Origin of the sequence: Pseudomonas orientalis (assembly GCF_022807995.1) — a bacterium.
Lineage (GTDB): Bacteria > Pseudomonadota > Gammaproteobacteria > Pseudomonadales > Pseudomonadaceae > Aquipseudomonas > Aquipseudomonas orientalis_B.
Genome location: NZ_CP094351.1, coordinates 2,901,902 through 2,959,572, shown reverse-complemented (window position 1 = coordinate 2,959,572; position 57,671 = coordinate 2,901,902). Strand labels below are relative to the sequence as shown.

44 protein-coding genes and 1 pseudogene (1 of these 45 cut by a window edge) are annotated in these 57,671 nt (G+C 61.4%); 25 read left to right on the top strand and 20 right to left on the bottom strand.

The genetic code is table 11. The features are described from left to right. The first annotated feature begins 74 nt into the window (after positions 1–74). Positions 75–2,522 carry a UvrD-helicase domain-containing protein gene (locus tag MRY17_RS13070; RefSeq protein ID WP_243352201.1) on the top strand — a complete coding sequence of 816 codons (2,448 nt, stop codon included), beginning with the start codon at positions 75–77 and terminating at the stop codon, positions 2,520–2,522. 139 nt (positions 2,523–2,661) lie between these two features. Here the strand turns inward: MRY17_RS13070 and MRY17_RS13065 are convergent, their stop codons facing one another. After that, a complete protein-coding gene (locus MRY17_RS13065; protein ID WP_243352200.1) occupies positions 2,662–2,934 on the bottom strand; it encodes a DUF1652 domain-containing protein in 273 nt (90 codons plus the stop codon). A 591-nt stretch (positions 2,935–3,525) separates the two neighbouring features. On the opposite strand from MRY17_RS13065, the gene MRY17_RS13060 reads away from it, so the two are divergent. From MRY17_RS13060 to MRY17_RS13025, 8 genes are all read left to right on the top strand, one after another. Further along, positions 3,526–4,959: a serralysin family metalloprotease gene (locus tag MRY17_RS13060; RefSeq protein WP_243352199.1), complete on the top strand. Its 1,434-nt coding sequence runs from the start codon at positions 3,526–3,528 to the stop codon at positions 4,957–4,959. A 47-nt stretch (positions 4,960–5,006) separates the two neighbouring features. After that, positions 5,007–5,363, top strand: a complete 357-nt coding sequence (locus MRY17_RS13055; protein WP_181283282.1) for a protease inhibitor Inh/omp19 family protein — start codon at positions 5,007–5,009, stop codon at positions 5,361–5,363. Between the two features lie 102 nt (positions 5,364–5,465). Beyond that, on the top strand, positions 5,466–7,208 hold the full coding sequence (locus MRY17_RS13050; RefSeq protein ID WP_243352198.1) for a type I secretion system permease/ATPase: 1,743 nt from the start codon (positions 5,466–5,468) through the stop codon (positions 7,206–7,208). A gap of 91 nt (positions 7,209–7,299) precedes the next feature. After that, on the top strand, positions 7,300–8,592 hold the full coding sequence (locus MRY17_RS13045) for an HlyD family type I secretion periplasmic adaptor subunit (RefSeq protein WP_191955480.1): 1,293 nt from the start codon (positions 7,300–7,302) through the stop codon (positions 8,590–8,592). 2 nt (positions 8,593–8,594) lie between these two features. Then, entirely contained in the window at positions 8,595–9,935 is a 1,341-nt protein-coding gene (locus MRY17_RS13040) for a TolC family outer membrane protein (RefSeq protein WP_191952875.1), read from the top strand. 34 nt (positions 9,936–9,969) lie between these two features. Continuing rightward, positions 9,970–12,927: an autotransporter serine protease gene (locus MRY17_RS13035; protein ID WP_243352197.1), complete on the top strand. Its 2,958-nt coding sequence runs from the start codon at positions 9,970–9,972 to the stop codon at positions 12,925–12,927. Positions 12,928–13,083: 156 nt separating this feature from the next. Next, complete coding sequence (locus tag MRY17_RS13030; protein WP_243352195.1) at positions 13,084–16,203, top strand: autotransporter serine protease; 3,120 nt, start codon at positions 13,084–13,086, stop codon at positions 16,201–16,203. Between the two features lie 178 nt (positions 16,204–16,381). Beyond that, positions 16,382–17,806 carry a polyurethane esterase gene (locus MRY17_RS13025; protein WP_243352194.1) on the top strand — a complete coding sequence of 475 codons (1,425 nt, stop codon included), beginning with the start codon at positions 16,382–16,384 and terminating at the stop codon, positions 17,804–17,806. A 132-nt stretch (positions 17,807–17,938) separates the two neighbouring features. On the opposite strand, the gene MRY17_RS13020 is transcribed toward MRY17_RS13025, so the two are convergent. Continuing rightward, complete coding sequence (locus MRY17_RS13020) at positions 17,939–18,163, bottom strand: YgdI/YgdR family lipoprotein (RefSeq protein WP_057722473.1); 225 nt, start codon at positions 18,161–18,163, stop codon at positions 17,939–17,941. A 188-nt stretch (positions 18,164–18,351) separates the two neighbouring features. Between MRY17_RS13020 and MRY17_RS13015 the strand changes: the two genes are divergently transcribed. Together MRY17_RS13015 and MRY17_RS13010 are read left to right on the top strand one after the other, a co-directional pair. After that, positions 18,352–19,998, top strand: a complete 1,647-nt coding sequence (locus MRY17_RS13015) for a VRR-NUC domain-containing protein (protein WP_243352193.1) — start codon at positions 18,352–18,354, stop codon at positions 19,996–19,998. Further along, the gene (locus MRY17_RS13010) at positions 19,995–22,253 is read left to right on the top strand and encodes an ATP-dependent DNA helicase (RefSeq protein ID WP_243352191.1); all 2,259 of its coding nucleotides are present in this window, start codon (positions 19,995–19,997) and stop codon (positions 22,251–22,253) included. The genes MRY17_RS13015 and MRY17_RS13010 overlap by 4 nt, the downstream gene beginning before the upstream one ends. Positions 22,254–22,422: 169 nt before the next feature. On the opposite strand, the gene MRY17_RS13005 is transcribed toward MRY17_RS13010, so the two are convergent. After that, positions 22,423–23,373, bottom strand: coding sequence for an alpha-E domain-containing protein (locus MRY17_RS13005; RefSeq protein WP_124432672.1), 951 nt, complete (start codon positions 23,371–23,373; stop codon positions 22,423–22,425). A 2-nt stretch (positions 23,374–23,375) separates the two neighbouring features. After that, on the bottom strand, positions 23,376–24,785 hold the full coding sequence (locus MRY17_RS13000) for a circularly permuted type 2 ATP-grasp protein (protein WP_181283273.1): 1,410 nt from the start codon (positions 24,783–24,785) through the stop codon (positions 23,376–23,378). 427 nt (positions 24,786–25,212) lie between these two features. Here MRY17_RS13000 and MRY17_RS12995 point away from each other — a divergent pair, with 427 nt between their 5' ends. The 3 genes from MRY17_RS12995 to MRY17_RS26425 all read left to right on the top strand — a co-directional run bounded on the left by MRY17_RS12995 (position 25,213) and on the right by MRY17_RS26425 (position 26,202). Then, positions 25,213–25,758 carry a hypothetical protein gene (locus tag MRY17_RS12995; protein WP_104505279.1) on the top strand — a complete coding sequence of 182 codons (546 nt, stop codon included), beginning with the start codon at positions 25,213–25,215 and terminating at the stop codon, positions 25,756–25,758. Positions 25,759–25,843: 85 nt separating this feature from the next. Further along, on the top strand, positions 25,844–26,056 hold the full coding sequence (locus MRY17_RS12990) for a hypothetical protein (RefSeq protein ID WP_104502877.1): 213 nt from the start codon (positions 25,844–25,846) through the stop codon (positions 26,054–26,056). An 11-nt stretch (positions 26,057–26,067) separates the two neighbouring features. Beyond that, positions 26,068–26,202, top strand: a complete 135-nt coding sequence (locus tag MRY17_RS26425; protein ID WP_258232353.1) for a hypothetical protein — start codon at positions 26,068–26,070, stop codon at positions 26,200–26,202. Here MRY17_RS26425 and MRY17_RS12985 read toward each other — a convergent pair. Together MRY17_RS12985 and MRY17_RS12980 are read right to left on the bottom strand one after the other, a co-directional pair. Continuing rightward, the gene (locus tag MRY17_RS12985) at positions 26,193–26,540 is read right to left on the bottom strand and encodes a helix-turn-helix domain-containing protein (RefSeq protein WP_181283272.1); all 348 of its coding nucleotides are present in this window, start codon (positions 26,538–26,540) and stop codon (positions 26,193–26,195) included. The two genes, MRY17_RS26425 and MRY17_RS12985, sit on opposite strands and share 10 nt — an antisense overlap. A 55-nt stretch (positions 26,541–26,595) precedes the next feature. Beyond that, positions 26,596–27,942 carry a cation:proton antiporter gene (locus tag MRY17_RS12980; protein WP_191955474.1) on the bottom strand — a complete coding sequence of 449 codons (1,347 nt, stop codon included), beginning with the start codon at positions 27,940–27,942 and terminating at the stop codon, positions 26,596–26,598. Between the two features lie 120 nt (positions 27,943–28,062). On the opposite strand from MRY17_RS12980, the gene MRY17_RS12975 reads away from it, so the two are divergent. Beyond that, complete coding sequence (locus MRY17_RS12975; protein WP_243352190.1) at positions 28,063–33,765, top strand: SET domain-containing protein-lysine N-methyltransferase; 5,703 nt, start codon at positions 28,063–28,065, stop codon at positions 33,763–33,765. 21 nt (positions 33,766–33,786) lie between these two features. Here MRY17_RS12975 and MRY17_RS12970 read toward each other — a convergent pair whose 3' ends face one another. From MRY17_RS12970 to MRY17_RS12955, 4 genes are all read right to left on the bottom strand, one after another. Further along, complete coding sequence (locus tag MRY17_RS12970) at positions 33,787–34,974, bottom strand: EAL domain-containing response regulator (protein ID WP_243353936.1); 1,188 nt, start codon at positions 34,972–34,974, stop codon at positions 33,787–33,789. Between the two features lie 69 nt (positions 34,975–35,043). Further along, complete coding sequence (locus tag MRY17_RS12965; RefSeq protein ID WP_181283269.1) at positions 35,044–35,427, bottom strand: response regulator; 384 nt, start codon at positions 35,425–35,427, stop codon at positions 35,044–35,046. Then, on the bottom strand, positions 35,412–36,752 hold the full coding sequence (locus tag MRY17_RS12960; RefSeq protein ID WP_181283268.1) for a sensor histidine kinase: 1,341 nt from the start codon (positions 36,750–36,752) through the stop codon (positions 35,412–35,414). Before MRY17_RS12960 ends, MRY17_RS12965 begins: the two co-directional genes overlap by 16 nt. A 423-nt stretch (positions 36,753–37,175) precedes the next feature. After that, positions 37,176–37,616, bottom strand: a complete 441-nt coding sequence (locus MRY17_RS12955; RefSeq protein WP_181283267.1) for an Lrp/AsnC family transcriptional regulator — start codon at positions 37,614–37,616, stop codon at positions 37,176–37,178. 109 nt (positions 37,617–37,725) lie between these two features. Here MRY17_RS12955 and MRY17_RS12950 point away from each other — a divergent pair, with 109 nt between their 5' ends. Beyond that, positions 37,726–38,649, top strand: a complete 924-nt coding sequence (locus tag MRY17_RS12950; RefSeq protein WP_191952868.1) for a DMT family transporter — start codon at positions 37,726–37,728, stop codon at positions 38,647–38,649. Between the two features lie 58 nt (positions 38,650–38,707). On the opposite strand, the gene MRY17_RS12945 is transcribed toward MRY17_RS12950, so the two are convergent. After that, positions 38,708–40,687 carry a peptidase U32 family protein gene (locus tag MRY17_RS12945; protein ID WP_243352189.1) on the bottom strand — a complete coding sequence of 660 codons (1,980 nt, stop codon included), beginning with the start codon at positions 40,685–40,687 and terminating at the stop codon, positions 38,708–38,710. Between the two features lie 709 nt (positions 40,688–41,396). Next, positions 41,397–41,777, bottom strand: coding sequence for a RidA family protein (locus MRY17_RS12940; RefSeq protein ID WP_191952867.1), 381 nt, complete (start codon positions 41,775–41,777; stop codon positions 41,397–41,399). A 182-nt stretch (positions 41,778–41,959) separates the two neighbouring features. On the opposite strand from MRY17_RS12940, the pseudogene MRY17_RS26650 reads away from it, so the two are divergent. Together MRY17_RS26650 and MRY17_RS26645 are read left to right on the top strand one after the other, a co-directional pair. Further along, positions 41,960–42,727 (top strand): annotated as a pseudogene (locus tag MRY17_RS26650) (PAS domain-containing protein); the annotation flags it as partial. 93 nt (positions 42,728–42,820) lie between these two features. Beyond that, complete coding sequence (locus MRY17_RS26645) at positions 42,821–43,315, top strand: methyl-accepting chemotaxis protein (protein WP_411566738.1); 495 nt, start codon at positions 42,821–42,823, stop codon at positions 43,313–43,315. A gap of 60 nt (positions 43,316–43,375) precedes the next feature. On the opposite strand, the gene MRY17_RS12930 is transcribed toward MRY17_RS26645, so the two are convergent. Continuing rightward, positions 43,376–44,245, bottom strand: a complete 870-nt coding sequence (locus MRY17_RS12930; protein ID WP_243352186.1) for an isocitrate lyase/PEP mutase family protein — start codon at positions 44,243–44,245, stop codon at positions 43,376–43,378. A gap of 290 nt (positions 44,246–44,535) precedes the next feature. Here MRY17_RS12930 and MRY17_RS12925 point away from each other — a divergent pair, with 290 nt between their 5' ends. From MRY17_RS12925 to MRY17_RS12915, 3 genes are all read left to right on the top strand, one after another. After that, the gene (locus MRY17_RS12925; RefSeq protein ID WP_243352185.1) at positions 44,536–45,492 is read left to right on the top strand and encodes an ABC transporter substrate-binding protein; all 957 of its coding nucleotides are present in this window, start codon (positions 44,536–44,538) and stop codon (positions 45,490–45,492) included. Positions 45,493–45,515: 23 nt separating this feature from the next. Beyond that, positions 45,516–46,859, top strand: a complete 1,344-nt coding sequence (locus MRY17_RS12920) for an LLM class flavin-dependent oxidoreductase (protein ID WP_243352184.1) — start codon at positions 45,516–45,518, stop codon at positions 46,857–46,859. Between the two features lie 137 nt (positions 46,860–46,996). Continuing rightward, entirely contained in the window at positions 46,997–47,929 is a 933-nt protein-coding gene (locus MRY17_RS12915) for a cupin (protein ID WP_243352183.1), read from the top strand. Position 47,930: 1 nt separating this feature from the next. Here the strand turns inward: MRY17_RS12915 and MRY17_RS12910 are convergent, their stop codons facing one another. Then, positions 47,931–48,836 carry a LysR family transcriptional regulator gene (locus tag MRY17_RS12910; protein ID WP_243352182.1) on the bottom strand — a complete coding sequence of 302 codons (906 nt, stop codon included), beginning with the start codon at positions 48,834–48,836 and terminating at the stop codon, positions 47,931–47,933. A 599-nt stretch (positions 48,837–49,435) separates the two neighbouring features. Beyond that, positions 49,436–49,696, bottom strand: a complete 261-nt coding sequence (locus MRY17_RS12905; protein WP_181284322.1) for a metallothionein — start codon at positions 49,694–49,696, stop codon at positions 49,436–49,438. 196 nt (positions 49,697–49,892) lie between these two features. Here MRY17_RS12905 and MRY17_RS12900 point away from each other — a divergent pair, with 196 nt between their 5' ends. Continuing rightward, positions 49,893–50,123, top strand: a complete 231-nt coding sequence (locus tag MRY17_RS12900) for a DUF317 domain-containing protein (RefSeq protein ID WP_124358464.1) — start codon at positions 49,893–49,895, stop codon at positions 50,121–50,123. A 22-nt stretch (positions 50,124–50,145) separates the two neighbouring features. On the opposite strand, the gene MRY17_RS12895 is transcribed toward MRY17_RS12900, so the two are convergent. Further along, positions 50,146–50,370 (bottom strand): hypothetical protein, encoded by a 225-nt coding sequence (locus tag MRY17_RS12895; protein WP_181284321.1) that lies wholly within the window; start codon positions 50,368–50,370, stop codon positions 50,146–50,148. Positions 50,371–50,518: 148 nt separating this feature from the next. Then, on the bottom strand, positions 50,519–51,418 hold the full coding sequence (locus tag MRY17_RS12890; RefSeq protein WP_243352181.1) for a LysR family transcriptional regulator: 900 nt from the start codon (positions 51,416–51,418) through the stop codon (positions 50,519–50,521). A gap of 169 nt (positions 51,419–51,587) precedes the next feature. Here MRY17_RS12890 and MRY17_RS12885 point away from each other — a divergent pair, with 169 nt between their 5' ends. The 3 genes from MRY17_RS12885 to MRY17_RS12875 all read left to right on the top strand — a co-directional run bounded on the left by MRY17_RS12885 (position 51,588) and on the right by MRY17_RS12875 (position 55,144). Beyond that, the gene (locus MRY17_RS12885) at positions 51,588–52,598 is read left to right on the top strand and encodes a zinc-dependent alcohol dehydrogenase family protein (RefSeq protein ID WP_181284319.1); all 1,011 of its coding nucleotides are present in this window, start codon (positions 51,588–51,590) and stop codon (positions 52,596–52,598) included. Between the two features lie 137 nt (positions 52,599–52,735). Further along, positions 52,736–54,475, top strand: coding sequence for a hydrogenase maturation protein (locus tag MRY17_RS12880; protein ID WP_243353898.1), 1,740 nt, complete (start codon positions 52,736–52,738; stop codon positions 54,473–54,475). A 51-nt stretch (positions 54,476–54,526) separates the two neighbouring features. Then, the gene (locus tag MRY17_RS12875; protein ID WP_191952859.1) at positions 54,527–55,144 is read left to right on the top strand and encodes a dTMP kinase; all 618 of its coding nucleotides are present in this window, start codon (positions 54,527–54,529) and stop codon (positions 55,142–55,144) included. Positions 55,145–55,178: 34 nt separating this feature from the next. On the opposite strand, the gene phzG is transcribed toward MRY17_RS12875, so the two are convergent. The 3 genes in view from phzG to MRY17_RS12860 are tightly spaced (at most 3 nt apart) and all read right to left on the bottom strand, a layout consistent with a single transcriptional unit that may run on beyond the window. After that, complete coding sequence (phzG, locus tag MRY17_RS12870; RefSeq protein ID WP_191952858.1) at positions 55,179–55,847, bottom strand: phenazine biosynthesis FMN-dependent oxidase PhzG; 669 nt, start codon at positions 55,845–55,847, stop codon at positions 55,179–55,181. Beyond that, positions 55,844–56,680 (bottom strand): PhzF family phenazine biosynthesis protein, encoded by an 837-nt coding sequence (locus MRY17_RS12865; RefSeq protein ID WP_243353895.1) that lies wholly within the window; start codon positions 56,678–56,680, stop codon positions 55,844–55,846. Before MRY17_RS12865 ends, phzG begins: the two co-directional genes overlap by 4 nt. Before the next feature lie 3 nt (positions 56,681–56,683). Continuing rightward, positions 56,684–57,671, bottom strand: the 3' portion of a protein-coding gene (locus tag MRY17_RS12860; RefSeq protein WP_431768390.1) for an anthranilate synthase family protein. The gene runs 902 nt beyond the window's last position; the window shows 988 of its 1,890 coding nt (coding positions 903–1,890); its start codon lies off the right edge, out of view; its stop codon occupies positions 56,684–56,686.

Below are 57,671 nucleotides of genomic sequence, written 5' to 3'. Positions count from 1 at the left end.
ATTTGGCTGGAATTGAACGCCAATTCCAGCGACCATGGCACACTGTCAAAACCCAGCTCGTCGCAGGAGTCCGCGTGCCGCCCCCACAGCCTGATCTGCCCCCTGAATTGCGCCCGCTGGCGGAAATGCCGCTGTTGAAGCGGCTTGCCGCGCGTCTGTTCGGCCATGGCCTCACGCGTTTGCGCGCTCAACACCGTTTCTCCTGGTTACATGGTCAAGCCGACGGTTTCCGCAGTGGGCATGAAGCCGGTGTGGAGTATGGCTATCGCGAGGGCAAGGCGGACGGCTTGGAAGAGGGCCGGCAAGTCCTGCTGATTCGCGATTTCCGGTCCGATGAACCGCGCGCTCCGGGTATTGACGACAACCTGTTCGATGACTGGCGATTGCCTCTGACCGCGGACATAAAAAAGCGTATCAAGGCCGACGTGGCGCGCTTGCTGCCGGCTCACGCCCAACCGAGCGCCGCGCAGTGGAAGATGATCTTCAGCGAAACGCCCTCGACATCAGTGATTGCAGGAGCCGGCGCTGGCAAGTCGACCTCCCTGGTGCTGCGCATCCTGCTGCTCACCCATTACCTGGGCTTCGAGCTGAGTTCGATGACCGTGGTGACGTTCACCCGCGAATCGCGCAAGGACTTTATCCAAAAGCTCATGCAGATTCTCAGCCTGTGGGGCCAACCCCTTGGCCAGAAAGAAGCCCAGGCGGTGGTGCGCACCTTTCACTCACGCATCCTGCCGATGGTGCGCAGCCTGCCGGGATTTGAGCGACTGCAGGCGTTCGAGAACCTCAGCGCCGGGTTCGAGGACGCCGACAGCAACCCGTTCGACCTGCGCATCAACGACGCCCAGCGCCAACAGATGAACGCCTGCTACCACCGCTTGCACGGCAGCCACGCGCGTTTTCGTGAGTTGATTGCGCCGTTGGCACGCCATGGGCTGCAGCTCAAGGAATTGGAGCGTGATCATCCGGATGTGCAGAAGCGTATGGCGGTGACGCAATTGGCGGCCAAGCGCGATGAAGAGCTCTGCGACGCCATCGAGGACCTGTGGTTTCGCGCAGGTGCCTGGCCGATCAAGGGCATCGAGCCGAGCCGGCAGGCGTTCGACATCAATGGGGCGCAATTCCACTGTCATGGTTATATCCCTGAGCTGGACGCCTGGGTGGTGCTGGGCTTTGATTCGCGGGAAAACCCCCAGATCAGCCGGCCCAATTCAAAGCTGTCAGTGCGCGCGGAGTGGGCGGTAAAGCGCACGCTGTTTCAAGCTTTCTGTCGTAAGCCTTTGATATGGTTGGACAGTTATGAGTCTTCAAGGAAGTTATTAAGTAGCCTCGCGGACGATGCCGCCGCCGGGCCGGGGTTTGATTACAAGGTCAAGGGTGAGCTTGCTTCAGCGCCGCTGTTGGACAGCTTTGTGATGGCCGCTGGCTTTATCGAGAACCTCGGGTTGGATGTGCCCAGCGCCGTGGGCCGCATGAGCTTTCCCAAAGACGACCCGGACCGCTTGTTCTTCGAGGCCCTGGGCATTTTCTGGAAGGCCCTGGAAGATCACTTGCTTGATCAATCGCCGCCGATCATGACTTATAACCGCATGTTCTCGCTGTTCGGCGAAAACACCCCGGAGAACCTCAAGCTGCTCGGCGATTCACTGCTGCGGCCGATGTCGCACCTGATGATCGACGAGTTCCAGGACGTCTCCCCGCAGATTGTCTCGTGGATCCGCGCCAGCCTGCGCGAAATCCGCAGCCGTGGTCCGGCCATGCATGTGGGGCGTGGGGCGCAGCGCTCATCGTTGCTGTGCGTAGGGGATGACTGGCAGTCGATCTACGGCTGGCGCGGCAGTTCGCCCAAGTACTTCATGGAGTTCAACAAGGAATTTGTATCGCCGAGCACCACGCGGGTAATGCTGGCTGAAAACTACCGCAGTCATCAACACATCATCGATGCTGCCGAGCACATCGTACGCAGTGCGCCGGCCATTCCCGGCAAAAAGGCCAAGGCCAGTGGCGATCCCAAGCCATTGGTGCCCGTGGTAGTGCAGGAGCGCGACGACGCGGCATTGGCGCGGCAGTTGCTTGAGCGCTATCAGCAGGGCGATACGATCTTGATGCTGTATCGAAAAAGCAGCGATAAGCTGTTGATAGAAGAGCATATTCAGTCTGTAGTTAATCTGGATTCGAGCTTGTCGCCCCAGGCGCGCAGGCTCAAGCAGCTGACCTATCACAGCGCCAAGGGCCTGCAGGCGGACACGGTATTTCTGCTGGGTGACTGCCAGCACCTCACCAGTTCGCCTTACAAGAACCAGGTCTACCGCATGGCGGGGCTGGGCAAGGACGGCGACAGCGAGGCCTACGACAATGCACAGAAAGACGAAGTACTGCGCCTGGCCTACGTCGGCATTACGCGCGCGGTAAGCCGCTGCTACTGGTATGTGGAAAAGCCTGAAGGCCAGGCGGTGAATGTGCCAAGGGCGTCGGAGCGGGTAGATGGCAAGAAAGCATTCTTCGACGACCAACGCGGTTAATCGGCCTGAGTGCGATCTAAATGTGGGAGGGGGCTTGCCCCCGATTGCGGTCTATCATTCGACCCTGTAGTGACTGACCCAACGCCATCGGGAGCAAGCCCCCTCCCACAATTGGATCTCATCGGTCTGCCGCAATCGATCAGGCCCGCAACAACAACGGCGGCACAAAACTATCAAGCTCTGCCTCCACCGCCTCAATGATGCGCTCCACATCGGCAGCATTCATCACGGTGGCGCAGGGAATGCCGGCGATAGCGATCAATGTCTCGCCGCTGGCCCGATCAAACAGGCGGGCCACCATACTCCCGGGGGCGTCCATACTCCCCTCGAAGCCCATCGGATGAAAATGCCAGCGCATCAGCTGGCACGCGTTGGGGAATGTCACTTTGTTCATGTTGCCCACCTTTTTCATTGAGCGCTTCCTTTAGCTCGCGGCAGGGGCCAGGACCTTCAATAGTCCTGGTGTCGAGCCTTCAAAATAGCATTCGTTCGCAAGTGGCAGGCGACTTTTTCAGGCCCGTTCGGCGGTTCTTTCAGCAGAGATTGATCTGGATCATGTCCTGCCGGGGATTTGGCAAAAGGCTACTATTCGAATTCCCTTTTATCGAGGGCATAGCTCAAGTATGCCCCGGCAAAAGGGGACATGAGCCTTTAATAGTGCAAGTAGTGGCTCTTTAATCTCGCCATTGACACCGTGACAATGTATTGGATCCATTATTCAAGTCGGTCAACCAATTAGAGCGGCTTTACATGTATTTAATATTTAAATATCGCTTCGCGCTATTCAGCCACGCAACCACGACAGTCCCCAACAAACGTTGCACGTGACTTCCTCAAGTTGAAGCGAGGTCTCTTTGTACCTGCTGAAATATTTGTAGACGAAAGATTTCAAGTTGTGTCAGTTTTCTTACGCCTTCAAAAGAGGTGAGTGATAGGACTATCCTCGCCCGCGAGGTTCCTATCGAACAAAGACTGATGCACTTGCAAACAAGGAAGTACGTTTATGTCAAAAGTAAAAGACAAGGCTATTGTATCTGCCGCGCAAGCCAGCACTGCTTACTCGCAAATCGATAGCTTCAGCCATTTGTATGACCGTGGCGGCAACCTCACGGTCAATGGCAAACCGTCCTACAGCGTGGACCAGGCAGCCACCCAGCTGCTGCGGGATGGTGCCGCCTACCGGGACTTTGATGGCAACGGCAAGATCGATCTGACCTACACCTTCCTCACCTCGGCTACCCAGAGCACCATGAACAAACATGGCATCTCCGGCTTCAGCCAATTCAACGCCCAGCAGAAAGCACAGGCCGCAATGGCCATGCAATCCTGGTCGGATGTGGCCAATGTAACCTTTACCGAAAAGGCTTCCGGCGGCGACGGGCACATGACCTTCGGCAACTATAGCGGTGGCCAGGACGGCGCGGCGGCGTTCGCTTACCTGCCCGGCACCGGTGCAGGCTACGACGGCACCTCGTGGTACCTGACCAACAACAGCTACACGCCGAACAAGACGCCGGACCTGAACAACTATGGCCGGCAGACCCTGACCCACGAAATCGGTCACACCCTCGGCCTGGCTCACCCTGGCGACTACAACGCCGGGAATGGCAACCCCACCTACAACGACGCGACCTATGGACAGGACACGCGCGGCTATAGCCTCATGAGTTACTGGAGCGAGAGCAACACCAACCAGAACTTCAGCAAAGGCGGGGTCGAGGCTTATGCTTCCGGTCCGCTGATCGACGACATTGCCGCGATCCAGAAGCTCTACGGTGCCAACCTCAACACCCGCGCCGGTGACACCACCTACGGTTTCAACTCCAACACCGGGCGTGATTTCCTCAGCGCCACCTCCAATGCCGACAAACTGGTGTTCTCGGTATGGGACGGTGGCGGCAACGACACCCTGGACTTCTCCGGGTTTACCCAGAACCAGAAGATAAACCTCAATGCCACCTCGTTCTCCGACGTTGGCGGCCTTGTGGGCAATGTGTCGATTGCCAAGGGCGTGACGGTCGAGAACGCCTTCGGCGGCGCGGGCAACGATCTGATCATTGGTAACCAGGCGGCCAACCTCATCAAGGGCGGGGCCGGCAACGACCTCATCTACGGCGGTGGCGGTGCGGACCAACTGTGGGGCGGCGCCGGCAGCGACACATTCGTGTACGGTGCCAGTTCCGACTCCAAGCCAGGGGCTGCGGACAAGATCTTTGACTTCACCTCAGGTTCAGACAAGATCGACCTGTCCGGTATCACCAAGGGTGCGGGCGTGACCTTCGTCAATGCCTTCACCGGGCATGCCGGCGACGCGGTTCTGTCCTACGCCTCAGGTACCAACCTGGGTACGTTGGCAGTGGACTTCTCCGGGCACGGCGTGGCGGATTTCCTCGTCACCACCGTTGGCCAGGCGGCTGCCAGCGACATCGTGGCGTGATGCAAGGCGCGGCGCTTCGGCGCCGCGTTCCAGGATGGAGCCAAACGATGCAGCGTTTTTCCAAGTGGTTGACCCTTTTGATCGTGTCGGCAGGAGCCCATGCAATGGCGAGCAGTCTTGTTTTACCCAGCACCGCGCAATTGGCGGGGCATTGGCAGTTGCACCAGGGTGACCAGGTGTGTGCGCTGGACCTGCAAGCGCAGGCCAACAGCCTGGGCGGCGATGTGGCGTGTGTGGCGCAATGGCTGGGTGAAAAGCCCTTGAGCTGGTCACCCACCCCGGACGGTATCTGGCTGATGAATGCCGAAGGCAGCGGGATCACGCACTTGAATCGCCAGAAAGAAGGCGAATATGAGGGCCGCACTAAATCCGGTGGCGTAGTTGCATTGCGACGTACGCCTTAGTTTCCAGTTATAAGCTTATAACTTCATTTGTTAGTTGACTGCTCCTTAGTCGGGGTTGAGCAACTATTGCGCGTCATCCGGGTTCAGGGAAGATAAGAAGATATGGCCAAGCCCCATAGCGTTGCGCCTTTGTTCAAGGCGCTGGGTGAATACAAGAGCATCTTGATCAGCGTTGGCTGTTTTACCGCCTTGATTAACCTGTTGATGCTGGTGCCATCGATTTACATGCTGCAAGTGTACGACCGTGTGCTGTCCTCCCAGAATGAAACCACCCTGGTGATGTTGACGCTGATGGTCGTGGGGTTCTTTGTCTTTATTGGCCTGCTGGAAGTTATCCGCAGTTTTGTGGTGATCCGCATCGGCAGCCAGTTGGAGCGACGGTTCAACTTGCGCGTCTACAAAGCCGCGTTCGAACGCAACCTGCAGCGTGGGCAGGGGCATGCCGGGCAATCCCTGGGCGATCTGACCCATATTCGCCAGTTCATTACCGGGCCTGCGTTGTTCGCGTTTTTCGACGCGCCATGGTTTCCGATCTACCTGTTCGTGATTTTCCTGTTCAACGTGTGGCTTGGCGTACTGGCGACGGCGGGGGCGGTGCTGCTGATCGGCCTGGCCTGCCTGAACGAGTACCTGACCAAAAAGCCGCTGGGCGACGCCGCCGGTTTTTCCCAGCAGTCGACTCAGCTGGCCACCAGCCATTTGCACAATGCCGAAACCATCCAGGCCATGGGCATGCTCGGTGCGCTGCGCCAGCGCTGGTTCGCGGTGCATTCGCAGTTCCTGGGCTTGCAGAACAAGGCCAGCGACACCGGTTCGGTGATCACTTCCCTGAGCAAATCCTTGCGGCTGTGCCTGCAATCCTTGGTGTTGGGCCTGGGCGCTCTCCTGGTGATCAAGGGCGATATGACCGCCGGGATGATGATCGCCGGCTCCATTTTGATGGGCCGGGTACTCAGCCCCATCGATCAATTGATCGCGGTATGGAAGCAATGGAGTTCCGCCAAGCTGGCCTACCAGCGCCTTGACGAGCTGCTGCGCGAGTTCCCCCCGCAAGTCGAGCAGATGGCCTTGCCGGCGCCCAAGGGCCAGGTCAGTTTCGAGCAGGTCAGCGCCGGCCCACCCGGTCGACGCCTGGCGACCCTGCACCACGTCAGCTTCAACCTGGCGGCCGGCGAAGTGCTGGGGGTGCTTGGCGCCTCGGGCTCGGGCAAATCCACCCTGGCCCGGGTGCTGGTAGGCGTATGGCCGACCCTGGCTGGCACCGTGCGCCTGGACGGCGCGGATATTCACCGCTGGGACCGCGGCGACCTCGGCCCGCATATCGGCTATTTGCCCCAGGACATCGAACTGTTCAGCGGCAGCATCGCCGACAACATCGCGCGCTTTCGCGAAGCCGACCCGGAGCAGGTGGTCAAGGCCGCGCAACAGGCCGGGGTGCATGAATTGATCCTGCGCCTGCCCCAGGGCTACGACACCCTGCTGGGCGACAACGGCGGCGGCCTGTCCGGCGGGCAGAAGCAACGCGTGGCCCTGGCTCGCGCCTTGTACGGCGGGCCGCGCCTGATCGTGCTGGATGAGCCCAACTCCAACCTCGACACCGTTGGTGAAGCCGCACTGGCCAGCGCCATCGTGCAGATGAAGGCCCAAGGCAGCAGCGTAGTGCTGGTGACGCACCGTTCCTCCGCCTTGGCCCAGGCCGACAAGTTGCTGGTGCTCAGCGAAGGCCAGTTGCAGGCGTTCGGCCCGAGTCAGGAAGTGCTGCGCGCGTTGTCCGGCCAGCAGGAAGCACCCAGGGAAAAACCCGGTGGTAGGAGCGAGCTTGCTCGCGAAAGTCGTCAACGATGACGTGCTCCGATTGGATACACACAGTGCCTGCGGGTTTTTCGCGAGCAAGCTCACTCCTACACGTTTTGCGTCAAGCAGTAAGGATACTTGCATGATTTACGAGCAACACGACGCGCGCTTCTTCGTGCGCATGGGCTGGCTGCTGACCGTAGTCGGCGCTGGCGGGTTTTTCCTCTGGGCCAGCCTCGCGCCGCTCGATCAAGGCATCCCGGTGCAGGGCACGGTGGTGGTGTCGGGCAAGCGCAAGGCCGTGCAAACCCTCAGCCCCGGCGTGGTCAGTCGGATCCTGGTGCGCGAAGGCGAGGTGGTGAAACAAGGCCAGCCGCTGTTTCGCCTCGACCAGACCCAGCACCAGGCCGACGTGCAATCGTTGCAGGCCCAGTACCGCATGGCCTGGGCCAGCGCCGCCCGCTGGCAGAGTGAGCGTGACAACCTGCCCGGCGTCAGCTTCCCCGCGCAACTGAGCAGCAACCCCGACCCGGCCCTGGCGCTGGTACTCGAAGGCCAGCGCCAACTGTTCAGCAGCCGCCGCGAGGCCTTCGCCCGGGAGCAGGCCGGCATTCGGGCCAGCATCGACGGCGCCACGTCGCAGCTGGGCGGCATGCGGCGCGCCCGCAGCGACCTGACCGCCCAGGCGCAATCCCTGCGCGACCAGCTGAGCAGCCTGCAACCGCTGGCCGACAACGGTTATATCCCGCGCAACCGCCTGATGGACTACCAGCGCCAGTTGTCCCAGGTGCAACAGGACCTGGCGCAAAACGCCGGCGAGAGCGGTCGTGTCGAACAGGGCATTGTCGAATCGCGCCTCAAATTGCAGCAGCACAGCGAGGAATATCAGAAAGAAGTACGCAGCCAACTGGCCGATGCGCAACTGCGCAGCCTGACCCTGGAGCAGCAACTGGCCTCCGCCGGGTTCGACCTGCAGCACAGCGAAATCAATGCACCGGCCGACGGCATCGCGGTCAACCTTGGCGTACACACCGAGGGCGCCGTGGTGCGGGCCGGGGAAACCTTGCTGGAGATCGTGCCCCAGGGCACGCGCCTGGAAGTGGAAGGGCACTTGCCGGTGCACCTGGTGGACAAGGTCGGCACGCACCTGCCGGTGGACATCCTCTTCACTGCCTTCAACCAGAGCCGCACCCCGCGTGTGCCGGGGGAGGTGAGCCTGATTTCCGCCGACCAGATGCTCGATGAAAAGACCGGTGCGCCGTATTACGTGCTGCGCACCACGGTCAGCGAGGCGGCGCTGGAAACGCTCCACGGCCTGGTGATCAAGCCGGGCATGCCCGCCGAGATGTTTGTGCGCACCGGCGAACGCTCGCTGCTCAATTATCTGTTCAAGCCGCTGCTCGATCGCGCCGGCTCCGCGTTGACCGAGGAATGAGCATGAGACCTGTGTTCATCGCCTTGCTGTTCAGTTGCGCCAGTGCGCACGCCGCCATGGGCCCGTTCGATGTGTACGAGCAAGCCCTGCGCAATGACCCGGTGTTCCTCGGCGCGATCAAGGAGCGCGACGCCGGCCTGGAAAATCGTACCATCGGCCGCGCCGGCTTGTTGCCGAGGCTGTCATACAACTACAACAAGGGCCGCAACAATTCCGAAGCGCACCTGCCCGACGGGCGCGGTGGAAGCTATCGCGACGACCGCAACTACAACAGCTACGGTTCCACCTTCAGCCTGCAACAGCCGCTGTTCGACTACGAAGCCTATGCCAACTACCGTAAGGGCGTGGCCCAGGCGCTGTTTGCCGACGAGAGCTTTCGCGACAAGAGCCAGGCCCTGCTGGTACGGGTGTTGAGCTATTACACCCAGGCGTTGTTCGCCCAGGACCAGATCGACATCGCCCGCGCCAAGAAGAAAGCGTTCGAGCAGCAGTTCCAGCAGAACGAACACTTGTTCAAGGCGGGTGAGGGCACGCGCACGGACATCCTGGAAGCCGAATCGCGCTATGAACTGGCTACCGCCGAAGAGATCCAGGCCCTGGATGAGCAGGATGCCTCCCTGCGCGAACTGGGCGCGTTGATCGGTGTGCAAAGCGTCAACATCGACGACCTGGCACCCCTGAATCAGAGCTTCGCCGCATTCAGCCTGAGCCCGTCCAACTACGCCACCTGGCACGAACTGGCGTTGACCAACAACCCCGTACTGGCCTCGCAGCGCCAATCCCTGGAAGTGGCGCGCTATGAAGTGGAGCGCAACCGCGCCGGGCATTTGCCGAAAATCACCGCCTACGCCAGTTCGCGCAAGCAGGAATCGGACAGCGGCAACACCTACAACCAGCGCTACGACACCAACACCATCGGCGTCGAGGTCAGCCTGCCGCTGTATGCCGGCGGCGCTATCTCGGCCTCCACGCGCCAGGCCAGCCGCGCCATGGAGCAGGCCGAGTACGAACTGGAAGGCAAGACCCGCGAGACCCTGATCGAACTGCGTCGTCAGTTCAGCGCATGCCTGTCCGGGGTGAGCAAGCTGCGCGCCTATCAGAAGGCCCTGACCTCAGCCGAGGCGCTGGTGGTGTCGACCAAACAAAGCATCCTCGGCGGCGAGCGGGTCAACCTCGATGCGTTGAACGCCGAGCAGCAGCTCTACAGCACCCGCCGCGACCTGGCCCAGGCGCGGTACGACTACCTGATGGCCTGGACCAAATTGCATTACTACGCGGGCAACTTGCGTGACACCGACCTGGCCAAGGTGGACGAAGCCTTCGGTCCGGAGAGAACGCGGTAGGGGCAAGACATAACAATAAAACAGGAGTGTACGGATGATCACGGATTCACCACGGTTCAAACCCTTCACCGCAGGCTCATTGCTGCTGCTGTCCGTTGCGGCACAGGCGCAATATGCCGAAACCGGCCAACCGGGTAACCCCGCCAGCTGGCGTTCCGCCGAATACCAGAGCGACTGGGGCCTGGGGCGCATGAAGGCCGATGAAGCCTATGCCATCGGGATCAGCGGCAGTGGCGTGAAAATCGGCGCGCTGGACTCGGGTTTCGATACCAATCACCCCGAAGCGTCCAAAGAGCGCTTCCACCCGGTCACCGCCAGCGGCACGTACGTCGATGGCAGTGCCTTCAGTACCACGGGCGCACTCAACCCGAACAACGACTCCCACGGCACCCACGTCACCGGCACCATGGGCGCGGCGCGCGACGGCGTGGGCATGCATGGCGTGGCGTATAACGCTCAGGTCTACGTCGGCAACACCAACGCCAACGACAGCTTCCTGTTCGGCCCGACCCCGGACCCCAAGTATTTCAAGACGGTGTACAGCGCCCTGGTGGACTCCGGCGTGCGCGCCATCAACAACAGTTGGGGCAGCCAGCCCAAGGACGTCAGCTACCAGACACTCGATGACCTGCACGCCGCCTACGCCCAGCACTACAACCGTGGCACCTGGCTGGACGCGGCGGCGGATGTGGCCAAAGCCGGCGTGATCAACGTGTTCAGCGCCGGCAACAGCGGCTATGCCAATGCCAGCGTGCGTTCGGCGCTGCCGTATTTCCAGCCGGAACTGGAAGGCCACTGGCTGGCAGTGTCGGGGCTGGATAGGGCCAACAACCAGAAGTACAACAAATGCGGCATCGCCAAATACTGGTGTATCTCTACCCCGGGTGCGCTGATCAACAGCACTATCCCGGACGGTGGTTATGGCGTGAAATCCGGCACCTCGATGTCGGCGCCCCATGCCACCGGCGCCCTGGCGCTGGTGATGGAGCGCTATCCCTACATGACCAACGAGCAGGCGCTGCAGGTGCTGTTGACCACCGCCACGCAGCTGGACGGCTCGCTCACCCAGGCCCCCAACGCCATCGTCGGCTGGGGCGTGCCGGACCTGGGCCGGGCGATGCACGGGCCGGGGCAGTTGCTCGGCGCAATGAACGTGAACCTCGCGGCCGGGCAGGCCGATGTGTGGAGCAACGGTATTTCTGACCAGGCGCTGCTCCAGCGCCAGGCCGAAGACCGCGCCGAGCACAGCGCCTGGCAGCAAACCCTGCTCGACAAGGGCTGGCAGAACGGCGTGGGCGCCGGCGCCAGCCAGCAGGATCAGACCGACTACGCGGTGGGCAGCGCGCGCGATCAGGCGGCGGCGAACCGCGTGTACGCAGGCAGCCTGATCAAATCCGGCGCGGGCAGCCTGGTGCTCGGCGGCGACAGCACCTATCGCGGCGCAACCCTGGTCAACGGCGGCCTGCTGGCGGTGAACGGTTCGTTGACCTCGGCGGTCACGGTCAACGACAGCGGCACCCTCGGCGGCGCCGGGCGGATCGGCGCACTGTCGGTCAACAGCGGCGGGCGGGTGGCGCCGGGTAACTCGGTGGGCACCTTGCAGGTGGCCGGGGATGTGAACCTGGGCTCAGGCTCCACCTATGCGGTAGAACTCACCCCCACCCGCAGCGACCGCATCGTCGCCGGCGGCAAGGCCGTGCTGGGGGGCGGTACGGTCACCCTGGCCCTGGAAAACAGCCCGACGTTATTGAGCCAGCGCCAGGCCCAAAGCCTGATCGGCCGGCAGTACTCGATTCTTGAGGCGGCCGGTGGTATCCAGGGCCAGTTCGGCCAGGTGCTGCCGAACTATCTGTTCCTCGGCGGCACCCTGGACTACGCCGCCAACGGCGTGCAACTGAACGTCGGGCGCAATGACGCCAGCTTCGCCAGCGTCGCCGCCACCCGCAACCAGCGCGCCGTGGCCTCTGCCGCCGAGCGATTGGGCGCGGGCAACCCGGTGTACGAAAGCCTGCTGCAATCGGACTCGGTGGCCAGCGCGCAACAGGGTTTGCAGCAACTGTCCGGTGAAATCTACCCGGCCGTGGGCGCGATGTTGATCAACGACAGTCGCCAACTGCGCGACGCGGTGGGCGAACGCTTGCGCCATGTGCCGGTGGCCGGTGAACGCAACCTGTGGTTCAAGGCCCTCGGCGCCTGGGGCAAGTCCGATGCGCGCGGTGAAACAGCAGGTTCCACCACCGCCCTCGGCGGCTTGCTGGCGGGTGTCGACGGCGCACTGGACGAACAGACCCGCGTCGGTGTGGTCGCCGGCTACAGCGACAGCTCATTGAACATGGGCAGCGGCACCCATTCCTCGGCGTCCATCGACAGCTACCACTTCGGCGCCTATGCCGGGCGTGAGCTGGGCGACTGGCGGCTGAGTGTCGGCGGTGCCTACAGCTGGCATCGCGGCGATGTGAAGCGCGACCTGCAATACGGCGAGGTCAGCGGCAAGCAAAAGACCAAGCTGCAGGCGCGCACCGCGCAGCTGTTTACCGAAGCCGCGTATCGCATTCACCTGCAACCGCTGGCATTGGAGCCCTTCGCCAACCTGGCCTACGTGCACCTGGACAGTGAGTCGTTCCACGAAAAAGGCGCTGCGGCGGCCCTGGAGCGTGGCAATGACCGACGTGATGCGGTGCTCGGCACCCTTGGCGTGCGCGCACTGAAAACCCTGGCGCTGAACGACCATCAACAATTGGACCTGTCCGGCTCGCTGGGCTGGCAACACAGCCTGACGGCGGTGGAATCCGAGGAACACCTGGCGTTTGTCGCCGGCGGGCCGTCCTTTGCCGTGCGCAGCGCGCCGTTGTTGCGCGACGCCGCGTTGGTAGGGCTGCAGGCGAGCCTGGCGCTGAGCCCGTCGACACGGGTCAACCTGGATTACAACGGCCAATTGGGCGGACGCGAGAAAACCCAGGGTGTAGGTCTGAGCCTGAACTGGCAGTTCTGAAAGCACACCACACATCAAATGTGGGAGGGGGCTTGCCCCGATGAGGGCGGGTCAGCCAGTACATCCGGCGACTGACACTTCGCTATCGGGGGCAAGCCCCCTCCCACAGAGAAAGTGATTCACCTACTGGCAATAAGAAAACTAAGGAAGGTCACCGTGAAAAAACGCAAGTCAGGGTTCACCATCGCCATCCACACAGGCCCGGGCTACCCGCTCAAGGCATTGAGCCGCGTGCCATACGGCGCGCTGCTGTGCTGCCTGGCCAGCGGCCTCGCAAGCATGCAAACTGCCCAGGCCGCACCCTATGTGGAAACCGGCAAACCGGGCGACGCCGCCAGTTGGCGCAGCAATGAATTCAAGGCCGACTGGGGCCTGGGCGCCGTGCACGCCGACACCGCATATGCCGCCGGCTACACCGGCAAGGGCGTCAAGCTGGGCATCTTCGACCAGCCGGTGTACGCCCAGCATCCGGAATTCGCCAGCCCCGGCAAAGTGGTGACGATCGTCACCGAGGGCATCCGCCAGTACACCGACCCGTACATCCCGGTGAAGGCCGGCGATGCGTTTCGCTATGACGGCACGCCGTCCCTGGGCTCCAACGGCAAGCTGGGCAACCACGGCACCCACGTCGGCGGCATTGCGGCCGGTAACCGCGACGGCGGGCCGATGCATGGCGTAGCGTTCAACGCACAGATCATCAGTGCCGAAAACGGCGACCCGGGCCCGGAAGACGGGATCATCCTGGGCAACGATGGCGCGGTGTACAAAGCCGGTTGGGATGCACTGGTCGCCAGCGGCGCGCGCATCATCAACAACAGCTGGGGTATCGGCATCGGTGATCAGTACGCCAAGGGCGGTCGCGATCCGGCGTTCCCCAACTTCACGGTCAATGAAGCCCAGGCGCAGTTCAACAACATCCGGCCGATCCTCGGCACCATTGCAGGCGGCGCTTATCAAGGTGCGATCGACGCCGCCCGCAGTGGTGTGCTGACCATCTTTGCCGCCGGTAACGACTACAACCGCAACAACCCCGACGCGATCTCGGGACTGGCGTATTTCGTGCCGCAGATTGCGCCGAACTGGCTGTCGGTGGCGGCCCTGCAGCAGAACCCGGACACCGCGAGCGCCAACCCCTACGTGATCAGCACCTTCTCGTCGCGCTGCGGCTATGCGGCGAGTTTCTGTGTGTCGGCGCCGGGTACGAAGATTTTCAGTTCGATCATCAACGGCACCAACCTGGACAACCTCACCAACGACTACGCCAACTTCAACGGCACCTCCATGGCCGCGCCTCATGTGGCCGGCAGTGCGGCGGTGCTGATGGAGCGTTTCCCCTACATGAGTGGCGACCAGATCTCCACGCTGCTCAAGACCACCGCCACCGACCTTGGCGCGCCGGGCATCGACTCGCTGTATGGCTGGGGCATGATCAACCTGGGCAAGGCAGTCAACGGTCCGGGCATGTTCATTACCGCCGAGGATATTCCGGCTGAGTTTCGCATCGACGGCGCCTATGGCAGTGGCCAGTTCGTGGCGGACTTGCCGGGTATCGGCGCAGTGGTGGATGCCGGCAAACCGACCCAGCGCGTGTGCAATGACGTGCATTGCGGGCTGGACGTATGGAGCAACGACATCGCAGGCCATGGCGGCCTGACCAAGCAGGGCATTGGCACCCTGGTGCTGACCGGCACCAATACCTACAGCGGCCCGACCCGGGTCAACCAGGGGTTGCTGGCGGTCAACGGCTCGGTGACCTCCGACGTGACCGTCAGCCAGAGCGGCGTGGTCGGCGGCTCGGGGCGCATCGGTTCGCTGACCGCAAAAAGCGGCGGCACCGTGGCACCGGGCAACTCCATCGGTACGCTGAACGTGGCGGGCAATGTCACCTTTGAGGCGGGCTCGACGTACGCGGTGGAACTGTCGCCTACCAGCAGCGACCGCATCGTCGCCGGCGGCACCGCCACGCTCAATGGCGGCACCGTGACCCTGGCCCTGGAAAACAGCCCGACCTTGCTCAGCGCGACCCAGGCGCAAAGCCTGATCGGTCGCCAGTACAACATCCTGCAAGCCGCGGGGGGGATCAACGGCCGCTTCGGTGCGGTACTGCCGGACTACCTGTTCATCGGTGGCACCTTGAACTACGCGGCGGGCGGTGTGCAGCTGGATGTGGCACGCACCAACAGCTTCGCCAGCGTGGCCGCGACGCCAAACCAGCGCGCCGTCGCCGCAGCCGCCGAGCAATTGGGCGCGGGCAACGGCGTGTATGAAAGCTTGCTGCTGGCCCCGACGGCGGCCTCGGCACAAGGCGCGTTCCAGCAACTGAGTGGCGAAGTCTATCCAGCCCTGGAGACTGCACTGGTCAATGACAGCCGCTACGTGCGTGAAGCGGTCGGCGAACGCCTGCGCAACGGTGAAATGGGCGCGACCAGCCAGGCCATCGACAGCCGTGGCAATGTGTGGGTAAAAGCGCTGGGGGCGTGGGGCAAGACCGACAGCCGCAGCGATACGGCGGGCTACACCACGTCCATCGGCGGCATGCTGGCCGGTGTGGACGGCGCCCTTGACGACGCGACACGCATCGGCCTGGTGGCGGGTTACAGCGATACCTCGCTGAACATGGGCAGCGACACCCATAGCCGCGCCTCGGTCGACAGCTACCACTTCGGCGCCTATGCCGGGCATGAAATCGGCGCCTGGCGCCTGAGCGGCGGTGCGACCTACAGCTGGCACCGCGCCGATGTGAAGCGTGACCTGCAATACGGCGACGTCAGCGGCAAGCAGAAAGCCAAGGTCGACGCCCACAGCACCCAGGTGTTCACCGAGGCGGCGTACCGCATCAACCTGCAACCCATGGCGCTTGAGCCATTCGCCAACCTGGCCTATGTGCACCTGGACACGGACGGCTTCAAAGAGAAGGGCGATGCCGCTGCGCTGAAAAGTGGCGACGACAGCCGCGACCTGGTGCTGAGCACCTTGGGCGTGCGCGCCTTGAAAACCTTCAACGTCAACGATCACCAGCAACTGGAAGTGTCCGGCACCCTGGGCTGGCAGCACAACCTGAGCAGCACCGACTCCGAGCAGCACCTGGCGTTTGCCTCCGGCGGCCCTTCGTTCGCGGTGGAAAGCGCACCGATGGTGCGTGATGCCGCCCTGGTCGGCGCGCGAGTGAGCCTGGCCCTGAGCAAGGATGCACGGGTGAACTTCGACTACAACGGTCTGCTGGCCAGCAAAGAGAAGGTGCATGGCGTCGGGTTGAGCCTGGACTGGGCGTTCTGACGCGTTAAAAACCACTGTAGGAGCGAGCTTGCTCGCGAAAAACTCAAGTGCGGCGCGTTTGTTCAGGTAGAGCGCGTCATCGTTGACGATCTTCGCGAGCAAGCTCGCTCCTACAGCGGGTGATGGATAAAAGGTGTTTTCGCTTTCTCGACAAATCCAACAACAGAGAGGCAGTACCATGGGTATCTTTGACTATAACAACCTCGGGACCGAGGGCTCCAAGACAGTGTTCGCCGATGCGCTGGCGATCACGCTGTATGCCTATCACAACCTGGATCACGGGTTTGCCGTGGGTTACCAGAACAATGGCCTGGGCCTGGGCTTGCCGGCCACGCTGGTGAGCGCCATGATCGGCGGCACCGATGCCCAGGGGGTGATTGGCGGGATCCCCTGGAACCCCGATTCGGAAAAAGCCGCCCTCGACGCCGTGCACGCGGCTGGATGGACGCCGATCAGCGCAAGCGCCCTGAATTACAGTGGCAAGGTGGACGCCCGGGGGACATTTTATGGCGAGAAACCCGGCTACGCCTCGGCCCAGGTCGAGGTGCTGGGCAAATACGATGACGCCGGCACACTGCAGGAAATCGGCATCGGTTTTCGCGGTACGTCGGGCCCGCGGGAACACCTGATCAGTGACGCCATCGGCGATGTGATCAGCGACCTGCTGGCTGCCTTCGGGCCCAAGGATTACGCAAAAAACTATGTCGGCGAAGCCTTCGGTGGCTTGCTCGAGAACGTTGCCGAGTTTGCCGGTGCCCACGGCCTGAGCGGCCAGGATGTGCTGGTCAGCGGCCACAGCCTCGGTGGGCTGGCGGTCAACAGCCTGGCCGACTTGAGCGACAGCAAATGGTCGGGCTTCTACAAGGATGCCAACTACGTGGCCTATGCCTCACCGACCCAAAGTGCCGGTGACAAGGTGCTGAACGTGGGCTACGAAAATGACCCGGTGTTCCGTGCGCTGGATGGTGCATCGTTCAACCCGTCGTCCCTGGGCGTGCACGACAAGCCCTATGAATCCACCACCGACAATATCGTCAGCTTCAACGATCACTACGCATCATCCCTGTGGAACGTGCTGCCGTTTTCCATCCTCAACCTGCCGACCTGGGTGTCGCACTTGCCCACCGGCTACGGCGATGGCATGGCGCGCATTCTCGACTCCGGCTTCTATGAACAAATGAGCCGTGACTCAACGGTGATCGTCGCCAACCTGTCCGACCCGGCACGGGCCACCACCTGGGTGCAAGACCTCAACCGCAATGCCGAAACGCACAAGGGCAATACCTACATCATCGGCAGTCACGGCGACGACCTGATCCAGGGCGGCAAGGGCGCGGACTTTATCGAGGGCGGCAAAGGCAATGACACCATTCGCGACAGCAGCGGGCATAACACCTTCCTGTTCAGCGGGCACTTTGGCAATGATCGCGTGGTGGGCTACCAGGCGACGGACAAGCTGGTGTTCACGGATGTGCAGGGCAGCGCGGATTATCGCGATCACGCCAAACTGGTCGGCGGGGATACCGTGATCAGCTTCGGCGCTGACTCGGTAACGCTGGTGGGTGTGAGCAGTGTGTCGGGGGAGGGGATTATGATCGGCTGACTATTGGAACGCGGTTAAAACTGTGGGAGGGGGCTTGCCCCCGATTGGGGTGTATCAGCCTGCTTATGTGTAGCTGACCCACCGCTATCGGGGGCAAGCCCCCTCCCACATTTGATATAGGCCAGCCTGAAATTATTGTTCCTTGCGCACCGTCGCCACATCATCGGCCTTGATACGAATACGCTTGCCGGCGATGTCGGTGAATTCATAGAAGCCATCGGCGGTCTTGGCGTTGGGTGTGTCCTTGGTCAGATACTGTGTGCCGTTTTGCAACGTGACCACCGTTTGCGTGGAGCAACCGGCCAATACCAGAAAAGTGAGTGCAACCAGCGGCAGACCCAAATTCTTCATGTTCATTACCCTTACCTTTAACCCTGAAAAGTCCCGCAGCGTCTGGCTGCGGGGCCTAAATGTTACGCGATCAGCTCCCTCATCTGATCGCTTTTTTTCAAAAAGTTGCAGGCGCCATTTATCTATTACTGATTGCAACAACGCGTTGGCGACGTCACTCTGTATGCATAACCAGTAGTTGATTGCTTTGTGCCATGGCTAACCCCCTCGAAGACCCCTTGTATTACCTGCACAACTTCCGCCAAGTGCTGATGTGGTTGGCGCAGCGCTATGCCGATCTGCTCGACGCGGACGAATTGCAGTTCATTCAGCAATTCGACAGGTTGCCGCAGGCGTCACAGGCGTTATTGGTGCGCATGGTCATGCGCAAGGGCGTGCATTTTCGTGGAGGCAAGCTCAACTACCTGGAAATCGGTTGCCCGCATGCGGCCATGCAGCCATTGCTGGCGTCCGGTTGGGTCGAGGACCACTGCCTGCTGGGCTTTGAAGAGCTGTTCGGCTTGCTGCAAAAAGGCGAGCTGCTCATGGCCTTCAAGCCTTGGATCGAGCAGCCCAAGGGCCGCAAATCCGACTGGCTGGCGCCATTGGCGGCGCAGTTCAACGAAAGCCGCAGCTTCGCCCTCTGGTGCCCCGACCTGCAGGATGTGCTCTACAGCCTCACGGTGATGGAGCTGTGCGACCGCCTGCGTCTGATGTTTTTCGGCAACCTGTATCAGGACTGGTCGGAGTTCGTGCTGGCGGACCTGGGGATCTACACCTACGAGAAGGTTGCGTTCTGCGCCGAGTCCCGAGGGCTGCGCAGCCGCGCCGACGTCGAGGGCTTTTTGTTCCTGCACCAGTGCCAGCAGGCTTTTGAGGCGGGCCAGGCGCTGGAAACGGTGCTGACGCAGATTGCCACGCTGCACACCGACAACCCCTGGCTGGAAAAACGCCGCGCCAAGTTGTTGTTCCAGATCGGCCAGTACTGTGAGCGCAGCGCTGAGTTGAGTGTGGCCGAGCAGATCTATCGCGGCTGCGCCTATCCCGGCGCGCGCGCACGGTTGATCCGCGTACTGGAACGCCAGGAGGCCTATGCACAAGCCATGGCGCTGGCCGTTACCGCGCAACAGGCGCCGGAGAGCGCCGCCGAGCAGCAACACCTGCTGCGCGTAGTGCCACGTCTGCGGCGCAAGCTGGGTGAGCCGAAGGTGCCCAAGGCCAAGCCGCACGCCGTCACGCGCCTGGACCTGGCACTGACACCGCCCGAGCCGCTGATGTCGGTGGAATATTGCGTGCAGGCCCATTTGAGCGAGCCTGACGCACCGGTGCACTACGTGGAAAACGGCCTGATCAATTCGCTGTTCGGCCTGTTGTGCTGGGACGTGGTCTTCGCGCCGCTGCCCGGCGCGTTTTTCCACCCGTTTCAGCGCGGTCCCGCCGACCTGCACAGCGAAGACTTCCAGCAACGCCGCGCCGCCTTGTTCAGCGCGTGCTTCGAGCAATTGCGGGACGAGCGCTACAAAACCACCATCCGCCAACGTTACGTGGACAAATGGGGCATTCAATCACCCTTTGTGTTCTGGAACCTGCTCAGTGAAGAGCTGCTTGAGCAAGCCCTGATGTGTTTGCCGGCCGAACACCTGCGCTACTGGTTTGAGCGGCTGTTGCTGGATATCCGCGCCAACCGCACCGGCATGCCCGACCTGATCCAGTTCTGGCCGGCGCAGAAAACCTACCGCATGATCGAGGTCAAGGGCCCAGGCGACCGCCTGCAGGACAACCAATTGCGCTGGCTGGAGTTCTGCGGCGAGTACCAGATGCCGGTCACGGTCTGCTATGTGCGCTGGGCAGAGCCCGCTTGAGCTACTGCGTCGCGGTGCGCGCGTTGTGCGAGTTCACGGCCAAGGTCGGTGACCTGGACCTGCGCTTTACCCCGTCGCCCAGTGCCCAGGAAGGCATCGTCGGCCATCGCACGGTGGCGTCGCGGCGCAGCGCGCATTACCAGAACGAAGTGGCGCTTGAGGGTGAGTACCAGCAACTCAAGGTGCGGGGCAGGGCGGACGGCTATGACCCGGACAGCAACCGCCTCGAAGAGGTAAAGACCTATCGTGGCGACCTTAAGACTCAGCCCGCCAACCATCGGCAATTGCATTGGGCCCAGGTCAAGGTCTATGGCTGGTTGATGTGCCAGAAGCTCGGGCTCGACGAGATCGAGCTGGCGCTGGTGTATTTCGACATCGTCGGCGAGGGCGAAACTCTGCTCAAGCAGCGCTTTGCCGCGCCTGACCTGGAGCGCTTCTTCAACCAGCAATGTGCGTTGTTTCTCGAGTGGGCCCACCAGCAGATGCAGCACCGCGAGGCGCGCAACCGCGACGCGCAAGGCCTGGCGTTTCCCCACGCCGAGTTTCGCAGCGGCCAGCGTTCCCTGGCCGAGTCGGTCTACAAGGCGGTCAGCACCGGCCGCTGCCTGATGGCCCAGGCGCCGACCGGCATCGGCAAGACCGTCGGCACGCTGTTTCCAATGCTCAAGGCCCTGGCACCGCAGCAGTTGGACAAGGTGTTTTTCCTCACTGCCAAGACCCCGGGCCGCAAGCTGGCGCTGGATGCGGCCCAGGTGCTGTACGACAGCAGTCCCGAGCTGTCCTTGCGGGTGCTGGAGCTGGTGGCCCGGGACAAGGCCTGCGAGCACCTGGACAAAGCCTGCCATGGCGACTCGTGTCCATTGGCCAAGGGCTTTTACGATCGTTTGCCCGCCGCCCGCCAGGCAGCGGCCAGGGTTCGCCTGCTCGATCAGCGGCACCTGCGGGAGGTGGCGCTGGCCCACGACGTCTGCCCGTATTACCTGAGCCAGGAAATGGCGCGCTGGACCGACGTGGTGGTTGCCGACTACAACTACTATTTTGACTTCGGCGCCATGCTCTTCGGCCTGGCGCAGCTCAATCAGTGGCGCGTCGCCGTGCTGGTGGACGAAGCGCATAACCTGGTCGAGCGCGCCCGTTCGATGTACAGCGCCAGCCTCGATCAGTACAGCCTCAAGACGGTCCGCGACAGCGCCCCCGAGCCGCTGAAAAAGCCCTTGCAGCGCCTGAACCGAGAGTGGAATGCACTGCACAAGGACCAGCTCGCGCCGTATCAGGCGTACGCGGCCAAACCCGACAAGCTGCTCCAGGCCCTGAGCCTGTGTGCCAGCGCGATGGGCGATTACTTCAACGACCATCCCGAAGCCCTCAATGGCGACCTGCAAGCCTTCTACTTTGAAGCGCTGCAGTTTTCCAAGGTGTCCGAGCTTTTTAACGAACACTTCATCTTCGATATCAGCAAGCGTCAATTCAGTGCCAAGCGCAGCAGCTCGACCCTGTGCCTGCGCAATGTGGTGCCGGCCGAATTCATCCGGCCCCGGTTGACGGCCGCGCGCAGCAGCGTGCTGTTTTCCGCGACCCTGAGCCCGCGCCACTACTACGCCGACTTGCTCGGGCTGCCGGCGGACACCGCCTGGGTCGACGTCGAGTCGCCATTCAAGGCCGAGCAATTGCAGGTGAGCATTGTCGAGCGCATCTCCACGCGCTTCGTGCACCGCCAGGCATCGCTGGAACCCATCGTGGAGTTGATCGCCCGGCAGTTCGCCGAGCAACCCGGCAACTACCTCGCGTTTTTCTCCAGTTTCGATTACCTGCAACAAGTGGCGCAGCTGCTGGCCGAGCGGCATCCGCAGATCGCGCTGTGGTTGCAATCGCGTGGCATGGCCGAGGCTGAACGCCAGGCCTTTCTGGACCAGTTCACCGTGCACAGCCAGGGCGTGGGTTTCGCCGTGCTCGGCGGCGCCTTTGGCGAAGGCATCGATTTGCCCGGCGCGCGCCTGATCGGGGCGTTTATCGCCACCCTGGGCCTGCCGCAGCTCAATCCGGTGAATGAACAGATCAAAGCACGCATGGGCGCGATCTTTGGCGCGGGCTATGACTACACCTATTTGTATCCCGGTATCCAGAAAGTGGTGCAGGCGGCGGGGAGGGTGATTCGCAGCCAGCACGACCGGGGCTTGGTGATGTTGATCGATGATCGCTTTGGTGAGGCGCGGGTGAGGCAGTTGCTGCCCAAATGGTGGTCGCCAACGACCTGAGGGACTCATCGCCATTCAGATGTGGGAGGGCTTGCCCTGATACCCGCTGTAGGAGCGAGCTTGCTCGCGAAAAACTCACCGGCACCGCGTTCATTCAGGAAGCACGCGTTATCGTTGACGTTTTTCGCGAGCAAGCTCGCTCCTACAGACGGCGGTACTGGGTTGAGTGTCAGACCACTTCCAGATAGGAGCTTTGTATCGCCCGCGCCAGGTCGCGCACGGTGTCGATAAAGTCGGTCAGCCGGGTGTGCAGCCCGTCTTCCAGAATTTCATCGATCCCGGTGTATCTGAGGCGCGCTTCGAACTCGGCCGCCAGGCGCTGGGCCGTGCGCCCGTAACTGCCGGGCAGGTCGGCGAGGATGTGGTTCAACTCTTCGATGCACGCATGCAGCGAGCGCGGCACGTCGCTGCGCAACAGCAGCAACTCGGATACCGAGCGGGCATTCAGGGCATTCGGATACAGCTCGGTATAGGCTTCAAACGAGGACAGCGCTCGCAGCAGCGCGCTCCACTGGTAATAGCCGCGTGCCGACACGTCGCTGACTTCTTCGGACTCTTCACCAAACATTTCATAACGCGCATCCAGCAGGCGCAGGGTGTTGTCCGCACGTTCGACGAAGGTGCCCAGGCGAATGAATCGATAGGCGTCATTGCGCATGATGGTGCCGGAGGTTGCGCCGCGAAACAGGTGCGAGCGTTGCTTGACCCAGTCACAGAAATGGCTGATGCCATGCCGCGCCAGGCCACCGGCGGCGATGCTGCGCATTTCCAGCCAGGTAGCGTTGAGGTTTTCCCACATGTCGGCGGTGATGCGCCCGCGCACCGCATGGGCATTGCCCCGGGCCGCGCGCAGGCAGTTGTAGATACTGGCCGGGTTTTCTTCATCCAGGGCGAAGAAGTGCAGCATGCGTTCGGCGTCCAGTTGCTGATGGCGCTCAAGGTAGCTGTCCAGGGTGCCGCTGCAAAGCAGCGACATTGCCAGTTCATCGAGCCCATCGCTGCGCCCGGCGTGGGGCATCAACGACAGCGAATAACTGACCTCCAGCATGCGCGCCAGGTTCTCGGCGCGTTCCAGGTAACGGGACATCCAGTACAGATCTGCGGCGGTTCTACTCAACATATTCAGCCCTCCACCACCCAGGTGTCCTTGGTTCCGCCGCCTTGCGACGAATTGACGATCAGCGAGCCTTCTTTGAGCGCTACACGGGTCAGGCCGCCGGGCACCAGGCGGGTTTCCTTGCCCGAGAGCACGAACGGGCGCAGGTCGATATGCCGCGGCGCGATGCCGTTTTCGACGAAGGTCGGGCAGGTGGACAGGCTCAGGGTCGGCTGAGCGATGTAGGCATGGGGCCGCGCCTTGATGCGCTGGCGAAAGTCTTCGATCTCGGCAGTGGTGGAAGCCGGGCCCACCAGCATGCCGTAGCCGCCCGAACCCTGGGTTTCCTTGACCACCAGTTGCGCCAGATTGGCCAGCACATGGGACAGTTCATCAGGCTTGCGGCACTGGAAGGTGGGCACGTTCTGCAGGACGGGTTCTTCGTCCAGGTAGAAGCGGATCATTTCCGGTACATACGGGTAGATCGACTTGTCGTCAGCCACGCCGGTGCCGATGGCGTTGGCCAGTACCACATTGCCCGCGCAGTAAGCGGCGACCAGGCCGGGCACGCCGAGCATCGAATCGGGGTTGAACGCCTGCGGGTCGAGGAACGCGTCATCGATGCGCCGGTAGATCACATCCACCGCCTTGGGGCCGTCGGTGGTGCGCATGAACACCTTGAGGTCATGCACGAACAGGTCGGCGCCTTCCACCAGTTCCACACCCATTTCCCGGGCCAGGAAGGCATGCTCGAAGAAGGCACTGTTGAAGCGCCCTGGGGTGAGTACGACGACGTTGGGGTTGTCCAGCCGGCTGGCGCTTTTCAGGGTCTTGAGCAGCAGGTTGGGGTAGTGGTCCACCGGCGCGATGCGCTGCCGGGCGAACACTTCCGGGAACAGGCGCATCATCATCTTGCGGTCTTCGAGCATGTAGCTCACGCCGCTGGGGGTGCGCAGGTTGTCTTCGAGGACGTAGTAGGTGCCGTCGCCGTCGCGCACCAGGTCGACGCCGGAAATGTGCGAGTAGATGTCGCGGTGCAGGTCCAGGCCGACCATTGCCTTCTGATAGCCCTCATTGCCCAGCACCTGGTCTGCGGGGATGATTCCGGCCTTGATGATGCGCTGGTCGTGGTAGATATCGGCGAGAAACATGTTCAACGCGGTGACCCGCTGGATACAGCCGCGCTCGATCACGCGCCATTCGCTGGCCGGAATGCTGCGCGGGATGATGTCGAAGGGGATCAGGCGCTCGGTGTCTTGCTCGTCGCCGTACAGGGTGAAGGTGATCCCGGCGCGGTGGAACAGCAAATCCGCTTCACGGCGACGCTGGGCCAGCAGTTCCGGCGGCGTATTGGCCAGCCAGCGGGAGAAATCCTGATAATGCGCACGGCAGGCGCCGTCTGCGTCATTCATTTCATCGAAGAAAGATCGAGCCATTCCAGTACCTTGTCAGTGCCCAGCCTTGCCTGGTTGGCAGCTTGCTTGGGGGCACTGCCGCTAAAAAACGCTTTTTTTATGAGCCTGTGGCTGACGGTGCCAACAGGCCTGGTCCTTATGTTCTTATGGAGTCGGCTCTGGGTCGGGGGGTAACGAATGCTCCTGTTTACCGGCGGATGAATGGATTAAGCAAGGCGTGTGCCGGAACGGCCGTCAATACCGGTAAATCCTCTGTAGGAGCGAGCTTGCTCGCGAAGAACTCAAGAGCAATGTGTTTAACGGGGTTGGCGCGTCATCGTTGACGATCTTCGCGAGCAAGCTCGCTCCTACTGGGAGCGCAGGGTGCCTTGATTTGGTGCGCGACGAACTTGAACTTCGCCGCGGGCCGCTTCTTCTAATGAGTCTTGAAACTTGATGGAGCCCCGTCGTGCCTAGAATCATTTCGCCCAACACGCCGGAAGCGGCGTTGACCGACCACAGCGAGCACAATGCCAAGATCTTCGGTTCGCCCAAGGACCGGCTCGACTTCTATCGTCGCGAGATCCAGTACGAAACCAGCATCCTGGCCAACCGCACCGACGCCTACCTCACCGCACAGTCATTCCTGGTCATCGCCTTTGTCTCCGGGATGGGCAACCTGAACCCGGAGTGGGGCAAGTTGTTCACCCTGGTGGTGCCGGTGATTCTCGCCGCTTTGGGAATTCTCAGCTCACTCAACGCCTGGCCGGGCATCCGCGCCGCCTACGAGATCATCGATCACTGGCACTACAAGCAAAGCGAGCTGCTGCGCAGTGAGCCGGTGATGGGCATGGCCTACGATGAGTCGCCGTTGTTTTCCGAAAGGGAGTCGACCCACAAGGGCTATCGCAAGTCGCTGCTGTTTTCCATGCGGGCGCCGTGGTTGTTCATGGGGTTCTGGCTGGTGTTGGGCTTCTATGCCTTCTACATCCAGGTCGATAACCCGTTGCGCTGAGCAATCAGACGGAACTTCGCCCATCAACGCAGCGCCTTAGCTTTACGGGGTACAAATTCCCCACAGGCCTGCAAAGAGGTGCGCCATGACCATAGATAACGATCCCCAGACCACTGACCGCAATGACCCGGCGATAGACATTGGCGAGCCGGCCCCCGGCACCGCCGCCGATGCCCCCAAGGATCCGACGCCAACCACCGACCCGAAGGCCAAGGAAAACGACTACAGCCCGGACTTCAAGCCTGAGCCTGAGCACAAGCCTGAAACCGATGCCGATATCGACACCCAAGGCGGTTAGAGGAGACAGTCATGTCTAAAGAAGTGGACGAAGAACTCAACGATCCGGGCAACGAAGACCCGGGCTCATTGATGGACGATGCCGAGGTGCCGCTCAACGATCTGGATGAAGCGGCGGATGTCGGCAACACCGAAGATCAGGACTGATCCGGCGGCGGGCCGGAGGGATCGCTGAGCTTGAAGTAGAGGTCTTCTTCAGGCGGACCGTCCAGCGATACCTCCTGGCCCACCACGCGGTTATCCATCAGGGTCTGCGCCTGGTGCCGACTGATATTGACCACGGTGCTGCGCTTGCCGGTCACCACATACACCACATCCACGCCCTGGCCGGCCAATTGCGCCAGGTAATCGGCGCGCGGCAGGTCTTCGCCCAGTTCGTATTGGCGTTGCTCGCGCACAGTCACACCACCGGCCTGCGCCAGGAACTGTTGCGAATAGCCCAGGCGCTGGCGTTCCTCACACAATCGTTGACCTATCTCTTTCATCTGCTGACTCGCGCTGTCGATACTGAACGTTTGAAACCCTGGCGCGGCGCAGGATTCAATTTTTTTGCGCGGCCCGGCGTTCGTACCACACCAGCATCGGCTGGGTACTCAGGCCATGCACCATCACACTCAACGCAATCACCGAGAGGGTCAGGTTCACGGCCACGGCGCTGCTGGTGCCGATCAGCCCGTGGTTCAGCGCATAGAACAGGTAGTAGATGCTGCCGATTCCGCGAATGCCGAACCAACTGACCAGGCTGCGTTGCCGACGATTCATCAGGCTGCCCCAAGGCATGGCGAACACGCTGACCGGGCGAATCACACAAAACAGCAACGCGGCCACCGCCAGCGCACGCCAATCCCAGTGGCTGACCAGCACGATGCCCAGCACGGTCACCAGGAACACCTCCATCGAGCGTTCCACCAGGCTGCCAAAGGCCAGCATATCGCCCATCATCACGCCGGCCGCGATCTGGGTGTCCTGCAATTGGCTGACATCACCGTGCAGGGCCTGCTCCGGCTCGATTTCCAGGTGGCCCACCACCGGCTGCGCCAGATGCTCGGCGGGTGTCTGGGCATAACCGGTGGATTTGAACTCCGCCTGGCGCAGCCCCAGGCCCGCCGCGAACACCGACAGGAAGCCATAGCCGCCGATGGCTTCCGCGCTCACATAGGCCAGGGCGATCAGCGCCAGCGTCAGGTAGTCATTGGGTGACAAGGTACTGTCGGCATTGATCAGGCGCAGGCGCAAAGTCACACGCCCGATGCCACGGCCCATCCAGTATCCCGTCAACAGCCCGGCCGGCACCGCCCACAGCAGGTTTTTCAACACCCAGCCGCCGAACCAGTCGCCATCGAAACCGCCGTGCTGCATGAACATCAGGCCGAAGATGACAAAGGGAAAGGCGGTACCGTCGTTCAAACCGGCTTCGCCGGACAGGCCGAACCGCAGCGGGTCGTAGTCCTGGGCATTGTTGACCTGAACCAGGCCGGCCAGCACCGGGTCGGTGGGCGCCAGCATCGCGCCCACCAGCAGCGACACCCCCCACGACAACTCGAACAGATAATGCAGCGCCAGGCAGGTGCCGAGGATGGTCAGCAGCATCACCGGCCCGGCCATGCCAAAGGCGATGCGCCAGGTGCGGTGCCTGAGCGGCAGGCGCAGTTTCAAACCGCTGACGAACAGCGAGAACAGCACCGCCACTTCCGTGATGTGCTCCATCCAGCGAGCGGAGCCCTTGACGTCCAGGTGCAACAGGTCCACGCCCAAAGGGCCGATGGCGACCCCCAGCAGCAGGCACACCGCCGAGGTGGTCACCGGCATCCAGCGCAGGTAGGAGGAGGTAAGGGCGAGGGTGAGCAATACAGCGCCCAGTACGGCCAACCATAAAATGAACGTCATTGTGCGAGTACCCGGGCGTGATTCATGGGCGTTGGAGGGCTCTGGCCGGGTGCGGGTTCAAACAATCAGAGCCCGGTGCAAGTATTGGTTAACACATGGGCCGGATTTTCTTGATCAAGATTGACCACGCAATGCACCGAAGGCGCGCTGCACGCGTGCGACTGGATCTTTTTACATGGACAGGTACTCATCATGGCGGGCATTTCCCCCACCCTTACGGATACTCGGCTGCCACTTCCCAATCCCGACCACCCATCAGATGCTGGCGCTCCGCCGGTTTTGCCCAGTGAGCAGGCCGCTCCCCGCAGCGCCGCGAAAACACCTCTGGGTCATTTGGCTGGGGCATTGTCGTGGCCGATTCCCCCGGATGCAGACGAACAACGGCGCTTGCGTCTGATCACCCTCAACCACGCTCACCATCTGGGCGATCAGCCGCTCGTGATGCAAACTCGAGGCGGCGTACTGGAGTTCCTGCGCTATCACCAACCGCTGCCGGCAGAGGTTGGCAATGACCCCGCCAGAATAATCGAAACGCTGGTGGACTCGCCCCAGGGCCAACTGATGGGCAAGGCTCTGCAGCAGCGCCTTCAGGGCATCGGCAACCCCACGGATTATCTGCTGGCCGGCATCACCCTCCAGATGGACCCGGAGTCGATCGGCAATCCCCATCGCCACAAAATAGCTGGCTTCGATCTGTCCAACGAGCACTACTGGGGCCTGCACCCGTGCGACCTGGTGAAGGGGCTCGCCCATCACTTGAGCGCCGAAGGCAAAACCAGCGCCGGCCTTGCGGACGTCGGGGCTTACCTGTTGCTGGCCAGGTCGGCGCCGCAGTTTCTGATCAACGATATTCCGGCGACAGTCAAAGTCGGCAGCCACGCCTGGGCAAGCCTGACCATCGCAGCAATGACGATCGAGGCCCAGATCCCTGGAAAAGTCCCTGGAATGGCCTTTGCCGATGTCATGAGCACGGCCGACAACGCCCGTGCAGCGGCCCCCGCGATAACCCAAGCCGTTGGAATGGCGACGTTGCTCGATTGGGGCGTTACCCACGGGGTGCTGACGAAAAGAAACAACGACGACTATCTCTTCGCACAACTCCAATCTGTGCAGGTCACGTTTAACGCACAGCTTCAAGTCCGGCTCTCTGCCTCCAGCGCGCTGGACAAGGAACTGCCCACGCGCGCGGGCATCGCCCGGGAGAAACTGATCGAACGTTTTGGTGATTTGGGCAACTTTTTCGAGGAGAAAATCTTCAGCACGGATCAACGCCTGGGGGCTTCCGAGCAAACGGGACTTGGGGGGAGCCATTCTCTATTGGATATCGCCATGATGGACTGGCCCAATCCCAGACCCTTCAAAGTGGACGCCCTCGCCAGCTCACTCAAGGTCGATGATGTGCACACCGTGCTGGCGGCATTGAATGCCAACCCCCGGTTTGGCGTGCGGGAGGCATTTGAAACGCGCTTTAACCGCGCAATTGAGCAGAAAAAATCCGCTGTCACTACTACGGTCAGGCACTTGATCGCTCAACTGCCCTTGGAAGACCGGAAAAACGTCGAGTTCGGCACTATCAGCTTTTTTCAAGAAGGCTCCTATGTCATCGGTGGGGGATTTACCGACAGAACCCCTGGCCCGAACAAACCGGGGTTGCTGGTCAAAACCCAGCGTGACGGCGCTCTCACCCAAGCCTATGAAATCAACTTCAACAAGGGCACGATAGAACGCACGGCCTTATCCAGAGCGAAAAACCAAGAGTTACGTACGGCTAATCGGGTTTCCACCACCAAAACGTTCATACCCCGTGACGCGGCTGATTTCGCGCGCGCAACCGTTGCAAACGACTTGCCTCCCAACAGCTTCGACAGTCAGCGGTCCCGCCGGGTGGGTGAGGCCTTTGTCGAACACCTTGAACTCGACGACCCTGCCATCAAGGAGCAGGCTCGCGGGCAGACCACTCTGGACAAACTCCAGGGCGGACCCAAACCCCTGAGTGAGTTTTTGTTGAACCTGGTCCCCTTCAAATCCGCCATCGTCAATTTTCAGAAGGGCGATTATGGCGACGGGGCGCTTGATCTCGCATTGGATGTATTCGGCTTCCTCACTGCAGGTGTCGCCGTTGCGGGAAAATTGATCAAGATCGGGCGTTCTGCCCTGGCCACCGGCGCCAAGGCGTTAAGGGCGGCCAATGTGATTGGCGTCGCGAGCATCGAGATGCTCAACCCCGTCAGTGGGTTGGGAGGGATAGCCAGTCTTGTGGGCAGCGGTGGCCTTTATCTGTTCTCCAAAGGCGCCAAGGTCGTCAACCGGCTCAGGGGCGCCTCCGGCAGTTACGACGTGCTCAAGGCAGTCAGCAAAGAGTATGACGCCGCAGCACTCGGTTCCCTGAACGTTGCCGGCCAGGCGGTGGAAGGCGGTGCCGTGCTCAAGAATGGCCATTGGTATGCGTTCGATGCCGACACGATGCGACCGTATGGCAGCCCGCTTGAAGCGTTCAAGGTCGAAACCCGGGCTATCGCCGGCGAAGTGGACATTGCCCACCTCGATGAGCTGAGTGAGTTGAGCCACGAGCTGTTTGGGCACTTCAAAGTGCCAGACACCCGCATCGCGGGGCTGACACGCAACAGCCAGGGCGTATACGTAGCGACCGATGGGCACCTGTCGCATATATGCCATGTCGACAGCAGCGGCGAAATGGCGGTGTATGAGGTGCGGCAGGTAACTCGAACGCAGGACGGCGTTGTGCAGGCGCGGGTGTACCACAACAACCGGCAGACCGAGTTGCTGGTCCAGCATGTGCAGGGTGACGAATGGCGACGCCTGGGCGCGCCCGGGGGCGGGCAGATCACGGCTGAGCATTTGCGGGCCTGGGAGGCGTTGTCTCCAGAGCAACAGGCAAGCGTCACTCGCAAGGGCTTTGCCAAAAAGAATCATCTTCCCCAAAAAACCTTTGAGTACTACGTGAAGCCTGACGGGCAGTTGAGCTCCACCGGCGTGATCGTGCGTGATCGCCCCGCCGTTACATCCCCCATCAAGGTGAACGAAACGCATCTGCGCGATTGGCAAAACATGACACAAGTAGAGCGTGACGAAATGACCTTGGACGGATTTATCGGTCTTCATAATCTTCGGCCGACGACGATCAGGTCGTATGTGCGTCACAATGGCACCCTGACGAGCAAGGGTGATGCGCTGGTCCAGGCGGCCGATCCCACCAGAAGTAACCAGATAGCCGATGATCATTTACGTCAGTGGGATGAGCTTTTCGCGCAGGTGGACAACCTATTGACGTCAGAGCAGTTCGCGACCCAGCGAGGGCTCAACCCACGTAGCTGGGCAAGGCTCGTTAACGCCGATGGTTCGTTGACGCAGGACGGCGCGAGGCGTTTGGAGCGGGCACGACAGGCCAGCGCAATTCAGGCCTCAACCCCCATGGCTGATCATTTGCGCCAATGGCAGGTGCTGCCCCATGAACAACAGCAAAGCCTTACCCGAGAGGGTTTTGCCCGACAGAAAAACATCCACCCGACAGTTTTTGAGCGCTACGTGCAACCCGATGGTCAACTGACCGCTACCGGCGTGGCGGCGCGCGACCGGGCGCCCAACACGCCCTTCCATAAGGTGACTGAAACCCACCTCAGTGCCTGGCAGAATTTGTCACAGTCTGAGCGTGACGCCTTGACCTTCAAAGGGTTTTCCGAGCTTTATCATATCAATCCAAATACGTTCAAAACCCATGTGCGGCAAAACGGTACCTTGAGTCCAATCGGCATGGATTTGCAGGGCAGGACGACCGGTGTCGTCTTCAATACGATTACCGATGACCATTTTCGTCAGTGGAAAGCGCATGCCGAAAACTTGGATAACCGGGTCACGCAAGCGCAGTTCATAACTGATAACAGACTCAATTCAGCTATCTGGAGAGTGTGGGTCAATGTTGATGGCTCCTTGAAAAAAAACGCCTCGGCGCGTCTTGAACGCGCTGCACTGGGTCAGATAACCCATATGCCGAGCGCGCCCATGAAAGGGATCACGGCTGAACATTTGCGCGAGTGGCAGGCGTTGCAGGCGGTGCAACAGCAAAGCCTTACCCGTAAGGGCTTTGCCCGGCAGAAAAATATCCGCCCGAGAGTCTTTGAGCGCTACGTGCAACCCGATGGTCAACTGACCGATATCGGCGTGGCGCTACGCGACCGAGCGCCCAACACGCCCTTCCATAAGGTGACGGAAACCCATCTCAGTGCCTGGCAAAGTTTGTCACAGCCGGAGCGTGAGGCTTTGACCCTCGACGGGTTTTCCGAGCTCTATCATATCAATCCGAATACGTTCAAAACTTACGCGCGGCAAGACGGTATCCCGAGTCAAGCTGGCATAGAGTTGCTGGGCAGGGCGGCCGGTGTGCCCCCTGAGACGATTACCGATGATGATCTTCGTCTGTGGAAAGCACACTTGGAGAACCCGGATAACCCGGTCACGCAAGCGCAGTTCATAGCAGACAATGGGTTCCATCCAGCCACCTGGAGAGACTGGGTTAATCCTGATGGTTCCTTGAAAAAAAAGACCTTGGAGCGCCTTGAGCGCGCCGCCCTGGTCCCAAGAACCCATACGCCGAATGCGCCCATGAGAGTCGTCACGGCTGAACATTTGCGCGAGTGGGAGGCGTTGCCTGCTGCGCAACAGCAAAGCCTTACCCGTCAAGGCTTTACCCTCCAGAAACATATATCCCGTAGAACTTTTGAATACTATGTGCAGCCTGACGGCAAATTGAGCAGTACCGGCGTCATTGTGCGCGACCGTGCTACCAATACACCGTTTGATCGCGTGAGCGATACCCATATCACTATGTGGATCGATATGACCCCGCAGGCGCGTGGAACCATGACCATCGAAGGTTTCGCCGGTCATCACAATCTTAATGTGGATACGTTCAGGACGTATGTACGGACTGATGGCAGCCTGAAGCATGCCGGCAAAACGCTGGTGAATCGATCACTATTAAAACGACCTGCGCCGGCCCCTTTGGACGCGCCGCAACCGAAGGTTGTGGATCTGACTCCGCACCCCGAGGCGCCCCACGGCCCAGAGGCCCCGGGTCCATCTTCCGTCGTCCCGCCCGTCGTGATCAAGATTGAGCCCATTGTGTCGCCGCCATTACCTCGCCATCGAATCGACAACACGCTGCCGATTCTTCAGGACCCGCAAAACCCCAGGCTCAGCTTGACCCAAGCCATTGAGGGCCCCATCGATACGATCCGCGTCACCCACTGGAATGGCTTGCTTGATGGGCTCGATAGTGCCACCAGGCAGCGGATTTCCATGCAAATGAAAGCGTCGATCAAAGACTGGCTGCGTACCGAAGGCCAGCACCAGTCACGGTTTGATGAAATCCTTGAGGTGGTCACGGCGCTCGATGACGGCGGGCCAAATCGCGGTGCGTCGGTGTGGGCGCGGCGCGACATCGCCCAGTTTGAAGTCCTTGGCCCGTATGCGGGCAAATACCATGCATCAGAAGCGTCACTGTTCGCGGAACAACGCAAGCAAGGCTCTCGGGCGGTGCTGACTTACCTGTTCGGCACCCGTTCCGGCAATCGTTCGGTCAGTGCGCTGCATACCGGCAACACCTTGAGCCTGATCAACACATCGCAATTGGGCACGGGGCCTGCGTGGAAGTCGAATAATGTCATCTCCGTCGCGGTAGGAAAAAACCTGACGTTCTACGTGGCGCTGAACGACATCAAGAAGGGCGAGGAGTTATTGGTGGACTATGGACCGCTCTATAACACCGTGCCTGATATCGCGATCAAGCCGGACCCGGTCCAGTGAGTATTAGCTGAAGCAGGCGTCTCACTTGATCCGGTCCAGCAACAAGCGCTCCAGCGTTTCCACCGGCAATGGCCGGCTGAACAGATAGCCCTGGATCTGATCGCAGCCGGCCTCTTTGAGGAATGCCAACTGCGCCTGGGTCTCCACCCCTTCGGCCACTACCCGCAGCTTCAAGCTGTGGGCCAGTTCGATGATCGTGCGGGTAATCGCCGCATCCTGGGGGTTGGTGGTGACTTCACGGATAAACGCAATGTCGATCTTCAGGGTGTCGATGGGGAAGCGGCGCAGGTACGCCAGGCTCGAATAACCGGTGCCGAAATCATCGATGGCGATCTTCACGCCCATGGCGCGCAAGCGTTGCAGGGCGGCGATGGTGTGTTCGGTGTTTTCCATCAGCGAGCCTTCGGTGAGCTCCACCTCCAGCCAGTGAGCGTCAACCCCGGTGTGGGCCAGGATGTGCTCGATATCGGCAATCAGGTCACCTTCGATCAACTGGTGCCCCGAGACGTTGACCGACACTTCAATCGCACCGAGGCCGCTCGACTGCCAGGCGGCAATCTGTTCGCACACGCGCTCGATCACCCAACGTCCCACCGGCACGATCAGCCCGAGGTTTTCCAGGATCGGCACGAACACCGCCGGCGATACCGCGCCGTAGCCTGGCCGATCCCAGCGCAGCAGGACTTCCAGGCCGCAGACTTCGCCGTTGGCCAACTCGACCTTGGGCTGGTAGTGCAGGGCAAACGCTTGTTGATCAACCGCTTGGCGCAGGTCGTTCTCCAGGTCTTGTCGGGCCAGGTCGTGCACATTCATCTGGGCGTGATCGCCGCCGCGCTGTTGCAATTGCTGCTCCAGCATCAGGCTGTGTTGCTTGAGCTCGTCGCCATGGGCCTTGAGCCGCAGCAGGTTGCGCACCCGCAGCCACAGCTCGACGCGTTCGACCGGCTTGCTGATGAACTCCTCGGCGCCGGTTTCCAGGCCGCTGACCCGTGCGCTGGATTCGCTCAGGGCCGACAGCATGATGATCGGGATATTCGCCGTGACGGGGTTGGCCTTGAGCTGGGTGGCCACTTCGTAGCCGTCCATGCCGGGCATCATGATGTCCAGCAGGATCAGGTCGGGCGGCTGCTGCGCCACCAACTGCAAGGCTTCTTCGCCGTTGCTCGCGCTCAGGGTCTGGTAACCCTCATGCTGCAGCAGGGTTTCCAGGAGTTTGCGGACCTAGGGTTCATCGTCAACGATCAACAGGGTAGCGGGTGAGCTGGCCATGGAGAGAACTCATGCGGGAGGTGTGATGGGCGGGTTCAGCAGGCTGTCGATCACCTGGTACAGCTCCTTGTAGCGCAGGGGCTTGGTGACGTAGGCATCGCAGCCGGCCAGGCGGGTTTTTTCCCGGTCTTCCTTCATGGCCATGGCGGTAAGGGCGATCACCGGGATGTGCGCGGTGAGCGGGTCTTGCTTGAGCAAGCGGGTCGCGGCCAGGCCGTCCATGCCTGGCAGTTGAATGTCCATCAGGATCAGCGCCGGTTGTTCGTTACGGGCCAGGGTCAGACCGCTTTCGGCATCCGCCGCCCATTGCACGGTGTGCCCGGCGGTTATCAGCAACAGACGCGCCAGGCGCATGTTCGCTTCGTTGTCTTCCACGATCAGGATTGTGGCCATGCGGCCTCCGGAATGCGGTGCAGCGGCAGCCACACCACGAAACGGGCGCCCAGGCCTTCACGACTGGCCACGGCCACGCTGCCGCCGTGCAGCTCGGTCAATTGCTTGACCATCGCCAGGCCCAGGCCGGTGCCTTCGAATTTGCGCGCCAGGCTGCTGTCGATCTGGCTGAAGGCCTTGAACAGCTTGCCCATGTCGTCCGGGGCGATGCCGATACCGGTGTCGCTCACGCTCAGCTCGAGAAATGCCGGGTGGCTGCCGGGCGGCAGGGTGAAACCCTGCACCGGCCAATCGCCCGGGATGAGCCCGACCTGGTCACGCCCGACTTCACGCACCACCAGAGTCACGGTGCTGCCGTGCTCGCTGAATTTCACGGCATTGGCCAGCAGGTTGTAGACGATCTGCTTGGTCTTGCGCAGGTCCAGTTGCAGCCAGCCAAAATCCTGCGGATTGTCCAGCGTCAACTGGATGCGCTGCAGGGCGGCTTTTTCACGCACGATCAACAGGCTGTTGGCCAACAGGCCGGCCAGTTCCACGGGTTCCAGTTCAAGGTCCATCATCCCGGCCTCGACTTTGGACAGGTCGAGGATGTCGTTGATCAACGCAAGCAAATGCTGGCCGCTGGTGAAGATATCACCGATGTATTCGCGCTGGATCTCGCTCAAGTCGCCTACCAGCCCGTCTTTGAGCGCCTCGGAAAAACCGATCACCGCGTTCAGCGGCGTGCGCAGTTCATGGGACATGGTGGCGAGGAATTCGGACTTCATGTGGTTGGCATGTTCCAACTCCAGGTTCTTTTCCTCCAGGGCGCGTTCAAAGCCTTTGCGCTCGGCTTCTTCCTGCTTGCGCGCGGTGTTGTCGGTGCCGATCAGCAGGTAACCGATGATCGTGTCATGCCGGTTGCGCAGGGCCGTCACCGAGACCATGGCCGACAGGCGACTGCCGTCCTTGCGGATATAGGTCAGTTCGTAGATGTCTTCGATGCCACGGGAGGCCTTGAAGACCAGGGCTTCGAAACCCGGCGTGATCGGCGTATCGAGTTCCAGGCTCAGAGCGGCGGCGCGGGTAATCAGTTCGGCCGGGTCGGAGATGTCGGCGGGGGTGATGCGGTTGAGTACATCGGCAGCGGCATAACCGAGCATGCGTTCGGCGCCGACGTTGAAGATTTGGATCACACCTTTTTCGTCAGTGGCGATGCTGGAGAAATACGCGCTGTTGAAGATCGCATCCTGCAGCGCGCCGGTCTTGAGCAAGGTTTTCTGGCGCTTGAACTCAACGATTTTTTCAGCGCGTGATTGGGGCGGGTCGGGTAGAGGGGTGTCCATTGCCAGGCATTCCGTGAACTTCAAGCGTGCCATCGGCATAGCGCGATGGCGCAGAACATGCTCACAGAAGATCGCGCGGACGCGATGAGGAGGAGATGAGTTCGTTGGACAATAGCAGAGATTATGGCGTTTTGATGGCCGAGCGCAGCCTTTAGACGCAATAGCGTCCGCATTTCAATGATTTACGTGCTTTTTCGCTTGTGCCTGATGCACGGCAGCGGCCGTGCTGGCGGCGCGCTATTGCCAATTCCAGCGGCTGCTTGCGGCAGCGAAAACCCTTCAGGATTCAATCGACGGCTGGAGCAGAACCAATGTGGGAGGGGGCTTGCCCCCGATAGCAGTGTGTCAGTCTCCGATGTGCTGACTGACACTCCGCTATCGGGGGCAAGCCCCCTCCCACAGGTATGTGCAGCGTTCTATCAGTCAGTCGGCCAACGGCGGCAACCGCCGCTTCACCGGGGTTTTCTTGACGATGGCGGTGTTGGTTTCGGCATACCCGTTGATTCGGTCCAGCAGGCTGTCCAACTGATCCATGGTGCGCACATGCAGGCGGGCGATGAAGCAGTCTTCGCCGGTGACCTTGTCGCATTCGGTGAATTCGGGGATTGCCTGGATCTGGCGTTCCACTTCCTGCAACTTGCCGGGCAGGGGACGGATGCGCACGATGGCTTGCAGCAGGTAACCGAAATGTTTGGGGTCGATATCGACGGTGTAGTGGGTCAGTACGCCGCGCTCTTCCAGGCGGCGCAAGCGTTCGCCGACGCTCGGCGAAGACAGCCCGGTGATGCCGGCCAGGGCCTTGAGAGACAGGCGCGAGTCATCCATCAAGGCGGCGATCAGTTGCTGGTCGATGGTGTCAATCACGGGGTTCGCCTAATAAATAAAGGTGATTCGAGGTTCCGGCCTTTTTTAGTCGCTGGAGCGGCTGCCTGCCAGATTGCCATAATCGAACCTCACTTGAGGAGCATCAATTATGGATACCGCTGTCCGTCGCGGAATGTGGGAAATGATCGCCGCCATGCTGATCTCCGGCACCATCGGCTGGTTTGTGCTGGTGTCCGGCGTGTCGGTGATCGAGGTGGTGTTCTGGCGCTGTCTGATCGGCGCGCTGGCGCTGTTGCTGGTGTGCGCCTTGCTCGGTTACCTGCGGCTGGACTTGCTCGGTTGGGCCAGGTTCGGGCTGGCGGTACTCAGCGGCGTGGCCATTGTCGGCAACTGGCTGCTGCTGTTCGAATCCTACGCGCGCGCTTCAATCGCCATCAGTACGGCGGTGTACAACGTGCAGCCGTTCATTTTGGTAATGCTGGCGGCAGTGTTTCTCGGTGAGCCGATTACCTTGCGCAAAATCACTTGGCTGAGCGTGGCGTTCCTGGGCATGCTGGCGATTGTCACCGCCCATGGTGAGCAGCAGGGCGGCGGCGACTATCTGACAGGCATCGCCCTGGCCCTGGGCGCTGCTTTTCTGTACGCGGTTGCCGCGCTGATCATCAAGCAGCTCAAGGCGGTGCCGCCGCATTTGATGGCGCTGATCCAGGTGACCACCGGTGCCGTGTTGCTGGCACCGCTGGTGCCCTGGGACCATTTGCCCGCGTCGACCGGTGCCTGGGCGGCGCTCGCAACCCTGGGCCTGGTGCACACGGGTTTGATGTATGTGTTGTTGTACGGGGCGATACAAAAGCTGCCGACCGCAATGACCGGCGCCTTGTCGTTCATCTATCCGATTGCGGCGATTTTCGTCGACTGGATTGCGTTCGGACATCGTCTCGGATGGCTGCAATGGCTGGGTGTGGCGGCGATTCTGTTGGCGGCGGCGGGGTTGCAGCGGGGCGGGTGGTGGCCCCGTAACCTCGGTAGGAGCGAGCTTGCTCGCGAAGAACGTAAGGACGCCGCGTGTTGACCCGATGCGCTGCGTTATCGTTAACGTTCTTCGCGAGCAAGCTCGCTCCTACAGAACGTCAGTGCGTGCCCTGAAAGATGATGTTTTGCGGGTTGAAATGCTCCACGGCGCTGCCCGGCTGCGGCAATCCGAGGATGTGCCCCTTGATCTTGCCGACCACGTGCATCTCGCACGGTTTGCAGTCGAACTTCAGCGTCAGTACCTCGTCGCCATGGATCAACTGCATCGGCGCCACCTTGGTTTTCACGCCCGTCACACCCTTGGCCTGTTTGGGGCACAGGTTGAACGAGAACCGCAGGCAGTGCTTGGTGATCATCACCGGCACTTCGCCGGTTTCTTCGTGGGCTTCGAAGGCCGCATCGATCAGCTTCACCCCGTGACGGTGATAGAAGTCGCGGGCCTTCTGGTTGTAGACGTTGGCCAGGAATGACAGATGAGCTTCCGGGTACACCGGCGGCGGCGTGGTCTCGGCCTTGCGCCCGCCACGTGGATGCGCGGCCACGCGAGCGGCGGTCAGTGCTTCGATCACTTCACGGCGCAGCGCCTTGAGTTGCGAGTTGGGGATGAAGAACGCCTGCGGCGCATCCAGCTCGATGCGGGTGGCGTGGTACTCGGTGGTGCCGAGCTGGCCCAGCAGGTCGCGCAGGGTGTCCAGGGCCTGTTCCGGCTTGTTGGCCACACCGAACGGGCCGGGCAGGGTGACACTGGCGCTGATGCCTTCTTCGCTGGTAGCGGTGACGTCCAACTGTTCTTCACGCAGGCGCGCGACCCACGACAGGCCGATACGGCGCTCGGCCGAGGTCTTGAGCAGCGCCTGTTGCCAGTTATGGTCCAGGTTGCGGTTCAGCGGGTGATTCGGGCGCAACTGATGCAGGCCGGCCGGCATTTCGTTGGGTTCGACGCGATAACGGTAGCGCTTTTCGCCGTCTTCCTCGAATTCGCCCTTGGGCTCTGCGATGTTGGCGCGAAACCCCACCACTTCACGTTTGACCAGCACGTTCAGACCGTCGCCGTTGGACAGCGGCTCGTGGGTGACCACCTGCAAATCGCGTTTGCCGGCCTTTTCCACCACTCCCACCGGCAGACCGGTGAAGGTCGGGGTATCGAAGGCGCCGATGTCGATCTTGCGGTCACTGACAAAGTAGTCGGTACTGCCACGGTGGAAGGTTTTTTCCGGGTCCGGCACGAAGAAATGCGCGGTACGCCCGCTGGAGGCGCGGGCCAGGTCCGGGCGGTCTTCGAGGATCTCGTCCAGGCGCTGGCGGTAGTAGGCGGTAATGTTCTTCACATAGCCCATGTCTTTGTAGCGGCCTTCGATCTTGAACGAACGCACGCCGGCCTCGACCAGTGCGCGCAGGTTGGCGCTCTGGTTGTTGTCTTTCATCGACAGCAGGTGTTTTTCAAAGGCGACGACACGGCCCTGATCGTCCTTCAAGGTATACGGCAGGCGGCACGCCTGGGAGCAGTCGCCACGGTTGGCGCTGCGGCCGTTCTGCGCGTGGGAGATATTGCACTGCCCGGAGAACGCCACGCACAAAGCACCATGGATGAAGAACTCGATGGCGGCATCCGTTTCGTCGGCGATGGCGCGGATCTCTTGCAGGTTCAGCTCGCGGGCCAGCACCAACTGGGAGAAACCGGCCTGGTCGAGAAACTTTGCCCGGCCCAGGGTGCGGATATCGGTCTGGGTGCTGGCGTGCAGTTCGATGGGCGGAATATCCAGTTCCATCACGCCCAGGTCTTGCACGATGAGCGCATCCACACCGGCGTCATAGAGCTGATGGATCAGCTTGCGGGCCGGCTCCAGCTCGTTGTCGTGCAGGATCGTGTTGATTGTAGTGAACACGCGGGCGTGGTAACGACGGGCGAATTCCACCAGTTGAGCGATATCGCTCACCTCGTTACACGCATTGTGACGGGCACCGAAGCTCGGCCCGCCGATGTAAATGGCGTCGGCGCCATGCAAGATAGCCTCGCGCGCGATGGCCACATCGCGGGCGGGGCTGAGCAATTCAAGGTGATGCTTGGGCAAGGACATAGTTTTTTTAGTCAGGCTTGTCACGGTCGAGGCGCGCATTGTAGCTGTGAAATGCCTGACCGGCATCTACCATAGGGCTGTCAGCCCGGGCCTCCTGGCAATACATGACAAATGTGGGAGGGGGCTTGCCCTAATATCGATCAGTTAGCGCAGATCCCCTGTGGGAGGGGGCTTGCCCCCGATGGCGGCCTCTGGGCTGGCCAGGATGCTGGATCAGATCGAGTACATATCCGTTTCTTCGGTAACGGCTACTTAGGGTTCCGCTTTTACAGCGGCTCACTTTTGAAAAGCGCAAAAGTAAGCAAAACGCTCTTGCCCCACCACTCGGCACCTCGCCTAGGCTCGGTGTGCCCGAACGCAGGCTTGAATCCGTGGGCCGCCGCAATGGGCCATCCCTGGCCCAGTGCGGCTAACCCGGCGTCCTGCCGGGTTGCCCACGGATTCAAGCCTGCGTTCGGCCAGCGTGGTTTAACGGGGCGCCTAAGATCAAAAGCCAGATCAAGATCAAGAGCGACTCGCTTCGCATCGTTGTTAGGGTTGAGCGCTACAGAGTTGTGTAGATACCTATGTTTCGTTCGCTTAACTGACAGGCATTAGGGCTTGCCCCCTCCCACATTTGGATCTCGGAACTTCAGGTAAATATGTGTTGGCTGTCCGGCCGTCACGGGGGCAAGCTCCCCTCTTACATTTGCTACAGCATCCCCAGGTATCAGGCCTTGGCGGCCATCGCGGTGACTTCAACCCGCATGCCCTTGACGGCCAGTTCGGCAACACCCACCGCCGCCCTTACCGGCCAGGGTTTGGCGAAAAAGCGCTTGTACACTTCGTTGAACGCGGCGCGGTCGGCCATGTCGGTGAGGTAAATGGTCAGGTGCATCACCCGGTCCAGGGAGCTGCCGGCCTTTTCCAGGGCGACTTTCAGGGCTTGCAGGGTGCATTCGCTTTGCGCCGTGATGTCGCCCAGTTCCAGGCTGCCATCGGCGTGGGTCGGGATCTGGGTGGAAACGAGGATGCCGTTGAAGCCGATCACGTCGGATGAGATGGACTCCGCATCCGGATCAGGGGTGAAGTGTAGATCGTGGTTTGCCATGAAAACCTCTCGCGTTGGCGTAAACGTTGCCGGGCAGTCTAACCATTGACGGCCGGCAGGTCACGGTGGCCGGAAGTGGCTTTTTTGACGCCAGAAAAGAAAATCCTGCGCCAGGTAAAGTCGCTCAAGGCCGCGCCGATAGCGAGTTAGAGACTGATTCTCTGCACGCTGAGGGTGACATCATGTTCAACACAAAGCTCAAACAAGAACTGACGGCCAGGACGGTCGAAGTCAATGAGTACAAAGGACTGATTGCTGCACTCGAACGCTCCATGGCCGTCGTCGAATTCGACCTCAACGGCAAGGTGTTGCGTGCCAATGACAACTTTCTGAATACCCTGGGCTACAGCCGTGACCAGTTGGCCGGCAAGACCCATCGCGACTTTTGCTCTCCAGCCCTCACCGGCAGCCCGGCCTACGCTCAGTTATGGAGCGACCTGCGCGCCGGCAAGTTTGTCTCCGGCACGTTCAAACGCATGCACAGCAGCGGCGCGACCATCTGGCTGGAGGCGAGCTATAACCCGCTGTTGGATGAGCGCGGGCAGGTGCTGAAGGTGGTCAAGTACGCGCTGGATGTCACCGCCAAGGTAGAGCAGGAAGCCGCCACCCGCAGCAAACTCGCCGCACTGGACCGGGCGATGGCGGTCATCGAGTTCGATTTGAGCGGCCAGGTGCTGGACGCCAATGCCAACTTCCAGCATGTGATGGGCTACTCGCTGGCGGAACTCAAAGGCAAGCACCACCGGATGTTTTGCGAGCCGAGCCTGATCAACAGCAGTGAATACGCCGATTTCTGGCGCCACTTGAACAACGGTGAGTTTTTCACCGGCCAGTTCAAACGACTCGGCAAGCACGGCCGGGTCGTGTGGCTGGAAGCCAGTTACAACCCGGTTTACGACGGCGACGGCAAGCTGGTCAAGATCGTCAAGTTCGCCAGCGATATCACCGAACGCGTCGAAAAGTTCGAGGAGGACTCGCGCGGGGCGTCGCGGGCTTATCATATTTCATCGGAGACCGAGCGCTTTGCCGAGCACGGCACCCAGGTGATCCAGGACACCGCCACCGAGATGCGCCGCATTGCCGAGAATATCGGCGCATCGGCGCGCCTGGTAGGGCAGTTGGGCGATCGCTCCGAGCAGATCACCGCGATCGTCAACACCATTCGCGGGATTGCCGACCAGACCAACCTGTTGGCGCTTAACGCCGCCATCGAGGCGGCACGCGCCGGCGATCAGGGACGCGGCTTTGCGGTGGTGGCCGATGAGGTCAGGCAACTGGCGGGGCGTACCAGCCGCTCCACCGCGGAAATCGCTGAGATGATCGGCATGATCCTGAACGAAACCCGTGATGCCGTGAGCAGCATGAACGCCACCCAGGAAGGTGCGCAGCGCGGCGTGAACCTGGCCGATCAGGCCGGATCGGTGATTTTGCAGATCCGCACCAGCACCAGCGATGCGGTGCAGGCGGTGAGCATGTTTGCGTCCAAGCTGGACGAGTCAGAAGTCATTCCCAAGACCGCGGTGGGTTGGGTCGGATAATGCCGGTCCATTAACAGCGCGCGCCCGGTGCTGATCGCCAGGATCAGCACCGGGGCGGTATTACTCCTTCACATCCATGAACTCTTCAGCCCACGCCACATAGCTTTCCGGCAATGTGTAGGTGTGGGTCAACTCCGTGGCGCTGAGGTTGGAGGTGCTGTGGGTGAGCTGGCGTTGCGCGCGCAGGCTGTCGTAAGTGGCCTTGATCGCGGCAAAGTAGGCGCCATGCCCGGCCACCACGATACGCACACCCAGACTGGCCAGGCGCGCGCTGTCATGCAGTTGCGGGTTGCCGTAGGTCACCAGCATCAACGGTACGCTGAGGTTTTCGGCGATTTTTTCCAGGTGATCGAAGTCTTTGACGCCGACCATGCAGATGCCATCGGCGCCGGCCTTTTCATAGGCCTGGGTGCGGGCGATCACGTCTTCGGTGGGCAATACACCGGCGTTGGTGCGGGCAATGATCGACAATTCCGCGTCCACACGCGCCTCGAGGGCCGCCTTGACCTTGCCGATGCCTTCCTCGACGGAAATCAGATCCGTGGATTTACGCCCGAATTGCGCTGGCAGGAGGGTGTCTTCGATGGTCAACGCGGCAACCCCGGCGCGTTCCAGTTCTTCAACCGTGCGCATCACGTTGAGGGCATTGCCGTAGCCGTGGTCGGCGTCGGCAATGAACGGCAACTGCGCCACGCGACCGATGCGGGTGGCCTGCTCGACGAACTCACTCAGGGTAATCAACGCAAAATCGGGTGCCGCCAGGACCTGCAGGGAGGCGACGGAGCCGCCAAGGATACCGACCTCAAAGCCCAGGTCCGCCGCGATACGCGCGGACATGGGGTCGAAAACCGAGGCGGTTTCGACGCAGATAGGCTTGGCAAGCAGTTCGCGGAAGTTGCGGCGCAGCGCTGAGTGAGAAATCTTGGGCATGTTCTTTCCTGGCTCTGGTCATCGTCAAGTGACGATCAATGTCTATTCGTGGTGGCGCGAGATTACCACGGGGACGGGCAGGGGTTTATGACGTTTGAGCGTTCAGCACAGACGGATGGGGCAACCGGGATGGGTGGTTAAAATGCAATATCTGCATTTTACAGAATTAGGTTATGCGCTAAAGATATTTTACACGGCGTTCTTATAACCTCATCGTAGCGCCACGACTATCACCGAGACCGCACGCGCGGATCGACTTGACGTGCCTCACAAGGCATCTGGAGACGAACGTGCGTTACCTGACAAACCTGGCGGCCGGGCTGGCCACCGCATTGATCTGCCTGAGCACGCATGCGCAAACCCTGGTGGTGGGCGATCAGAGCTACAACACCCAAGCCGTGATGGAAGCGGCGGGCGTGCTTGAAGACCTGCCCTACACCCTGGAATGGAAGCAATTCACTGCCGGATCGCCGGTGGCCGAAGCGCTCAACGTCGGCAGCCTGGATATCGGCCTGCTCGGCGATGCGCCTGTATTGTTTCTGGGCGCGTTGGGCGCGCCGATCAAGGTGATTGCCATCAGCCGGCAAAACCTGGCGGGCGTGGCCATCCTGGTGAAACAGGATTCGCCGATCCACAGCCTGGCGGACCTTGCCGGCAAACGCGCCGCCATCTGGAAAGGCTCCTGGAGCCAGCAACTGCTGCTGAGCGCATTGGATAAGGCCGGCGTCGACTCTGGTTCCCTGGAGCTGCGCTACCTCAGCGCACTGGATGCATCCCATGCGCTGGAAGGCGGTTCGGTCGACGTCATCGCCACCTGGGAACCCTATGTCACCCAGCAGGAACGTCAAGGTGCGCGGGTACTGGCGACGGCCGAGGGGTTGATTCCGGCGCAGAGTTTTATCGCCGCCAACGCCACGGCGCTCGACAGCAAGCGTGCGCCCATCAGCGACTTTCTCCAGCGCCTGACAAAAGCCCGCGACTGGGCACGTCAGAGCCCGGCCAACACCAATGCCTACGCCGACGCCTGGGCCAAACGCACCCGCGCCGACGCCGGGATCGCCCGCGTCTGGTTTGCCCGGGCGCGCACCACGCTCGAGCCGCTGAGCGCCCAGGCACCTGTGCAAGCGCAGAAGACCGTGGACTTTTTCGCCAGCCAAGGCCTGGTCAAATCGTTCCCTGCCGCCAGCCTGTTCGACTTCTCCTTCAGCGCGGCCCTGCAGCCGGCCGTCGCGCAAACACAGCCCTGAACACCCCAAGGACTTCCTCTGACATGACCCAACGACAGCTCAAACTGGGCGCCTTGACCATGGGTAGCGGTGGGCCGGGCCGCCACAACCTGTGGCTCGATCCGCAGCTGCCCGCCGACGCCAGCGTCAACATCGACTGGTATATCGATATCGCACGCCAGGCCGAGGCGGCGCTGTTCGACTTGATCTTTATCGTCGACAGCCAATTCATCACCCCGGGCTCGCCGTCCCATTACCTCAATCGCCTGGAGCCGCTGACGTTGTTGTCGGCACTGGCCGTCAGCACGCGGCATATCGGCCTGGTCGGTACGCTGACGACTTCGTACAACGCGCCCTATAACGTTGCGCGGCGCCTGGCCTCCCTGGACTTGATCAGCAAAGGCCGCGCCGGCTGGAACGTGGTGACCAGCGGCGACGCCGGCACCGCCGGCAATTACAGCCGTGACGAGCATTACGACTACACCACGCGCTACAGCCGCGCGGCCGAACACGTGCAGGTGGTGCAGGGGCTGTGGAACTCCTACGAGGACGACGCCTTCGTGCGCGACCGTGCCACCGGGCAATTTCTCGACCCGAGCAAACTGCACAGCCTCAATCACCAGGGCGAACACTTTTCGGTGGTCGGCCCGCTGAATATCCAGCGCTCACCCCAGGGCCAGCCGGTGATTTTCCAGGCCGGGGATTCCGAGCAAGGCCGCGACCTGGGGGCCGCGACAGCCGACGTCATCTTCACCCATGCCGCCAGCATCGAGCAGGGCCAGGCGTTTTACCGGGATATAAAGGGCAGGGCGGTGGCCTCAGGCCGTGACCCGGAGCAACTGTTGATCATGCCGGGGGCCGAGGTGTATGTCGGCGACACCGATGCGCACGCCCGCGAAATCGAGCAGCATTATCATCAGGTCGACCATAGTTTCGAGCTGGCACTGAAAGAGTTCGGGCGTAATTTCGGCTGGCATGACTTCAGCCAGTACGACCTCGATGCGCCCTTTCCTCAAGAAAGCCTGGAGGCTGCGCGCAGCAGCTTTTTCACCGCTGCCCAGCGCATTGCCGACCAGGCCCGTGAGAAAGGCTTCAGCCTGCGCCAGGCGGTGGAGTTTGGTCGGCAACTGCGGCCGGGAGCCTTCACAGGCACGGCCGACACGGTTGCGCAGAAAATGGCGGATTGGCTGCAGGCTCGCGCCGTGGATGGGTTCAATATCTACATCGGGCATCCGGAGCAATTTGCTCGATTTACCCGGGAGGTCATACCGTTGCTGCAGGAGCGGGGCGTCTACCGGACTGCGTATGAAGGCACGACATTGCGTGAAAGCCTGGGGTTGAACATTCCGCCGTTTGCGCGGCGTTTAGCCGGGCAGCGTGAACGCTGAACAGTCACCGCCCGATTTGGCATAACTGCTGTGCGGATCCAGGGATTAATCCGCGGGCGCGCTGTGCCTATAGTCCACTCACCGGCGCAGCGCATTCAATGGCGCTGTGCAACCAGCCCCAGACTGAGGTGAGCCTGATGAACCGTGAATTCGATCCCGCCCTGAGCGCTGTCAACCAAGTGGACGCCGAGTACTTCGAGTACAGCAAGGCGGCCAATCCCATCAGCGCCAATCTCATCCCGCGCATTCCCTACCACAGCTTTCCCGCCTCGCTGTACGACAGCGGCCCGTCGCGTGTGGTAGCGCTGGACCTCAGCGACGCCCTGGGCTGTGAGGGCCCGGCGACCGGGCCGGGCTTGTGCGCGAACTTCATGCGGCTTAATCGCGGCGATACGCTCAGCGTGCGGCCCAACGCGACTTCGCAGGTGTTTTACGTGATCGCCGGGGAGGGCCGGGTGGTTCAGGGCCAGTTCTCGATTGAATGGTCCAAGGGCTGCTTTATCGCGCTGCCCGGCTTGCAGGCGGCGCAGTTCAGTGCCAGCCAGGATGCGCGTCTCTACTATGTGCACGATGAACCGCTGTTGCGCTACCTGGGCGTGAGCGCCAGCGCAGACCGCTTCACGCCCACCTTGTACCCGGCGGCATTGGCCAACGCCAAGTTGCGTGAAGCCGCCGACGATCCACGCGCCCAGGACCGCAGCCGCATCAGTATCCTGCTGGGCAACCGCAACTTTCCCCAGACACGCACCGTGACCCACGTGCTGTGGGCGATGTATGGAATTCTGCCGGCCGGGTCGGTGCAAAAGCCCCACCGGCATCAGTCGATTGCCCTGGATTTCATCATTGACTGCCCGCCGGGTTGCTATTCACTGGTGGGCAACGAGCTGGAGCCGGACGGGCAGATTCGCAACCCGGTGCGGGTCGACTGGGCGCCCGGCCTGGCATTCGTGACGCCGCCCGGGTATTGGCATGCGCACTTCAACGAGTCCGACACCGAAGCGTTCCTGATCCCGATTCAGGACGCGGGGCTGCAAACTTACCTGCGCGCCCTGGATATTCGCTTCAGTTGAATCAGGCCCAGTCCGGTGTCTCGCCCAGGCGTTCAACGATAAAGTCGATAAAGCACCGGACCTTGGACGACACGATGCGCTTGGGCGGGTAGACGAACCACACGGCAAACGCCTGCTCGACGCCCTGTATGCGCCACTGCGGCAGCCACACCACCAGCTCGCCGGCCTTGAGGCTGCGCGCCACCAGCCAGTCCGGCAATAGCGCGAACCCCAGCCCCTGGCGCGCGGCGATCAGTTGCGCGTCCAGGTCATTGATCCGGATGCAATCGCCGTGCACCAACGACGATGTTCGATCGTCGTGGACAAAGGTCATATCGTTCACGGCACTTGTGCCCAGTACCGCAGGCACACCGGCAAGATCGGTGGGCGTCGAAGGCGGCGGGTGCTGCAGGGCGAATGCCGGACTGACCACCAGACGGTAGTGGCCGTCGCAGAGTTTGCGCGCTTTCAAGGTGGAGTCGGCCAGCGCGCCAATGCGGATGGCCAGATCGACGCCGGTATGAATCAGGTTGACCTGGGCGTTGTCCAGCACCAGCTCGACGCTGATTTGCGGGTAGCGCAGCCGAAAGTCATTCAGGGCCGGAAGGATATGATGACGGGCAAAGGCCGGCGGCAGGTTGAGCTTCAATAACCCGCGAGGGTGTTGGTTCAGCGCCGACGTCGCCGCCTTGGCGTGTTCCAGTTCATCGAGCACTCGGCGGGCGTGCGTCAAGAATGTCTGGCCGCCTTCGGTCAGATGCAGGGTGCGTGTGGAACGATTGAACAGCGCGATGCCCAGGTCCTGCTCAAGGGCCTTCACGTAGCGTGAAACGGTGGACGCCTTGATGCCCAGGCGTTCGGCGGCGCGGGAAAAGTTGTTGCCTTCGGCGGCTTCGACGAAGGCGGTCAGGGCGGCGAAATAGTCCAAGGGTGGCCTCAAAAGCAGGGCGGGCAAGGGTGCAGGTTGTGGATCTTTGCCGCGCGCTGTCAACAGCCAACTGACAGTGTAGATACCCTGTGGGAGGGGGCTTGCCCCCGATGGCGGCCTCCGGGCCGACCAGGATATTGGATCAGATCGAGTACATATCCGTTTCTGCGGTAACGGCTGCTAATGGTTCCGCTTTTACAGCGGCTCACTTTTGAAAAGCGCAAAAGTAAGCAAAACGCTCTTGCCCCACCACTCGGCACCTCGCTTAGGCTCGGTGTGCCCTCTCTCCGGCTTGAATCCGTGGGCCGCCGCAATGGGCCATCCCTGGCCCAGTGCGGCTAACCCGGCGTCCTGCCGGGTTACCCACGGATTCAAGCCTGCGTTCGGCCAGCGTGGTTTAACGGGGCGCCTAAGATCAAGATCAAAAGCGACTCGCTGCGCATCGTGGTTAGGCTTGGGCGCTACAGAGTTGTCTAGACAGCCGCGGTCCAAATGTGGGAGGGGGCTTGCCCCCGATGGCGGTGGTTCAGTTACAGATACTGAGACTGACACACCTCTATCGGGAGCAAGCCCCCTCCCACATTTGGACCGAGACGTTATCAAGGGGATATCGGATCGCTGGCCGGGAAGGTTTCTTCGATCGCCTCGTCGAGCTGGCTATCGCTGACCGCACGGTCCTGCACCTTCACACTCGACTCGCAATGGCATTCGGCATTCGGGCACGGCTGTCCGCCTGGATGCCGGTCGGCGCATGCCTGGCTGCAGTACGCTTTACCGTCGCGTTGATGGTGGGCGGCGTCGCTCACCTGGCAAGTGCAGCCTGGGCAGGCGCATGGCAAATCCGGGGTGGCGTGGTTCATGAGTCCTCCAATCGTCAGTCATGAGTGAATAGTCCACATCTGATTTTGATCAGCCAAACCCCACGAGTTTTAAAAAAATACGCGGTGCGGGTGATGAACGGTAGATGCGCGTCTGGCGCGGCAAAAAAACGAACCCTGCGGGATGTCGGCCGTCTATGGTGAAAAGAGCGTCTTCACAGGTATAGGAGGTTTGCAGATGAACGACTACCCAGCGGGCGACACCAATTCAGAAGCGCGCAACCGCTCGATCGGCAATGCCATAGGCCTGGCGGCGGACGAGGTCGAGTTGTGGGTGACGTCGGTGGAGGAGGACGGCAGCGGCATGGGCTATGTGCTGACGTTTTCCGCGCGCACGCCCAGCGAAGTCCTCGCCAAGGTCGAGGGGCTGGGCGCTGATCGCACGATCAATATTGGTCCCATCGATTGAATTCGGGAGGGACCAGGGCCACTTATGGCTGCTGATAGTGCCCCGGAATATCGTGGCCCTCATCAGCCGGTTTAGTGCGTTTTTGCACTTGGACGTCACTCAACCGCGCATCCTTGAGCTCGGCGAAGCGCTGCCTGAGCAGGGATTCGGCCAGTTGCGGGTCCAGATCGCCCTCGTAGTCAAGGGCGCGACTCTGGGGCTGGTTGTCGAGGATGAAACTGACGAGGTAGTGCGGTTTATCGAACATGGGCGCTTCTCCCTTACGATTGACAGGCGATACCCGAGCAGGGCCTGTTCGTTTGATGACTGTCAGGCGCCGTGATTCAAAATAAAACCAGTAGCGGGTGAGCGTGCTCTTATCAGCCATGGCTGGATAACTGAACGCGCCACTCTGGCTAACCGAGCCCTTTCTCGGCAAACACAGCGACGAGCCAATCCATGAAAGCGCGCACTTTGGGCGAACGGTATTTGCGCTCGGTAAGAAGCAGCGAGACCGGTTTGGGGATGCTGTGCAGATCCGGCAGAATCTCAATCAGTTCGCCCGACTCGATGTGAGGCTGCAGCGAGGGACGCAAGCCTTGCAGGATACCCAACCCCGCCAAGCCGCAGCTGAGGAAGGCTTGCGAGTCATCGACCACGATGCCGCTTTTCAATGTCACCGTCAGGCTTTGACCCTCGGTTTGAAACCTCCAGGGCATGATTTGCTGGCGATGATCAATCAGGAAGTTGACCGCAAGGTGATCGGATAACGCTTCAAAGGTGGTAGGGGTGCCGTACTGTTCCAGGTAGGCCGGCGCGGCGCAGGTGACCATGGACACGGTGCCGATTCTTTTGGCAATCAGGCTTGAGGAGTCAAGTTCTCCTAGCCGCACGGCACAATCCACGCCGTGAGCGATCAAGTCAACCTGGTGATCCGAAGACCCGAGAATCAACTCGATTTCCGGATACAGAGCCCGGAACTTTGGAAGTGAAGGGATGATGAACGCCTTGGCGAGGGTCACCGGAACATCCACCCTGAGCTTTCCCCGGGCAGGTCGATCCGGTGAAAACCACGCCACCGTCTCAGACAGATCGGCCAGCAGTTGCTTGCATCGACCATAGAACTCCTCCCCTTCAGGCGTTACGTGGATCCTGCGGGTCGTGCGATGCAAAAGCTGGACGTTGAGTTCCTGTTCAAGATTCTGAATCGCTTTGGAAAGCGCGGGCCGGTGAAGCCTCAGTGACTCGGCAGCGCGGGTATAGCTGCCTTGCTCAACCACCGCCACGTAGATTTCCATCGCCTCGATCATGTTCATTGTCAGGCCTTTATTTGAACCGTTACGTGAGTGAGCTCGATTGTAATTGGATTGATAACAATCTTGTGCTTCAAGGGCTGTTTATCCAGCGCGCATAGAAAGAAACAATGCCTCCAGCTTGGGCACAGCCGAATTTGTCGGCGCGCCCCTCATCGCTTGGAGTAAGAATATGAAAGCTTGGCTGCTGCAGGATTTTGGTCTTGAACATCTCAAACAGGGCGAGACTCAAACGCCCATCCCCAAGGCCGGTGAGCTGCTGGTCAGGGTCGGCGCTGTGTCCCTCAACTTTCGCGACAAGGCGATTGTGGACGGGATCTATGAGCCGCATAAAGTTCCCAAGCCGCTGATCCCTGTCAGCGACGCGGCGGGCACTGTCGTGGCCGTGGGCGAGGGCGTAAGCCGATTCGCCGTAGGCGACCGTGTCAACTCGCACCTGTACTCGCGCTGGATCGACGGCATGCCTGCCCACGACGAACCAGACTACTGCCTCGGCTCACCACTGCCGGGTGGCCTGGCTGAATTCATGATCATCCATGAAGACAGCGCAGTGCGTGCCCCCGATGACATGAGCGACGAAGAGGCCTCGACCCTTCCCATCGCGGCATTGACCGCTTGGTACTCGCTGGTGGATTTCGGCCGGATCGAAGCGGGCCAGACTGTGCTGGTCCAGGGCACCGGCGGCGTGTCCATCTTTGCCGCGCAAATCGCTATGGCCCTGGGTGCCAAGGTCATCGTCACTTCCAGCCGCGATGAAAACCTCGATGCGGTCATCGAGCTGGGCGCGATGGCTGGCATCAACTACCGTAAAACCCCTGACTGGGCGGCTGAAGTATTGAAACTCACCGACGGTATGGGCGTAGACCTGCTTCTGGACGTCGCTGGCGGCGAAGGTATCAACGACTCCATTCAGGCAACCAAAGTGGGTGGCCGCATTGCCCAGATTGGCTTTCTTACCGGCCAGACGGCTAACGTGAACTTGATGCCGTTGATCTTCCGCCAAACGACACTCCGTGGCATTGCGGTCGCCCCACGCTCGTCATTCGATCGGATGAACGCGTTCCTTAACACCCACCACATCCGCCCGGTGATCGATCACGTCTACCCCTTCGAACAGGCGCGTGAAGCCTACGAGCATCTGGCGCGCGGCCCGTTCGGCAAGGTTGTTATCAAGATCAGCTAATCCATCGTTTATAGAGGGCGCATCATTGATCCTGATCAGGTGTCCTCGCTGGCTCGCGCTGTAGCCTTGGGTCTCCATCGAAGACCAGGAAGGTCCAACGCGCCTCCCTGGTCGCACCTCTCAGGGAAGAGTCAGCCATGCGATCAGTCAAGATCCTTTTATTATCATCGGCCTTCAACGGTTTGACCCAACGGGCCTGGCTGGAGTTGCGCCAGGCAGGTCATGACCCCAGTGTCGTGGTGTTCACGGATGAGGCCTCGGTGTGTCGGCAGGTCGAGGATTCAGGCGCGGACCTGGTGATCTGCCCGTTTCTGAAGGACCGCGTGCCACAGCAACTGTGGAGCCATCCGCGTCGCCCGGTGGTGATCATCCATCCGGGCATTGTCGGTGACCGTGGCGCCAGTGCGCTGGACTGGGCCATTACCGGGCAGGTCGGGCGCTGGGGCGTCACGGCGCTGCAGGCGGTGGAGGAAATGGATGCCGGGCCGATCTGGTCGACCTGTGAGTTCGACATGCCTGCCGATGTGCGCAAATCCGAGTTGTACAATGGCCCGGTGAGTGACGCCGCGATGGTGTGCATCCGCGACGTGGTGGAAAAATTCGCCAAGGGCTTCGTCCCTGTGCCGCTCGACTACACGCAACCGGGCGTTATCGGGCGGTTGCAGCCGAACATGACCCAGGCTGACCGCACCTTCAGTTGGTTCGATTGCGCAGCCTTCATCAAGCGCAGCATCGATGCCGCCGATGGCCAGCCCGGTGTGTTGGCCAGCCTCCAGGGCGGGCAATATTACCTGTACGACGCGCACCTGGATTCACGTCAGGGCACGCCGGGAGAAATCCTTGCGGTACAGGACGACGCCGTGCTGGTGGCTACCGGGGATCACAGCCTGTGGATCGGCTCGCTCAAGCACAAGGCCCAGCCAGGGGAGGAGACCTTCAAGCAACCGGCGCGACATATCCTGGCCGAGGGCCTGGCCGGTGTTCCGGTGCTCGATAGTTCCATCGCTCAACAGGCGTTCAATCCGCAGGCCTATCAACCGATTCGCTATCGCGAGTTCGGTCACGTCGGCGAACTGACGTTTGAGTTCTACAACGGTGCCATGAGCACTGAACAATGCCACCGGCTGGTGGCTGCGTTGCGCTGGGCCAAGGGGCGAGACACCCAGGTGCTGTTGATCAAGGGCGGTCGCGGCAGCTTTTCCAACGGGGTTCACCTTAACGTCATCCAGGCTGCCCAGGTGCCGGGGCTGGAAGCCTGGGCCAACATTCAAGCCATCGACGATGTCTGCCAGGAGCTTCTGACCGCTGAGCAACTGGTGATCAGTGGGCTGACCGGCAGTGCGGGCGCGGGCGGCGTCATGCTCGCGCTGGCCGCCGATATCGTGTTGGCACGCGAAGGCGTCGTCCTGAATCCGCATTACAAAAGCATGGGACTGTATGGTTCCGAATACTGGACCTACAGCCTGCCACGGGCCGTCGGCGCTGAAGTCGCGCACAGGCTCACCGAAGACTGCCTGCCCGTCAGTGCCCTCCAGGCCCGGCAATACGGCATGATTCAGGACATCGGACCGCGTTGCCCGCACGCGTTCGGCCTATGGCTTTTGCAACAGGCCAGCGACGCGCTGACCGATGAGCGTTACCTGCACGCACGCACGCGTAAAGCCACGCTGGATATCGAACAGGTTGAACGCTGCCGTGAACAGGAGCTGGCACAGATGCAGTTGGACATGGTGCAAGACCGCCAGCAGTTTGCGCAAAAGTGCCGCAACTTCGTCCTCAAGCGCAAAACCTGCCGGACGCCGCAGCGTCTGATCGCGGCCTGGGCGTTGAGGTTCGAGACGCCGTTGCCGGAAAGCCCGCAGGGGATGGCTGGATAAGCCAGTTGCGATGCTATGCTTGATGTTTCGGAACAGGATGGCGAGAGAGTGATGAGTCGCCCGCTGTTCGTTTCACTGGACGGGCCCAAGGGCACCGGCAAGACCACCCTGCTGGAGAGCGTGACGGCAGCGCTGAGGGCCGATCATAAGAAGGTGATCCGGCTTTGTGAGAAAAACAGCGACCCCCACCGGGGTGAAACCATGGCGCTGGTCAACCAACTTGTCCGAAATCCCAACCCGGCACTGGAATGGGCGGTGTGTGAGCGGTTCGCGGACAGCCGTGCCTGGATTTCCCGGCACGTACTGACCAGGCAGCCAGCCGACAGCATCATCCTGATTGACCGCTGGTATCCGTCTGACGCAGCCTTTCGCCGGCTGATTCCGTTTGCGCAGATTCTGCAACTGAACATCGACCGTCATGTGCAGGTGCCAGACCTGCATGTCGGGGTCGTCACTGACGCGCAGACCTCATGGACGAGGGCAGCGGCACGCCGGCGGGGACTCAACAGTACGGTGCTGCACACCCTGGAAGAACATGCCGCCTGCACCCATGCGTTCGAACGCGCGATTGCCGATCAGGGTTGGGTTTTATGCCGCAATGAAGGGTCGATCGAGGAAGCGACGAGGCGGGTGGTTTCCGAGATAAATAATGTGTTGGGTGGGCGCTAGTCCGGCGCCCACCCAGTGGCTGGGTCGAATCGACTCAGGGCTGCAAACGCCGCGCCCTCCAACCGGTTTCGCTACGGTCGTACCGCAGCCGCTCATGCAAGCGTTCGCGCCCATTGCCCCAGAACTCCAGGGATTCAAGTCGCAACTCGAACACGCAATACCCCGCAGGACGCGGCAGCGGGCCTGGCACGTCGGCCAGTTGCCTGGCGGCGTTGCGCATGGCCTGCACATCCTGCAGTTCTTCGCTCTGGTGAGACACCGACGACATCGGGTGCGTGGCATAAGGGCGCTTGAGCCACGCCTCGTCAGCCTTGGCGTCCGGCAAGCGCACGGCCTGGCCATTGAGGATGATCTGCTGGCTGGTTTCGCGCCAATACAGCACGCCCGAAGCCCACGGGTTGTGGGTCAGTTCACGGCCTTTCTGGCTGCCGGCATGGGTGCTGAACAACACGCCGGTGTCACTGATTTCGCTGATGACCACGATCCGCGTGGAGGGCCGGCCCTGGCTGTCGGCGGTGGCCAGCGCCAGTGCCCTGGGCTCGCGGATGCCGACGCGGCGCGCACGCTCCAGCCAATTGTGCAGCACACCCATGGGGTCGGCAGGCAGTGTCTGGTATTCGGGGAACGGCGCATCCAGGGTGCCGGTGAGGGACTCCGACATGCCTTTACCCAACAGTGGCTGACCTTGCAGTGAGCTGTTCATAGCACGATGGTCCCCCGGCCGAACGTAACACCGTTGCCTGATACCTCGACCCGCGTCAGTTGCTCGGCGCGGCCCTCGGCTTTGGCGAACATCAGTGACGGGCGGCCGATTTCCACGCCTTGTAAAATCTCCACGGGCTGGCCGAACGCTATCTGGCCATGGCGCGCGAGATGAATCGCCAATGGCCCGGCAGCGGAGCCTGTGGCTGCATCTTCGACAACGCCGTAGGCCGGTGAAAACATCCGGCTGCGCCAATGCCGTCCGGCGCCGGCAAAGCAGTTGATCGCCATGTCGTGGAAGCTGGCCAGCGCCCGGTGGTCAGGGTGCAGGGCAGACAAGGCTGCAATGCTCGGCAGGCCGACAAACACATGGCGCGGGCCGTTGTGATAGATCTCGATGGGAAAGGTCGAGGCGTCGATCCCCAGGGCCTTGAGCAGTTCAGCGTCGCGGCCCAGGGCTGTCCAGGTCGGGATCGGCTGGTCCATGCTGGCGGCGATGACACTGCCGTTCTGGCGCTCCAGCTCAAAGGCGATGGTGCCCATGCGGGTTTCCAGGTACAGCCGGTGGTTGTCGGTATGCGCGCCCAGGGCGATGGCCGTACCCAGCAACGGGTGTCCGGCGAAGGGGAGTTCGTTGACCGGTGTGAAGATCCGGATCAGTGCATCCCCGCCGTTGCGCGGCTTGAGCACAAAGGTGGTCTCCGAGAGATTCATTTCCCGAGCGATGCGCTGCATTTGCTCGGGCGGCAAATCGTCGGCGTCAAAGAACACCGCGACCGGATTGCCTTCCAGCGGGACGCTGGCGAAAGCGTCGATGATGACGTAGTGGTGCATGGTTTATCTCCCGGCGGCCGAAACGCTGCTGTCGACCGTGGTGTGGATGAGGGCATGTCGCAGCAGGTCGGCGATGATGCGCGGGCCTTCCTGGGTCAGCAGCGACTCGGCATGAAACTGCATGGAGGCAAATGACGGCCCACGCAGCGCATGGACCTCGCCGGTCTCGCTGTCGCGGCTGATCTCGACGCTGCCGATGCCGTCGACGTCCAGGCGGTCACTGTCGCTGCGCGCCGCGAAGGTGTTGTAGAAACCCACCCGTTCGGCGCTGCCGAACAGGTCGATCTGCTTTTGCACGCCCTGGTTGGGAATAGCCTTGCGTTGCAACTCAAGGCCCAGGCACAGGCTCAGCACCTGATGGCTCAGGCACACCGCGAGAAACGGCCGCTGCTGGCTGAGCAGGGAGCGGATGGCCACATGCAGATGATTGATTTTCGGCAGTTGTACTTCGCTCGGGTTGCCAGGACCAGGGCCCATGATCACCAGGTCGTAACCGTCGAAACTGTACTCGTCGCTGAAGCTGCGCACCGTCACCACCAGGCCCAGCGCCCGCAGCTGTTTGGCGATCATCGCGGTGAACGTGTCTTCGGCGTCGACGATCAGCACCTGGCGACCGCTGAAGTCGGCCTGGATCTGTTGCCGTTGCTGGCTGTTCATCAACCAGAAATCCGAGACGTAGGCATTGCGGCTGGCCAATGCCGCGCGCACCTGCAGATGGTCGCCGAAGCGCGAGGCCGTCTGGTTTTTCAGCGCGGCGATCAGGCCAGCCGCCTTGGCCCGGCTCTCGGCGGCTTCGGTCATCGGTTCGGAGTGACGCACGATGGTCGAACCCACGCTGATCCGTACCTGGCCGCTGTCATCGATGTCGGCGGTGCGAATCAGGATCGCCGAGTCCAGGGAGCGTCCGCCTTTGCCGTCGCTGCCGATCAGCGCGGCCATGCCGCTGTAGTACGCGCGGCCTTGCGGCTCATAGCGCCGGATCACGCGGCAG

Coding starts and splice junctions, on each gene's coding strand:
- MRY17_RS13065 (WP_243352200.1), bottom strand. CDS start 2,934: ATGAAAAAGGTGGGCAACATGAACAAAGTGACATTCCCCAACGCGTGC.
- MRY17_RS13060 (WP_243352199.1), top strand. CDS start 3,526: ATGTCAAAAGTAAAAGACAAGGCTATTGTATCTGCCGCGCAAGCCAGC.
- MRY17_RS13055 (WP_181283282.1), top strand. CDS start 5,007: ATGCAGCGTTTTTCCAAGTGGTTGACCCTTTTGATCGTGTCGGCAGGA.
- MRY17_RS13050 (WP_243352198.1), top strand. CDS start 5,466: ATGGCCAAGCCCCATAGCGTTGCGCCTTTGTTCAAGGCGCTGGGTGAA.
- MRY17_RS13045 (WP_191955480.1), top strand. CDS start 7,300: ATGATTTACGAGCAACACGACGCGCGCTTCTTCGTGCGCATGGGCTGG.
- MRY17_RS13040 (WP_191952875.1), top strand. CDS start 8,595: ATGAGACCTGTGTTCATCGCCTTGCTGTTCAGTTGCGCCAGTGCGCAC.
- MRY17_RS13035 (WP_243352197.1), top strand. CDS start 9,970: ATGATCACGGATTCACCACGGTTCAAACCCTTCACCGCAGGCTCATTG.
- MRY17_RS13025 (WP_243352194.1), top strand. CDS start 16,382: ATGGGTATCTTTGACTATAACAACCTCGGGACCGAGGGCTCCAAGACA.
- MRY17_RS13020 (WP_057722473.1), bottom strand. CDS start 18,163: ATGAACATGAAGAATTTGGGTCTGCCGCTGGTTGCACTCACTTTTCTG.
- MRY17_RS13015 (WP_243352193.1), top strand. CDS start 18,352: ATGGCTAACCCCCTCGAAGACCCCTTGTATTACCTGCACAACTTCCGC.
- MRY17_RS13005 (WP_124432672.1), bottom strand. CDS start 23,373: ATGTTGAGTAGAACCGCCGCAGATCTGTACTGGATGTCCCGTTACCTG.
- MRY17_RS13000 (WP_181283273.1), bottom strand. CDS start 24,785: ATGGCTCGATCTTTCTTCGATGAAATGAATGACGCAGACGGCGCCTGC.
- MRY17_RS12990 (WP_104502877.1), top strand. CDS start 25,844: ATGACCATAGATAACGATCCCCAGACCACTGACCGCAATGACCCGGCG.
- MRY17_RS26425 (WP_258232353.1), top strand. CDS start 26,068: ATGTCTAAAGAAGTGGACGAAGAACTCAACGATCCGGGCAACGAAGAC.
- MRY17_RS12985 (WP_181283272.1), bottom strand. CDS start 26,540: ATGAAAGAGATAGGTCAACGATTGTGTGAGGAACGCCAGCGCCTGGGC.
- MRY17_RS12980 (WP_191955474.1), bottom strand. CDS start 27,942: ATGACGTTCATTTTATGGTTGGCCGTACTGGGCGCTGTATTGCTCACC.
- MRY17_RS12965 (WP_181283269.1), bottom strand. CDS start 35,427: ATGGCCACAATCCTGATCGTGGAAGACAACGAAGCGAACATGCGCCTG.
- MRY17_RS12960 (WP_181283268.1), bottom strand. CDS start 36,752: ATGGACACCCCTCTACCCGACCCGCCCCAATCACGCGCTGAAAAAATC.
- MRY17_RS12950 (WP_191952868.1), top strand. CDS start 37,726: ATGGATACCGCTGTCCGTCGCGGAATGTGGGAAATGATCGCCGCCATG.
- MRY17_RS12945 (WP_243352189.1), bottom strand. CDS start 40,687: ATGTCCTTGCCCAAGCATCACCTTGAATTGCTCAGCCCCGCCCGCGAT.
- MRY17_RS12940 (WP_191952867.1), bottom strand. CDS start 41,777: ATGGCAAACCACGATCTACACTTCACCCCTGATCCGGATGCGGAGTCC.
- MRY17_RS12930 (WP_243352186.1), bottom strand. CDS start 44,245: ATGCCCAAGATTTCTCACTCAGCGCTGCGCCGCAACTTCCGCGAACTG.
- MRY17_RS12920 (WP_243352184.1), top strand. CDS start 45,516: ATGACCCAACGACAGCTCAAACTGGGCGCCTTGACCATGGGTAGCGGT.
- MRY17_RS12915 (WP_243352183.1), top strand. CDS start 46,997: ATGAACCGTGAATTCGATCCCGCCCTGAGCGCTGTCAACCAAGTGGAC.
- MRY17_RS12905 (WP_181284322.1), bottom strand. CDS start 49,696: ATGAACCACGCCACCCCGGATTTGCCATGCGCCTGCCCAGGCTGCACT.
- MRY17_RS12900 (WP_124358464.1), top strand. CDS start 49,893: ATGAACGACTACCCAGCGGGCGACACCAATTCAGAAGCGCGCAACCGC.
- MRY17_RS12895 (WP_181284321.1), bottom strand. CDS start 50,370: ATGTTCGATAAACCGCACTACCTCGTCAGTTTCATCCTCGACAACCAG.
- MRY17_RS12890 (WP_243352181.1), bottom strand. CDS start 51,418: ATGAACATGATCGAGGCGATGGAAATCTACGTGGCGGTGGTTGAGCAA.
- MRY17_RS12885 (WP_181284319.1), top strand. CDS start 51,588: ATGAAAGCTTGGCTGCTGCAGGATTTTGGTCTTGAACATCTCAAACAG.
- MRY17_RS12880 (WP_243353898.1), top strand. CDS start 52,736: ATGCGATCAGTCAAGATCCTTTTATTATCATCGGCCTTCAACGGTTTG.
- MRY17_RS12875 (WP_191952859.1), top strand. CDS start 54,527: ATGAGTCGCCCGCTGTTCGTTTCACTGGACGGGCCCAAGGGCACCGGC.
- phzG (WP_191952858.1), bottom strand. CDS start 55,847: ATGAACAGCTCACTGCAAGGTCAGCCACTGTTGGGTAAAGGCATGTCG.
- MRY17_RS12865 (WP_243353895.1), bottom strand. CDS start 56,680: ATGCACCACTACGTCATCATCGACGCTTTCGCCAGCGTCCCGCTGGAA.